Source organism: Lysinibacillus sp. UGB7 (assembly GCF_049058285.1).
Lineage (GTDB): Bacteria > Bacillota > Bacilli > Bacillales_A > Planococcaceae > Lysinibacillus > Lysinibacillus sphaericus_B.
Genome location: NZ_JBMGUV010000006.1, coordinates 57,672 through 115,342, shown reverse-complemented (window position 1 = coordinate 115,342; position 57,671 = coordinate 57,672). Strand labels below are relative to the sequence as shown.

The 57,671-nt window shown below is 36.9% G+C and carries 59 protein-coding genes, 2 pseudogenes and 1 riboswitch (2 of these 62 cut by a window edge); of the genes and pseudogenes, 19 read left to right on the top strand and 42 right to left on the bottom strand.

The genetic code is table 11. From position 1 onward, the window contains the following. On the bottom strand, positions 1 to 618 hold the start of the coding sequence (locus ACOMCU_RS07770) for an acyl-CoA dehydrogenase family protein (RefSeq protein WP_010859509.1). Its footprint begins 618 nt before the window's first position; the window shows 618 of its 1,236 coding nt (coding positions 1-618); it begins with the start codon at positions 616 to 618; its stop codon lies beyond the left edge, outside the window. A 220-nt stretch (positions 619 to 838) separates the two neighbouring features. Then, complete coding sequence (locus ACOMCU_RS07765) at positions 839 to 1,735, bottom strand: LysR family transcriptional regulator (protein WP_010859510.1); 897 nt, start codon at positions 1,733 to 1,735, stop codon at positions 839 to 841. 128 nt (positions 1,736 to 1,863) lie between these two features. Between ACOMCU_RS07765 and hutG the strand changes: the two genes are divergently transcribed. Next, positions 1,864 to 2,826: a formimidoylglutamase gene (gene hutG, locus ACOMCU_RS07760; protein WP_421049868.1), complete on the top strand. Its 963-nt coding sequence runs from the start codon at positions 1,864 to 1,866 to the stop codon at positions 2,824 to 2,826. After that, on the top strand, positions 2,826 to 4,010 hold the full coding sequence (gltS, locus tag ACOMCU_RS07755) for a sodium/glutamate symporter (protein WP_010859512.1): 1,185 nt from the start codon (positions 2,826 to 2,828) through the stop codon (positions 4,008 to 4,010). The genes hutG and gltS overlap by 1 nt, the downstream gene beginning before the upstream one ends. Positions 4,011 to 4,092: 82 nt before the next feature. Here the strand turns inward: gltS and ACOMCU_RS07750 are convergent, their stop codons facing one another. The 8 genes from ACOMCU_RS07750 to ACOMCU_RS07715 all read right to left on the bottom strand — a co-directional run bounded on the left by ACOMCU_RS07750 (position 4,093) and on the right by ACOMCU_RS07715 (position 10,024). Beyond that, positions 4,093 to 5,361 (bottom strand): polysaccharide deacetylase family protein, encoded by a 1,269-nt coding sequence (locus ACOMCU_RS07750; RefSeq protein ID WP_421049825.1) that lies wholly within the window; start codon positions 5,359 to 5,361, stop codon positions 4,093 to 4,095. A 113-nt stretch (positions 5,362 to 5,474) separates the two neighbouring features. Further along, positions 5,475 to 5,615: a hypothetical protein gene (locus ACOMCU_RS07745; RefSeq protein WP_421049824.1), complete on the bottom strand. Its 141-nt coding sequence runs from the start codon at positions 5,613 to 5,615 to the stop codon at positions 5,475 to 5,477. Between the two features lie 199 nt (positions 5,616 to 5,814). Further along, positions 5,815 to 6,645, bottom strand: coding sequence for a D-alanyl-D-alanine carboxypeptidase family protein (locus ACOMCU_RS07740; RefSeq protein ID WP_421049823.1), 831 nt, complete (start codon positions 6,643 to 6,645; stop codon positions 5,815 to 5,817). A gap of 373 nt (positions 6,646 to 7,018) precedes the next feature. Next, positions 7,019 to 7,312: a hypothetical protein gene (locus ACOMCU_RS07735; protein ID WP_421049822.1), complete on the bottom strand. Its 294-nt coding sequence runs from the start codon at positions 7,310 to 7,312 to the stop codon at positions 7,019 to 7,021. Between the two features lie 343 nt (positions 7,313 to 7,655). Further along, positions 7,656 to 8,267 carry a histidine phosphatase family protein gene (locus ACOMCU_RS07730; protein ID WP_421049821.1) on the bottom strand — a complete coding sequence of 204 codons (612 nt, stop codon included), beginning with the start codon at positions 8,265 to 8,267 and terminating at the stop codon, positions 7,656 to 7,658. Positions 8,268 to 8,323: 56 nt separating this feature from the next. Next, entirely contained in the window at positions 8,324 to 8,746 is a 423-nt protein-coding gene (locus tag ACOMCU_RS07725; protein ID WP_010859517.1) for a DUF3995 domain-containing protein, read from the bottom strand. A gap of 102 nt (positions 8,747 to 8,848) precedes the next feature. Next, positions 8,849 to 9,361, bottom strand: coding sequence for a TetR/AcrR family transcriptional regulator (locus ACOMCU_RS07720; RefSeq protein ID WP_421049820.1), 513 nt, complete (start codon positions 9,359 to 9,361; stop codon positions 8,849 to 8,851). Positions 9,362 to 9,712: 351 nt separating this feature from the next. Then, entirely contained in the window at positions 9,713 to 10,024 is a 312-nt protein-coding gene (locus ACOMCU_RS07715; protein WP_421049818.1) for a hypothetical protein, read from the bottom strand. A 204-nt stretch (positions 10,025 to 10,228) separates the two neighbouring features. Between ACOMCU_RS07715 and ACOMCU_RS07710 the strand changes: the two genes are divergently transcribed. After that, positions 10,229 to 10,546, top strand: coding sequence for a hypothetical protein (locus ACOMCU_RS07710; RefSeq protein ID WP_421049817.1), 318 nt, complete (start codon positions 10,229 to 10,231; stop codon positions 10,544 to 10,546). Between the two features lie 45 nt (positions 10,547 to 10,591). On the opposite strand, the gene ACOMCU_RS07705 is transcribed toward ACOMCU_RS07710, so the two are convergent. The 5 genes from ACOMCU_RS07705 to ACOMCU_RS07685 all read right to left on the bottom strand — a co-directional run bounded on the left by ACOMCU_RS07705 (position 10,592) and on the right by ACOMCU_RS07685 (position 13,731). Beyond that, positions 10,592 to 11,569 carry a helix-turn-helix transcriptional regulator gene (locus ACOMCU_RS07705; RefSeq protein ID WP_010859521.1) on the bottom strand — a complete coding sequence of 326 codons (978 nt, stop codon included), beginning with the start codon at positions 11,567 to 11,569 and terminating at the stop codon, positions 10,592 to 10,594. A gap of 225 nt (positions 11,570 to 11,794) precedes the next feature. Further along, complete coding sequence (locus ACOMCU_RS07700) at positions 11,795 to 12,112, bottom strand: YbjQ family protein (RefSeq protein WP_421049816.1); 318 nt, start codon at positions 12,110 to 12,112, stop codon at positions 11,795 to 11,797. An 11-nt stretch (positions 12,113 to 12,123) separates the two neighbouring features. Then, positions 12,124 to 12,603: a nucleoside 2-deoxyribosyltransferase gene (locus ACOMCU_RS07695; RefSeq protein WP_010859523.1), complete on the bottom strand. Its 480-nt coding sequence runs from the start codon at positions 12,601 to 12,603 to the stop codon at positions 12,124 to 12,126. A gap of 12 nt (positions 12,604 to 12,615) precedes the next feature. Continuing rightward, entirely contained in the window at positions 12,616 to 13,050 is a 435-nt protein-coding gene (locus ACOMCU_RS07690; RefSeq protein ID WP_010859524.1) for a GNAT family N-acetyltransferase, read from the bottom strand. 96 nt (positions 13,051 to 13,146) lie between these two features. Continuing rightward, a complete protein-coding gene (locus ACOMCU_RS07685) occupies positions 13,147 to 13,731 on the bottom strand; it encodes a hypothetical protein (RefSeq protein WP_010859525.1) in 585 nt (194 codons plus the stop codon). A 735-nt stretch (positions 13,732 to 14,466) separates the two neighbouring features. Between ACOMCU_RS07685 and ACOMCU_RS07680 the strand changes: the two genes are divergently transcribed. Next, the gene (locus tag ACOMCU_RS07680) at positions 14,467 to 15,051 is read left to right on the top strand and encodes a hypothetical protein (protein ID WP_421049815.1); all 585 of its coding nucleotides are present in this window, start codon (positions 14,467 to 14,469) and stop codon (positions 15,049 to 15,051) included. Positions 15,052 to 15,183: 132 nt separating this feature from the next. On the opposite strand, the gene ACOMCU_RS07675 is transcribed toward ACOMCU_RS07680, so the two are convergent. Together ACOMCU_RS07675 and ACOMCU_RS07670 are read right to left on the bottom strand one after the other, a co-directional pair. Beyond that, positions 15,184 to 17,790, bottom strand: coding sequence for a cation-translocating P-type ATPase (locus tag ACOMCU_RS07675; protein ID WP_010860846.1), 2,607 nt, complete (start codon positions 17,788 to 17,790; stop codon positions 15,184 to 15,186). A 590-nt stretch (positions 17,791 to 18,380) separates the two neighbouring features. Then, positions 18,381 to 18,875 carry an SRPBCC family protein gene (locus ACOMCU_RS07670; RefSeq protein WP_421049814.1) on the bottom strand — a complete coding sequence of 165 codons (495 nt, stop codon included), beginning with the start codon at positions 18,873 to 18,875 and terminating at the stop codon, positions 18,381 to 18,383. A gap of 397 nt (positions 18,876 to 19,272) precedes the next feature. On the opposite strand from ACOMCU_RS07670, the gene ACOMCU_RS07665 reads away from it, so the two are divergent. Next, positions 19,273 to 19,887, top strand: coding sequence for a cupin domain-containing protein (locus tag ACOMCU_RS07665; protein WP_010860848.1), 615 nt, complete (start codon positions 19,273 to 19,275; stop codon positions 19,885 to 19,887). Positions 19,888 to 20,289: 402 nt separating this feature from the next. Beyond that, positions 20,290 to 20,784, top strand: coding sequence for a DUF3231 family protein (locus ACOMCU_RS07660; RefSeq protein WP_421049813.1), 495 nt, complete (start codon positions 20,290 to 20,292; stop codon positions 20,782 to 20,784). Between the two features lie 264 nt (positions 20,785 to 21,048). Here the strand turns inward: ACOMCU_RS07660 and ACOMCU_RS07655 are convergent, their stop codons facing one another. The 3 genes and pseudogenes from ACOMCU_RS07655 to ACOMCU_RS07645 all read right to left on the bottom strand — a co-directional run bounded on the left by ACOMCU_RS07655 (position 21,049) and on the right by ACOMCU_RS07645 (position 23,164). Further along, positions 21,049 to 21,330 (bottom strand): hypothetical protein, encoded by a 282-nt coding sequence (locus ACOMCU_RS07655; protein WP_010860850.1) that lies wholly within the window; start codon positions 21,328 to 21,330, stop codon positions 21,049 to 21,051. Between the two features lie 290 nt (positions 21,331 to 21,620). Continuing rightward, positions 21,621 to 21,777: pseudogene (locus ACOMCU_RS07650) on the bottom strand (IS5/IS1182 family transposase); the annotation flags it as partial. A 217-nt stretch (positions 21,778 to 21,994) separates the two neighbouring features. Further along, a complete protein-coding gene (locus ACOMCU_RS07645; protein ID WP_010860851.1) occupies positions 21,995 to 23,164 on the bottom strand; it encodes an MFS transporter in 1,170 nt (389 codons plus the stop codon). A 64-nt stretch (positions 23,165 to 23,228) separates the two neighbouring features. Continuing rightward, a riboswitch (purine riboswitch) is annotated at positions 23,229 to 23,328 on the bottom strand. A gap of 181 nt (positions 23,329 to 23,509) precedes the next feature. On the opposite strand from ACOMCU_RS07645, the gene ACOMCU_RS07640 reads away from it, so the two are divergent. Next, positions 23,510 to 23,716: a hypothetical protein gene (locus ACOMCU_RS07640; protein WP_010860852.1), complete on the top strand. Its 207-nt coding sequence runs from the start codon at positions 23,510 to 23,512 to the stop codon at positions 23,714 to 23,716. Between the two features lie 140 nt (positions 23,717 to 23,856). Here ACOMCU_RS07640 and lepB read toward each other — a convergent pair whose 3' ends face one another. The 6 genes from lepB to dacB all read right to left on the bottom strand — a co-directional run bounded on the left by lepB (position 23,857) and on the right by dacB (position 29,189). Beyond that, positions 23,857 to 24,414 (bottom strand): signal peptidase I, encoded by a 558-nt coding sequence (gene lepB, locus ACOMCU_RS07635; RefSeq protein ID WP_010860853.1) that lies wholly within the window; start codon positions 24,412 to 24,414, stop codon positions 23,857 to 23,859. A gap of 441 nt (positions 24,415 to 24,855) precedes the next feature. Then, positions 24,856 to 24,966: a hypothetical protein gene (locus tag ACOMCU_RS07630; protein WP_010860854.1), complete on the bottom strand. Its 111-nt coding sequence runs from the start codon at positions 24,964 to 24,966 to the stop codon at positions 24,856 to 24,858. Between the two features lie 333 nt (positions 24,967 to 25,299). Beyond that, a complete protein-coding gene (locus ACOMCU_RS07625; RefSeq protein WP_010860855.1) occupies positions 25,300 to 26,229 on the bottom strand; it encodes an LCP family protein in 930 nt (309 codons plus the stop codon). Positions 26,230 to 26,478: 249 nt separating this feature from the next. Beyond that, positions 26,479 to 26,913, bottom strand: a complete 435-nt coding sequence (locus ACOMCU_RS07620; RefSeq protein WP_010860856.1) for a MarR family winged helix-turn-helix transcriptional regulator — start codon at positions 26,911 to 26,913, stop codon at positions 26,479 to 26,481. 28 nt (positions 26,914 to 26,941) lie between these two features. Beyond that, positions 26,942 to 27,664 (bottom strand): SDR family NAD(P)-dependent oxidoreductase, encoded by a 723-nt coding sequence (locus tag ACOMCU_RS07615; protein ID WP_421049812.1) that lies wholly within the window; start codon positions 27,662 to 27,664, stop codon positions 26,942 to 26,944. A gap of 91 nt (positions 27,665 to 27,755) precedes the next feature. Then, positions 27,756 to 29,189 (bottom strand): D-alanyl-D-alanine carboxypeptidase/D-alanyl-D-alanine endopeptidase, encoded by a 1,434-nt coding sequence (gene dacB / locus ACOMCU_RS07610; RefSeq protein ID WP_421049811.1) that lies wholly within the window; start codon positions 29,187 to 29,189, stop codon positions 27,756 to 27,758. A gap of 249 nt (positions 29,190 to 29,438) precedes the next feature. Here dacB and ACOMCU_RS07605 point away from each other — a divergent pair, with 249 nt between their 5' ends. Further along, the gene (locus ACOMCU_RS07605) at positions 29,439 to 29,816 is read left to right on the top strand and encodes a hypothetical protein (RefSeq protein ID WP_010860859.1); all 378 of its coding nucleotides are present in this window, start codon (positions 29,439 to 29,441) and stop codon (positions 29,814 to 29,816) included. Between the two features lie 39 nt (positions 29,817 to 29,855). Here the strand turns inward: ACOMCU_RS07605 and ACOMCU_RS07600 are convergent, their stop codons facing one another. Beyond that, positions 29,856 to 31,592, bottom strand: coding sequence for an ABC transporter ATP-binding protein (locus tag ACOMCU_RS07600; protein WP_421049810.1), 1,737 nt, complete (start codon positions 31,590 to 31,592; stop codon positions 29,856 to 29,858). Then, positions 31,589 to 33,331 carry an ABC transporter ATP-binding protein gene (locus tag ACOMCU_RS07595; protein WP_421049809.1) on the bottom strand — a complete coding sequence of 581 codons (1,743 nt, stop codon included), beginning with the start codon at positions 33,329 to 33,331 and terminating at the stop codon, positions 31,589 to 31,591. Before ACOMCU_RS07595 ends, ACOMCU_RS07600 begins: the two co-directional genes overlap by 4 nt. Before the next feature lie 543 nt (positions 33,332 to 33,874). Between ACOMCU_RS07595 and crcB the strand changes: the two genes are divergently transcribed. From crcB to thiD, 6 genes are all read left to right on the top strand, one after another. Next, the gene (crcB, locus tag ACOMCU_RS07590) at positions 33,875 to 34,237 is read left to right on the top strand and encodes a fluoride efflux transporter CrcB (RefSeq protein WP_421049808.1); all 363 of its coding nucleotides are present in this window, start codon (positions 33,875 to 33,877) and stop codon (positions 34,235 to 34,237) included. Beyond that, positions 34,234 to 34,563, top strand: a complete 330-nt coding sequence (locus ACOMCU_RS07585; protein ID WP_010860863.1) for a fluoride efflux transporter FluC — start codon at positions 34,234 to 34,236, stop codon at positions 34,561 to 34,563. Before crcB ends, ACOMCU_RS07585 begins: the two co-directional genes overlap by 4 nt. Positions 34,564 to 34,596: 33 nt before the next feature. Beyond that, a complete protein-coding gene (locus ACOMCU_RS07580) occupies positions 34,597 to 34,953 on the top strand; it encodes a hypothetical protein (RefSeq protein WP_421049807.1) in 357 nt (118 codons plus the stop codon). Between the two features lie 275 nt (positions 34,954 to 35,228). Beyond that, the gene (locus ACOMCU_RS07575; RefSeq protein WP_421049806.1) at positions 35,229 to 35,375 is read left to right on the top strand and encodes a hypothetical protein; all 147 of its coding nucleotides are present in this window, start codon (positions 35,229 to 35,231) and stop codon (positions 35,373 to 35,375) included. Between the two features lie 763 nt (positions 35,376 to 36,138). After that, complete coding sequence (gene cytX, locus ACOMCU_RS07570) at positions 36,139 to 37,365, top strand: putative hydroxymethylpyrimidine transporter CytX (RefSeq protein WP_421049805.1); 1,227 nt, start codon at positions 36,139 to 36,141, stop codon at positions 37,363 to 37,365. A 1-nt stretch (position 37,366) separates the two neighbouring features. Next, on the top strand, positions 37,367 to 38,188 hold the full coding sequence (thiD, locus tag ACOMCU_RS07565; protein WP_010860866.1) for a bifunctional hydroxymethylpyrimidine kinase/phosphomethylpyrimidine kinase: 822 nt from the start codon (positions 37,367 to 37,369) through the stop codon (positions 38,186 to 38,188). 64 nt (positions 38,189 to 38,252) lie between these two features. On the opposite strand, the gene ACOMCU_RS07560 is transcribed toward thiD, so the two are convergent. Next, positions 38,253 to 39,314, bottom strand: a complete 1,062-nt coding sequence (locus ACOMCU_RS07560) for a suppressor of fused domain protein (protein WP_010860867.1) — start codon at positions 39,312 to 39,314, stop codon at positions 38,253 to 38,255. Between the two features lie 471 nt (positions 39,315 to 39,785). Here ACOMCU_RS07560 and ACOMCU_RS07555 point away from each other — a divergent pair, with 471 nt between their 5' ends. Next, a complete protein-coding gene (locus tag ACOMCU_RS07555; RefSeq protein WP_010860868.1) occupies positions 39,786 to 40,472 on the top strand; it encodes an ArsR/SmtB family transcription factor in 687 nt (228 codons plus the stop codon). A 29-nt stretch (positions 40,473 to 40,501) separates the two neighbouring features. Here ACOMCU_RS07555 and ACOMCU_RS07550 read toward each other — a convergent pair whose 3' ends face one another. From ACOMCU_RS07550 to ACOMCU_RS07500, 11 genes and pseudogenes are all read right to left on the bottom strand, one after another. Beyond that, a complete protein-coding gene (locus ACOMCU_RS07550) occupies positions 40,502 to 41,395 on the bottom strand; it encodes a DMT family transporter (RefSeq protein ID WP_010860869.1) in 894 nt (297 codons plus the stop codon). Between the two features lie 292 nt (positions 41,396 to 41,687). After that, positions 41,688 to 42,992, bottom strand: a complete 1,305-nt coding sequence (locus tag ACOMCU_RS07545) for an MFS transporter (protein ID WP_421049804.1) — start codon at positions 42,990 to 42,992, stop codon at positions 41,688 to 41,690. A 629-nt stretch (positions 42,993 to 43,621) separates the two neighbouring features. Beyond that, complete coding sequence (locus ACOMCU_RS07540; RefSeq protein ID WP_010860871.1) at positions 43,622 to 44,809, bottom strand: MFS transporter; 1,188 nt, start codon at positions 44,807 to 44,809, stop codon at positions 43,622 to 43,624. 230 nt (positions 44,810 to 45,039) lie between these two features. Next, positions 45,040 to 45,219 carry a hypothetical protein gene (locus ACOMCU_RS07535; protein ID WP_036132071.1) on the bottom strand — a complete coding sequence of 60 codons (180 nt, stop codon included), beginning with the start codon at positions 45,217 to 45,219 and terminating at the stop codon, positions 45,040 to 45,042. 284 nt (positions 45,220 to 45,503) lie between these two features. Then, complete coding sequence (locus ACOMCU_RS07530) at positions 45,504 to 46,373, bottom strand: metal ABC transporter permease (protein WP_010860872.1); 870 nt, start codon at positions 46,371 to 46,373, stop codon at positions 45,504 to 45,506. After that, complete coding sequence (locus ACOMCU_RS07525; RefSeq protein ID WP_010860873.1) at positions 46,370 to 47,242, bottom strand: metal ABC transporter permease; 873 nt, start codon at positions 47,240 to 47,242, stop codon at positions 46,370 to 46,372. The genes ACOMCU_RS07530 and ACOMCU_RS07525 overlap by 4 nt, the downstream gene beginning before the upstream one ends. Positions 47,243 to 47,253: 11 nt before the next feature. After that, positions 47,254 to 47,982 carry a metal ABC transporter ATP-binding protein gene (locus ACOMCU_RS07520; RefSeq protein WP_010860874.1) on the bottom strand — a complete coding sequence of 243 codons (729 nt, stop codon included), beginning with the start codon at positions 47,980 to 47,982 and terminating at the stop codon, positions 47,254 to 47,256. A gap of 8 nt (positions 47,983 to 47,990) precedes the next feature. After that, positions 47,991 to 48,908, bottom strand: coding sequence for a metal ABC transporter solute-binding protein, Zn/Mn family (locus tag ACOMCU_RS07515; protein ID WP_010860875.1), 918 nt, complete (start codon positions 48,906 to 48,908; stop codon positions 47,991 to 47,993). Positions 48,909 to 49,609: 701 nt separating this feature from the next. Further along, positions 49,610 to 50,458: a DUF2935 domain-containing protein gene (locus tag ACOMCU_RS07510; protein ID WP_010860876.1), complete on the bottom strand. Its 849-nt coding sequence runs from the start codon at positions 50,456 to 50,458 to the stop codon at positions 49,610 to 49,612. 148 nt (positions 50,459 to 50,606) lie between these two features. Continuing rightward, positions 50,607 to 51,112: pseudogene (locus tag ACOMCU_RS07505) on the bottom strand (DUF3916 domain-containing protein). A 151-nt stretch (positions 51,113 to 51,263) separates the two neighbouring features. Further along, on the bottom strand, positions 51,264 to 51,638 hold the full coding sequence (locus ACOMCU_RS07500; protein WP_421049867.1) for a PH domain-containing protein: 375 nt from the start codon (positions 51,636 to 51,638) through the stop codon (positions 51,264 to 51,266). Positions 51,639 to 52,014: 376 nt separating this feature from the next. Here ACOMCU_RS07500 and ACOMCU_RS07495 point away from each other — a divergent pair, with 376 nt between their 5' ends. Together ACOMCU_RS07495 and ACOMCU_RS07490 are read left to right on the top strand one after the other, a co-directional pair. After that, positions 52,015 to 53,040, top strand: a complete 1,026-nt coding sequence (locus ACOMCU_RS07495; RefSeq protein WP_421049803.1) for an S-layer homology domain-containing protein — start codon at positions 52,015 to 52,017, stop codon at positions 53,038 to 53,040. A gap of 383 nt (positions 53,041 to 53,423) precedes the next feature. After that, positions 53,424 to 54,476, top strand: coding sequence for an NAD(P)/FAD-dependent oxidoreductase (locus tag ACOMCU_RS07490; protein WP_010860879.1), 1,053 nt, complete (start codon positions 53,424 to 53,426; stop codon positions 54,474 to 54,476). A 79-nt stretch (positions 54,477 to 54,555) separates the two neighbouring features. Here the strand turns inward: ACOMCU_RS07490 and ACOMCU_RS07485 are convergent, their stop codons facing one another. After that, the gene (locus ACOMCU_RS07485) at positions 54,556 to 55,443 is read right to left on the bottom strand and encodes a LysR family transcriptional regulator (RefSeq protein WP_036132117.1); all 888 of its coding nucleotides are present in this window, start codon (positions 55,441 to 55,443) and stop codon (positions 54,556 to 54,558) included. Between the two features lie 114 nt (positions 55,444 to 55,557). Here ACOMCU_RS07485 and ACOMCU_RS07480 point away from each other — a divergent pair, with 114 nt between their 5' ends. Then, entirely contained in the window at positions 55,558 to 56,115 is a 558-nt protein-coding gene (locus ACOMCU_RS07480) for a flavodoxin family protein (RefSeq protein ID WP_421049802.1), read from the top strand. A 425-nt stretch (positions 56,116 to 56,540) separates the two neighbouring features. Continuing rightward, a complete protein-coding gene (locus ACOMCU_RS07475; RefSeq protein WP_036132091.1) occupies positions 56,541 to 56,966 on the top strand; it encodes a HEAT repeat domain-containing protein in 426 nt (141 codons plus the stop codon). A 92-nt stretch (positions 56,967 to 57,058) separates the two neighbouring features. Here the strand turns inward: ACOMCU_RS07475 and ACOMCU_RS07470 are convergent, their stop codons facing one another. Then, positions 57,059 to 57,671, bottom strand: partial view of an LPXTG cell wall anchor domain-containing protein gene (locus ACOMCU_RS07470; RefSeq protein ID WP_421049801.1) — the 3' portion only. It continues 293 nt past the right edge of the window; the window shows 613 of its 906 coding nt (coding positions 294-906); its start codon lies beyond the right edge, outside the window; its stop codon occupies positions 57,059 to 57,061.

Here is a 57,671-nt window from a genome sequence, read left to right as displayed (position 1 = left end):
ATCCATTGGTACTAAAATCATCGACTGTTGCTCATGGATTGGTTTCGTAGCATCTTTATGTTTGCCCATAAAAATAGCAATTTTACAGCGTGGATCTCCAGCTCCTGTTGTCCACCACTTATGACCATTTAATAGATAATCATCGCCATCACGTTCAATACTTGCCTCAATATTTGTTGCATCACTTGACGCCACTGCTGGCTCTGTCATCGCAAAGCAGGAACGAATATCCCCTCGAAGTAATGGTTCTAGCCATTGCTTCTTCTGTTGTTCAGAACCGTAACGCACAAGTACTTCCATATTCCCTGTATCAGGCGCATTGCAATTAAACACTTCAGGCCCGAGAAGAGAACGCCCCATAATTTCACAGAGCGGTGCATATTCTAAATTGCTTAGACCAGCACCATACTCGCTATCAGGCAAAAATAAATTCCATAAGCCCGCTTCCTTCGCCTTCGCCTTCAATTCCTCCATAATCGGTGGAATTGCCCCCCAGCGATCCTCCATTGCTTCTACTTGTGCAGCATACACGGCTTCATTTGGATAAATATGTTGCTCCATAAAATTCGTTAGCTTCTCTTGTAGTGCTACCACTTTTTCGCTATAAGAAAAATTCATATGAAAGCCCCCTTTGATTAAACATCGAATTTAAAATGAATGATTATTCATTCTTATTCTTACAATAAATGTTACCGCTATATTTCTCGTAAATCAATCACCTATTAAACAAAAATTTGAAATAAAGGGAAAATTCATACACAAACACCATAATTACTCTCACCGATTTGTCGTTGGTTAAAAAGAGCTGATAGAACATAAAGTTTCATTGAAATAACATTCACAACATTTTTCGCTTGTTAAAGAATTGATTAATATCGTCAATTAATTGACGAATCGCAAAAGGAAGATGTCGATTTTTCAAATACACCAAGTAAACATTTCGTTGTAAAGCTGGACAATCAATTTCTTTTTGTACGATTGTTTTCGCAGTAGGCCCTTGTAAATAATTTTCCGGTAGAATGGTAATACCTAAATTTTCTCGAACAAGTGACACAGCCGTTTCAAAACGTTCAATTTCAAATTGAATAGTTAATTCTTTGCCTGCATTTTCAAAGGTATTCAATATATCTTGTCTCGTTTGAAAACCTTCAGTACTAATAATAAAAGGCTCCTTACATAAATCAGTAATGGTCAGTTTATCTTTTACTGCTAATGGATGATTTAATGGTAAAACTGCAACAAGTCGTTCTTCATATAAGCACTTTACTTCAAAATCCTCGTCATCAATCAACTGATTCGTAATAATTAAATGTGTTTTATAACTTCTAAGCGATTTTTTTACACGTTTACTGCCCAATATATCTACTAAATGAATCTTCATCTGCGGATATTCCTTCTTATAGACAGTAATAACTTTTGGTAACCAGTGCTTGATAGATTCCATCACGCCAATGGTTATTTCACTAGTGCCATGCACGACAACTTCGTCCATTTCTATTTTTAAAATCTCCATATTTTTTAATATCACTTTTGCTCTATCATAAAGCAGCTGGCCAGCTTCTGTTAAATGAAGATTTCTCGTATTTCTTTCAAGTAATTGTGAACCAATTTCTTGTTCTAATTTCTTTATAGCGTTACTTAAAGAAGGCTGAGATATATGCAGTTTTTCTGCCGCCTTCGAGTAATTCATTTGTTCAATCACCGCTATAAAATATTGCAATTGTTTCAAATCCATAACAACACTCCTCTATATTTATAGCTAAAAACTATAGATTAATAACAATTATATATTAGTAATTATAATTGTGCGAATATATAATGAATTTACACTACATGAATATTGCTAACGGAGTTGATAAAGATATGTATACGATGACAGATAAAAAACAATGGAAAGGCCGAATAGACTCAACAACAAATACGAGCAGTTTCCGCTTACATCAAAAAGTAACTCGAATTCCTATTAATGATGTAAGCGCTTCAGATAGTCTCCAAGCGGGGATTGTAGGTTTTATCTGCGATGAAGGCGTACGTCGCAATCAAGGGCGAATTGGTGCGGCAAATGGGCCAAATGCACTTCGCGAATCATTAGCAAGCTTGCCATGGACATTTGACGAGGATCAGCAAATTGTCGATGTCGGAAATATTCTTTGCCTAAATCATGCTTTAGAGGATGCACAGCGTGAGCTTGGCGAGATTGTCGAAATATTACGAAAGAAAAAAATGAAGTGTGTCGTACTTGGCGGTGGCCATGAAACGCTATATGGACATTATTTAGGTGTTCGTGCTTCATTGCAAAGCGAGGCCAAAATCGGCATTATAAATATCGATGCACATTTTGATTTACGTTCATACGATACGCAACCATCCTCTGGTACCATGTTCCGCCAGATTTTAGAGCAAGATGCAAATACAGATTATTTTGTGCTAGGCATCCAGCGATACGGTAACACCAAGGAGTTATTTGACAAGGCACACGAGCTACAAGTGAAATATGTATTAGAAGAACATCTAACAGCACAAAGTAAACCTCAAATAATCCATGACTTGCAACAATTTATGGATGGACATGACTATATTTTGTTAACTTTATGTATGGATGTACTAAACGCGGCAGTTGCACCGGGCGTAAGTGCCCCATCACCGTTTGGACTCGATCCAACATTTGTACGTACACTAATTCAACAAGTGACTTCCCATCCAAATACACATTCCTTTGATATTTGTGAGGTAAATCCATTACTTGATGAGAATGGACGAACAGTCAAATTAGGTGCCTACTTTGTCTATGAAGCACTTAATAACTTACTTAGGGGGAATGGTTAATGATGGAATTTAATCAAATAACAACAATATTTTTAGCAGTCGCACTATTCGCATTGGGCAGTTTGCTCATCAATAAAATAAATTTTTTAAAGCGTTTCTGTATTCCAGCTCCAGTTGTTGGCGGCTTACTTTTCGCCGCGTTAGCAACAATTTTAAAGACAACTGGCGTTTTAGAAATTACGCTGGATACTTCCTTACAAAGCCTATTTATGATTACATTTTTCACAACAATCGGTTTAGGTGCAAGTTTTAAACTTGTGAAACTAGGAGGTAAACTTTTAGTCATCTATTGGTTGGCATGTGGCTTCCTAGCACTTATGCAAAATGTTATTGGCGTATCACTTGCTTCACTTATGGGTATTCATCCTTTAATCGGTATGATGGCCGGAGCCGTGTCAATGGAAGGTGGACACGGTGCAGCAGCAGCATTTGGACAAACATTAGAAGATTTAGGTATTTCATCAGCTATGACAATCGGCGCAGCAGCGGCAACATGTGGTTTAGTAGCTGGGGGTCTAATCGGTGGACCGATTGTCAAATATTTAGTGAGTAAATATAATTTAACACCAGACGAGCAGGAAACAGAAGAAGTTGACTACGAAAATAAAAAAGAACAAATTACATCAGACTCATTCTTTACACAAGTATTGCTAATTACATTTTGTATGGCTGTGGGTACGTATGTTGGCACATTATTCTCAGAAGCTACAGGCTTTGTCTTACCAGGCTATGTGGGTGCGATGTTTGTGGCGGTATTCGTTCGTAATATATTGGACAAAGTAAAACCTGACGCAATTAATATGAAAAGCATTTCTTTAATCGGTGACGTAACACTAGGTATTTTCTTATCCATGGCGTTAATGAGCATTAGACTATGGGAAATTGCAGATTTAGCACTACCACTATTTGTTATTGTTTTTGTGCAAGTATTATTTATCGTGTTATTTAGTACATTTGTATTATTTAAATTACTCGGTAAGAATTACGATGCTGCTGTAATGGTTGCTGGGTTTGCCGGACATGGCTTAGGTGCAACACCGAATGCGATGGCCAATATGTCCGCCGTTGTTCAACGTTTTGGACCTTCGAAAAAAGCTTTTATCGTTGTACCGATTGTAGGTGCATTTTTAATCGATGTCTTTGGCATCCCTATTATTATTACAACAATCAATTTATTTAAATAATAAGCAAAGCCGTGCATTCGTCTTAACAGACAATTGCACGGCTTTTTAACTCTTAATATAGCTTAAACTTAATAGTATTTAATTATTGTAATATTTCACTAACGGTTACAAATTCATAGCCCTGCTGTTGTAAATAAAGAATGACATTCTCAAGACCATTTGCTGTAGATTGGTGGATATCATGCATTAAAATGATACTTCCATCTTTCACTGAAGCTTTGACATTTGCTAATATTTTGTCTGCGTTACGATGCTTCCAGTCAAGCGTATCCACTGACCATAAAATAGAAGGCATCGTAATGACAGCACGCACTTGTTCACTCGTCGCTCCATACGGTGGTCGGAAAACTGTTGGATATTGTCCAATAGCAGCGTAAATGGCATTGCTTGTACGGTCAACCTCTTGTTTAACATTTACTTTCGTTAAAGTTGTTAACTTTGGATGATTCCAAGTATGGTTACCAATTTCATGGCCTTCCTCATAAACTTTCTTCAGAGTCGCTGGGTTTCTCGAAACATTTTTACCAACCATAAAGAAGGTTGCTTTTACATCGTATTTTTTTAAAATCGCTAAAATTTGTGGGGTTACTTTTGCATCGGGTCCATCATCAAATGTTAACGCCACTCGTTTTTTTGCACCTTGCGCTACGGTAACGCCTTTATTATATACCTTGTTATCAAGAATCATGACATCCGCCAGCTCTGATGCCTTTATGTAGCCTTGCTGATCGCCCGCTTCAACATATGCCCAACCTGCAAATGTAGCATAGTGTTGCACAATTGTTTGATTAGCAATCGTCCCAATAACTTTACCACTTGGACTAGCCGTCAAATGGACCGCGGCACCGTTAACAGCATTTACCCGCTTCTTAGTTAGAGTCGGTTTCTTTAAAGTATTTGTTGCGGCATACCCTGTTTCATGTCCATATTGGACAAAAGACCAACCACCAGGTGCTGTTCCATACACAACAACGGTACTGTTTTCATAGAGTTGTCCTGTCTTTTGTGCGCTAGGACTTGGATATGTAAACAAACTCGTGCCACCCTTTTTTGCCACAATTAACTTCTCTGACGTAGGATTCGTTAATGTAGTCGTTGCCACATACCCTTCTAGCTGTTGTGTTTGGATATGTGTCCATTCCTGATTAAATGGTGTAGCTTTCACAAAACTCCCTTGTGCAACATGACCCATTACGGCGCTTTCTGTAGAAGCTTCACCATAAACTGTGGCATCCTTTGTAACCTGCTGGATAACTGATGAACTCTCAGCATTTGCAGTAGCTTGGCCTACAACTACGACACTTATCAAAAATGTCAAAAACATAGCATAGGATAAAAATTTTTTCATCATTCTACACCGCCTTTTTACAATCACTGCTGTCATTTTCCTATGTGAAATATCCGCAAAACATAGGATCTGATTTTTATTATAGAAGAATAGATTGTTCCAGAAAATAGTATAAATCAACTAGAATCCGTTATTGAAAATTGTTTAATGGATGTTTTCGTTTGGTATAAAAATAGCTTTAGCAATTGCTTCATCTCTTGAAATAGAGGGAGCAAACCACCTACTCTATGATTCATTGTCTGTTTTGTAAATAACACGTAGCACCTCCCCACTCAAATTGAATTGGTCGATTGTATCCCCCCAGTGCCAGCTATCTTACTGACATTTTGATGATCGCGTGCCGGCACAGGGCTCCCAAGTGTGACCTTATCTATTTCAGGCACCTTTACTTCGCACCCTGTTAATAAGACGATACAGGGAACAAAAAAAGTTACTACTTTTTTAAATTTTTTCCACCTATAGCGCAGCATATGCAGCAAGTGCATCTTCAACATGGAATGGTGTTGTCCACGGACCCGATGCATTCGTAGTGACAAAAATAAATAATGCATCATTTTTTTCGATAACAGAGGCTAAGCATAGCCCCGCTTCTGGCGTATACCCTGTTTTACCCCCTACAATGGCATCTGCAACTCCTGGCATTTTAGAATAAAGTGTACTTGCTATAGTAAGCTCATCAGGTACATATGTTGTATAACTTTTTGTCGTCAAAATTTGATAAAAATATGGATTTTCAATAGCATAACGAAATAACCGACTAATATCTCGAACACTGGATACATGTGCAGCATCATGTAGACCACTGGTATTGGCAAAATGCGTGTCAGCTAACCCCAGTTCACGAGCTTTATCATTCATCAGTGCAACAAACTCCCCCTCGCTACCGGCAATAACATTCGCAAGCGTAGCTGTTGCATCTGCACCGGACGCCAGTAATGTACCGTATAACAAATCTTCAATCGTCACTAAATCCCCTGCCTTAAAGCCTGCCATGGAGGCATTTTGTGCAGTAAACTCCGTAATTGTTTGTGGTGCAACCATAGTTTGCATCTGAAGATCCTCACTGGCCTCAATAGCTACGATTGCCGTCATTATCTTCGTTAACGATGCTGGATAGATAATGGCATCTGCATTTTTTTCATATAACACGTCACCATTTTCGTTCAGTAATAAAGCATTTTTACTATGTAACGAAGGTAGCTCAATTACAGCCTGCTCCGATGGTTTATTAAAATAAAAATAGGATGCCACAACACCTATACAACAAAGTAAAATGAATTTTTTCAAAAAAACGCCCCCTATAGTAATTATAATAAAGGACAAATCTGAATATTCCTGTTGGCAATTTATGAAGAAATTATTAAGAACTTGAGAAGTTGTTATCATCGATCGTTCTCAATTCACTGCAATAGACGAACCTTGGACGCTGTTACTATTCATTAGTCGCTCTTTTCTTCGTTTATTCACCAAATGAAATAGGTAATAGTCTACCTCGTTGTACTCCTGACATTTCCAAAGTGATAGCATTCATTGTACTTTAAGTAATCAGACCCATTTTAATTTTCCAGAAGAGTAATTATTAACTTCTGGTTAATGGACATATTACCAACCACATACCAATTTCTAAACATAGATTACTGATGTAAGGCAAGTGCTGGCTTTACTTAACAATCAAGAAGGGAAGTTGACAATGGAGGACAAAAGATACGTGATGAATTGCAATTACGATAAAGGTCATAAAGCCTACAAATACAGTATTATTGAAAATCATTCCGATTATGAAGACGACCAATGGGATTATAAAATCGACATTCACAAATACAAGGTCGACAAATGTCGCTGTCGTAAAGATGACAAACACTACCACGAAGACAAATGTCGCTGTCATAAAGAAGATAAATGCCGATATGAAGACGACAAACACTTCAGCCATAAAGACGATAAAGGCGATCATAGATATGACAACCATTGTAAAAATTGTGTTTGTAATCAATTAAGAAAATTAGAACCCGGGACTTTAGTAGATGTATTCTTATCGAGTGGTGTTAGTTTCTGTGCTCTTACTTTTATCAGCCTGGATCCGCGAAATTGCTGTGCACACTTTCTAGAATTAGGAGAAACGCATAAACCACTTACCATAGACTGTCAAAAAATTGACGCTATTCGTAGAAATCATTGCTAACTTTTAAGGGGTCTCTTCCTATACGGAAGACCCTTTTAATGTTGTTTTCCCCCAGACAAATTCGTTAAACATTTAGAAACGAAACTTGTCTCCAATTATGTAAGAGTAGTCACCGTTAATAAAAATCATCGAATTCTAAGGAAATTCGATTAATCTTCTTATTGGATAATTTAAAGAACACATCTTGGGCTACTTCTAGCTTTAGTGCATTGTCCTTTTCTAGCCCAGCGTAGATCCCACGTAAAATCCGCCCTGTCAAACCATGAGAAACGGCAAGCACTTTTGGTTCATGTTTAATGCTATCGAGCCAATCTGTTAGTCTACTTACAACTGCATCATAACTTTCTCCATTTGGAGCTTTAAAATACCAATTATAGACATCTGAATTGTTAAAAAAGCTTGGCCATGTGTTTTCAAATTCTTTAGTTGTTAACCCAGCCCAATCTCCTACATCCACTTCGGTTAGTCGATTGTCCTTCGCTACATTTTTAACATCATATCCAATTGCTTCACAAATAATTTCGGTACTTTTTAAGGCCCTACCTAATGGACTTGAAACAACCTTCCAATCATTAGGATTCCCGATTAAACTTTTCAACATGTCAGCATTTTGTCGAACTTGTTCTATTCCAACATCCGTCAAAGGGGAATCGAGCACGCCTTGGTATCGTCCTTGTTTATTAAATTGCGTTTCCCCATGACGAAGTAAGTAAATAATTTGATCCATTCACGACGCCCCCTTTTCAATCTCAAAGTTTTACTAATCGCATTGTACAGTTAAACTCACAACAGTACAAACATAAATACAGCAGCAAAGAACAAACATAATGGGCTATAAAACCATGTATCGTTTCTAGCAAACTGAGAATGTTTTATTTTTTTGAAAAATCCTACATATTTAAAATCACCGATAGCTCGGATAAAGAAAACAACCGTACAAACAATACAGCCCATTCTAGAAATAATATTTGCTTGAAAGCTTTGTAAAAAATCGCCTTGTACAAGTAGCAGCAATGCTGCCATACAAATAAGGACTGCTACCAATAGTGTCCCCGTTTTCCTCGGAACAAAAGCTAGTCCATCTCCCCCTCCCTTAACGGGTATGACAACAGTAGAACTCCAACGGCCTCCACAAGCCCAATAAACATGGAGCATACTAATAAGGCATAGCATACTGACAGCTAATAACGTCAAAATCAATTTCATTTGTTTTCCTCCAATGCCATTTTATTTATAAAACATACGCTTCCGTATGTTACGGCGTGAAATTTGTCCCTACACCTATACAACTGTTAGGGACATTTAAAATCATATATTTACTAATAGCTCAAACATTTTTTCTATATCAAAATTAGGATTTGCTTCAAACCTAGTCATCCACCCTACATATGTTAAATAAGCAAGTCTCGCTCGGTCTACCGCTTGTGAATCGCCTATTCCTTTTTTTTGATATAATTTTGCAACGCAATAAATTCTTTGTTCCTCAATTTCTACTAAGCGCGCGGCCACATGTGCATTGTATTTAGCCCAGTCGTAAATTCCAATCTCGATTTTCTTATTACTACTAAAGCTAATGCGTAAAAGTTGTTCTAATGAGGAATCCTCTTGTTCCATACTATGAATTATCCGCTTCGTTGCATGTATTTCCCAATAATCTATCATCGAATTTAATAGATCTTGATGGTCACGAAAATAGTGGTAGAAGCTCCCTTTGCTTATTTTCAGTGAACGAGCAAGTGTTTCGATGCGAACTTTATGTATGCCAACTTCGGCTAATTGCTGTAAACCAGCCTTTACCCAGTCTTCTCTTGTTAATTGCATAATTCACCTCCTCATTAATATAAGATACGGTAGCGTATGTTTTTATCAGATTACTTCTTAATCTAAACTTTGTCAATTTAATTCATCCAATGTGGAGACGTCCATGAATTTTAAAGAAAGGCTGTGTTTAATTACAGTGTTAATATAATCACCCGTATAATTGTTCAAAAACAAGATTAAGAGTATACGTTCAGGTTGTTTTAAACTATTAGATACACTTTCTTTTGATACGAATGAACGTAGTATTCTAACATTTGAGATGAAAAGTTGTTTTTTTCCGATGAATGAAACAAACGCAATAATTCCATTAAGAAAAATTATAACTTAGAAAGGGGTTAAATCGTCTATAAATTAGACAAAACAAGTTGCCTTCGTTGAAAAAAGGACAGTAGTACCGTCCTTATATAAAATGCCATTCCCTTGTTTCTTATTTTGAATAAATTCCCCTTGATAGATGATTTGCCCTTTTAAATACATAATGCCGTTGCCCTGCTTCATATGATTGACAAATTCACCTTCGAATAATAGTTCACCCTCCTGGTCAAAAATCGTACCCATGCCATCATAAATGTCATAGCTTGAAACATTTTTCTTGACGCCTCCGCGATACATGACGATGCCATGTGGATAAAAAAGTTCTTTTTCTTCATAATTATGTGTCATTTAATTGCTATCCTTTATCATTTCAGTATATGCTCAATTATAGCGTGGAGTGGAATACATAAGAATGAATTTTCAGAATTTAAGGAGAGCCACATGAAAAAAAGATATAAAATACTTTCCGGTATATTACTTACCCTCATCATTCTCTACATATCTACAATGCTATTAACGAGAGATTCAACTTTTGATAAGGAGGTATTGGAAATGCTCGAAATAGAGCATATTGATGAAGTTGAAATCATTCGAGCATCCGACGAAAAAACAATCAATATAACTGATGCAGCTATGATTGATCAAATCATGCAACATTTTAATGAGCAACCACTCCGAAAAGTACGTTTTTCTAACTCAGACTTTAAAGAGGCTTATTGGCTAACATTACGTCTTCATGATGAACGGACAATTGGTATGCGTCTTGACGATTCAAAGCATCTCTATGTTTTTTTGTACGAGGAAAATTATATGAAAGATTACAAGCTATTAGATGACTTGGATCTAACGTTTATCGAAGAATTATTTTGAGGACAGATAGCAAAACCCGTGTACCAATATACACGGGTTCATCTCTTATATATACAGATAGTTTTGTTGCATGGATTGAATGATATCAATCATTTCTTCTCTTAATTCGAGAGGCTCCAGCACCTCAATACTCGCCCCTTGGCTAAGTAGCCACATTTTAATACCGCGACCAAAAACTTCCGCTTCAAATATGCATTGCCCTTCTTTATTTGACAACATTTTAGCTGTTGGTAACCGATCTAATACTGCCTGTGGCGATATGCCTGTAAATATAAATTTCATGCGCATGAGTTCTCCAGCGTGCATAAATTGAATACGCTTGCGAAATTCCCCTTCCTGAAAACGTTCTGAATAGGGTATTTGAAATTTCTTCTCAAGCTCAAGGAAATGTTGAATACGATCAATACGATACACAATAGGCAAATCCTTTTCATGCTTGCTATCATAAGCTATTAAATAGAAATAGTATTCCGAGAAAATAACGCCAAGTGGCTTTAAGATTTTTTCTGTAGGCATTGTCTCGCCTTCTCGTAAATAATCAATTTTAATCAACTTCTTCTTTTGAATCGCTTCTGATATAGCCCAAATTAAATGCAGTAAGGACTTTTTATGATTTAAATCCACGTATAAGTGTTTCTCATTTAAAATTATATTATGAATAAACTCTTGTTTATCTGCAGCTACAATAGAAATAAGTTTATCTATAATGTCACTCATTTCCGATTTTAGTAGTGCTCTTGATTCGATTAGTATTTTAACAATCGCTAACACTTGCTCTTTCGATAAAATCTTTTTTCCTGTATTCGTAAGCTTATATAGTTTTTCTGTCCGCACATACTCTAAATGACAATCTAATTTAGCTTGTTCAATATAGGCTCTAATTTGATCTAAATCTCGTTGTATGGTTTTTTCACCAACATTATGTGTAAATGCTTCTTGCTTTTTGTTTATTCCTTGACCATCCATCAGTCTGTCAAACATTGAAATGACACGATAGCCTTTGTTTTGTTGTGAATCCACCATATATCCCACTCTTTCTCCATAGTTACTCTCTCATTATACAAAACGAGATGGACACTATTAGTCCTTTTAACTATGAAATTTCTATATTTTTGGTATAATTGGTACTATACTAATTAAACAACAAAACATCTTCAAACAGACTGAAAATACCACTTTTTTGTCATAATTAACAATATTAATACAAAAAGAAGACTTCAATCAATTTGACTGAAGCCCTTGAGAAAGTTATAACTTTAATTTTACTGCTGTTCCGTACGCTAATACTTCGGAAGTCCCATCCATTACAGACGATGTGGAAAATCTTACACCTACTATCGCATTTGCCCCTAATTGTTGCGCTTCTTGTACCATTACCTTTGTGGCAATTTCTCGGGAACGAACGAGCATTTCTGCATACTCTTTCATTTCTCCACCGACAATATTGCGAAGCCCTGCAATCATATCACGACCGACATTTCTGGATTGCACAGAGTTGCCCTTCACTAGGCCTAGTGTTTCTTCAATGTGTTTTCCTACTATCTCATCCGTTGTAGACATTAACATACGCTTTCCTCCTAGAAGTTCAACTTTTGAATTGCTTTAACAGCATCTTCAATTGAAGAAGCGATTATACCATTACGCTTAATCAGGCCTATTACAAATAAATTACGATAGACAAACTGATTTTCGATACCATCTCGGACAAGTGCTTCTATTTTCATCATGTTTTCTCGCCCTTGCTGACGAACATCTGTAAATACGCCAACGATTGGACGATTAAGCATAGAAAAAGCACCAATTTCAGCTGCGACACCTGAATCTATTTCTACACCGTCTAAAACCGCCACTAAAACATCGCTACTTTGCAGCATCATTAAATCAGCCTCTGCAATCGCTAAACTATCCGCATAGGCTGTTTTATCATTAATTGCATCATTCTCCTGTGGTACATATAATTCAATGCCTGGTACGGCCTGTCGAATTGCTGCCGCAAGTTGTTCGTTGACTAAACGATCTCCTAACGAAAATAAGCCGTTTGCTAAATATGCTTTCATACTATGAACTCCTTAAAGTAATGATTTTTCAAAAATAATTTTATGTCGACCCTTTTCATCAACAAATGTAGACACAATGTCAAATTCATGCTTAATATTTGTAATAAGCATTGCTTTCTTTGTATTTCTACCATATGTACGTACCTTTTTATAGCCAAGTAATTGCAGTCTGTCGTGTTGCTTGTTCATTAATTGACTGGCAATTCCTTGACCACGCATTCTCTCATGAACACCGCCTAGCCAGCTATAAAAAACACCGTCGGGTTGTTCATAGCCAAGCTTAAAGCCAATAATTTCGTCTTGTTCTACTGCAAATAGACATAATAGCCCTTTTTTACTTTCCATTTTTTCCAATGAAAGCTTATTCCCGTCGAAAACATGAGCATGAATCAACTGTAATTGGTCTAGCCAGGCATAGGGCATACCATCAATAACAACAATATGCATTTCTCTACCACCTCGTCTCCAGTTTCCCATTATAGCAGAAAAGGGCAACTTACATTAGAAAGGACAAAATTATTTCGATCCAGCCATCGCGTCAATTTAACCATACAAAATTGCTGGCTCGCGTACTGCATGTAAATAGTTTGCAAGCTTCCCAGCAAATACTTCCTCTAAATAAGGCAATTGTGCGATGCAATGTGGTGTCATTAAAGCCGGATTTTGATAAACCTTTAACCCTCCAGCTTTTAACAGCATCGCCACAAATTGAGAACAAAAATAGGCACGCTCTCTTCTCACTTCTTTTTGCACCATAACACCAAATAAGCCGATGAAATTATATTTATAACGTTCTCGATTCCAATACATATATTGAACGATTTTCATCATTTCTAAATACTGATAATGCGAAACTTTACAGCGATAAATAACGCAGTCAGCAGCTTCAAACAGCCCTAATTCTGCATCTTCTCTTAAAAACCCACCACTTAATGGGTTATTTAATTGTCTTCGCCCAAAGCTATACATTTCAAAAAGGCCTTCATCAAATGCAACAGATGCATGATTCATCTCTTTTCCCGTATACATTCCGATAGCTTTTGACAATAATGTGCCGGTTTTTGTTAATACTATGTAAATGGTATATGCCATATCTTCACCTACTTCAATTTTCTCAGCTATTAGCAATACGTATCAGCTCTTCATTTAGTTTCGTATTTTCTATTATTTCTATTATACAATTTAAATCTTAAGTTTTTACTGCTAGTACCTGAAGATTTCCTTAATTTTTATCATGATTGTATTTTATTAATGATAGATTCGATTCTATCAAAGTTTTAAAAGTCTTAATTTTTCGCCACCTTTATTTATATGTCTAAAATTTTATTCTTATGTGGAGGATTTTGAGGTACACACAATTTTTTTATGGAGTTCCTGGGGTAAGAGATTCTTGACGGCTGCATAGGCTAAATCAATGCTTTCTGAATTCTCTTAGCAAACAATCGTTGTTGATTAATCACTACTTATATTGTTGAATAAACCGTCCAAAATATTAACCATATTGTAGAGTAATTATTGCTAAAATGCGAAAAAACTGAAATGATTATAGTTAAACAAGACATTCTATAAAATTACTAAATAAGGGTTCTTTTTCTAAAATGATTTTTTATTTATCATAAAAATGGAGTTAATAGGTATTTTTGTTGCAATAAACTAAAAAATCTATCTCCCTGTACTCCGTTAGATCTCCATTGTCTTAGCATTCATTTCAATTAGGTATTCAAACTATTTCAATTTTCTTAGTAAAAAATTTATTAAGTTCTGTTTTCATGGACATATTACCAATCACCTTTCATTTTCAAATCATAGATTAGTATTGTAAGGCTAGCGCTGGCCAGAACTAACAAAAAGGGAGATTAAAAAATGGAAGATAATAGATATATGAAACACATGAATTGGGATTTTAATACTTTCAATAAATTTGACAAATGTCATTGCGAATCTAAAAAATATTATTACGAATATCACAAATGTGATTGTAAACACGACAAATGTGGGTGCAAAAAAGATAAATGGGAACACGAGCGTAAACACGACAAATGTGAGTGCAAAAAAGATAAATGGGAACACGAGCGTAAACACGACAAATGTGAGTGCAAAAAAGATAAATGGGAACACGAGTGTAAACACGACAAATGTGAGTGCAAAAAAGATAAATGGGAACACGAGTGTAAACACGACAAATGTGAGTGCAAACATGATGAAAAACATAAAGATCATGACTGTAAAGGTTGCGTTTGTAATCTATTAAAACGCTTTGAGCCAGGAACTTTAGTTGACGTCCTATTAGCAGGCGGCGGTAGTTTCCTTTATGTTTATTTCTTAGCCTTAGACCCGAAAAATTGTTGTGCGTACTTCCTTGAAGTAGGAGACGCTGCTGCAGCTACGCCAATTGTCATCGACTGTCAAAAAATCGCCGCTATTATCAAAAGAAATTCTGTGGCGTAACTTTTACTGGGTCTCTTCCCCTATGGAAGAGGCTTTTTAATATTAATATCCCTCAATAGTGTCCTAAACAGCAAAAAGATCACTCATAATGTAAACAATGAGTGACTTTTTATAAAATGCTTTGAAATGGCATTATTTACTTCTCACAAACAGCAGTTTAACCCACTGATTAACTAAAAATGGCATGCAGGACAAGCTATAAATTAAACCTAATTGTGCGCCACTTAATGTTGCCACCTCGAACATACCCGTAAACGATGGAACAAATAATACTAAATGTAGACTTAAAAATCCTATTAAAAATGCTAGCCACGTATATTTATTAGAAAATACACCAATTGTGAAGAGCGATTCTTTCGATCGGGAGTTAAAGCCATGTACTAATCTTGACAAACATAAGGTTGTAAAGGCCATTGTGGTTGCCGTTAGAGTATCTCCGGTTGACAAACCTATGCGAAAAGCAATAATTGTAGAGATAGCAATTAATAATCCTTCAAGCATCACTTGGGTAGTAAAAGCTTTATTCAGTAATGGTGTGTGAATATTTCTAGGCTTGTCCTTCATTGTCTTTTTATTGTGAGGCTCTAAACCGATTGCAATCGCTGGCAAACTATCAGTAAGCAAGTTAATAAATAATAGATGCACGGGTGCAAAGGGAACTGGCAAGCCTAATACCGTAGCATATAATACAACAAAAATTGCACCTGCATTGCCTGATAATAAGAATAGAATGGCGTTTTTAATGTTCGTATAAAGGCTTCTCCCATTCGAAATAGCCTTGACAATTGTTGAAAAATTATCATCCGTTAAGATCATTGAGGATGCATCTTTCGCTACCTCAGTACCGGTAATTCCCATTGCCACACCGATATCAGCTTGTTTTAAAGCAGGACCATCATTGACCCCATCTCCGGTCATAGCAACTACATTTCCTTTTTCCTGCCAAGCTTTAACGATGCGAATTTTCTGCTCCGGTGTTACTCGTGCGTAGACAGAGAGAGCTGGAACCAATTCTTGTAGTTGCCGATCCGTTAAACCTTCAATTTCATATCCTTCGATTGCTTCTGAAGGGTCTTTTAATATACCAATTTGTTTAGCAATAGCAGTTGCTGTTATTTTATGGTCACCAGTAATCATAACTGGTTTAATACCAGCTTTTATGCAACTTTCAACAGCAGCTTTTGATTCTTTCCTCGGAGGATCCATCATCGCCGTTAATCCAACGAAAATTAAATCTCTTTCATGTTCTACATTAAGCGTTTGACTTGCCTTCATCTCCTTGTAAGCAATTGCTAATACCCTTAAACCATTCATAGAAAAGTTACGATTCACTTCTTCAATTTTTTTACGCTGTTCTTCTGTAATATCAATACTTCCTTTAGCCGTTTCGATTTTTACAATTTTAGATAGTAGAACATCTAATGCTCCCTTAGTAATCATAATATTTTTCTGATCGATATGATGCACTGTACTCATTAGCTTTCTGTCTGAATCAAAAGGAAGTTCTGCCACTCTTGGATAGTGCTCTCTTAGCATTAACTCGTCAAAACCGTACTGCTTCCCTAATTTCACGAGTGCAATTTCAGTGGGGTCTCCTATTTCTTTCTGATCACTTCCCAAGGCGTTATTACATAACAATGCTTTTACAATAAGTTTTTTCTGCATCGCATTTTCTGTATGTAGTTGATCATGCGGTATGACTTTTTGATCAACATATACTTGTTGAACAATCATTTTATTTTCAGTTAAAGTTCCTGTTTTATCTGAACAAATAACAGAAACACTTCCCAGACTTTCAACAGCATAAAGCTTTCGTATGATGGCATTTTCTTTCGCCATTTTTTGTGTCCCAAAAGCCAGTACGATGGTAACAATTGAACTTAATGCTTCTGGAATTGCCGCCACTGCAAGTGAAACTGCAAACATAAATGATTCTACTAACTCCCGTCCTCGAATAAGGTCAATCGTAAAAATGACGACACAAATCATCGTAATACCTAATGCTAATTTTTCACCAAATTGATCTAGACTCACTTGTAGAGGTGTTTTTTTCTCTTTTGCCGTATCCAATAAGTTTGCAATTTTCCCTATTTCTGTTTCCATCCCAATAGCTGTGACAATTACAGTGCCACGTCCATTCGTAACAAAACAACCGGTGAAAACCATATTTTTTTTATCAGCGATGGTTATTTGATGTTCTTTAATGGGCGCTGTACTTTTCGCTACAGCTAATGACTCACCTGTCAACGAACTTTCATTTATATGCAAATTATGACTTTCTAATAATCTGCCATCAGCATTGATATAATCTCCAGCCTCTAAAAAAAGAATATCACCAACCACAATGTCCTTTGATGAAATCTCTACTATCTGATTATTTCGCATCACTTTTGCAACTGGAGAGGTCAAAGCTTTTAGATTGTCCAAAGACTGTTCTGCCTTGACATGCTGTATTGTGCCCAAGATTGCATTTAAAAAAACGACAATCATAATGACAATAGTACTTTCTACTTCACCTAATAGTAATGAGATAACAGCAGCAACAATTAAAATAATGACTAATAAATCTTTAAACTGTCCGAAGAAAACCGCGAATGTACTTATTTTTTTTCCTTCCGCCAATTTATTATACCCGTATACTTCTTGTCGCTTTTGGACGTCTTCATCACTCAATCCTTGATTTGTTACGTTCAACTGTGCCATGACTTCATCTGATAAATGTTGATGATATTGTGCCATTTGATTCCCCTTCCAGTGTGTAATTACTAGACCATCGTGCTCATTAAAAAGAAACTGCACTATTTTACCTACTTACTATAGTGTCTCTCATATCCTATAAAGACTGTCAAAACAAAAGGGAGATAGAGGAAACGGAATATTTATTTATGTTCTAGTAGTAAACATATCTTTATCCTGCATATACAATTTGATAGCTTACATTTCTTTTGTTATAGCCCTCCATGTGGTTCTCCATCTCCGTAATACTCAATATTATTCCTTGTTGTATTCCAGTATGATAATAATTGATATAGAAATTAAATTATTTGTTAGATTAGTGAGAATATAATATAGACTCGCCATAACGAAAGAATTATCAAGCTTTTTGAGAGCACTTCACGGGGACACTTTATACTAGGAATTGCGTTTATACAAAAAATATGGCTTGTCATAGTCAAAGACTACAACAAACCACCGTTTATATTCTCTTAAGGTTACTTCAATAACCATAAGAGAACTTTTGCACATTTAACTATCTCTTGTTGGGATAAAAAAAGAGCTTGTAATCAAAAAAACCGCTGTCATTTGCTTTTACCGATACTGGGAAACAGTTACCCTTTATAGCTAACTTCCCCAGTCTCGACTAATTCCTTAAGTCCCATAAACATTAAATTCCAACCATGTTCAGTTCCATCGTGATACTCTCCAAGTGCTATTTCAATATCAGCTTTAGTCCAATTTTCATCATGAGGTACGTAGATAACTTGTGAAAATGTCATTTTACAACCTTGCTGAAGTTTTGTTAGTTCCACTGTAATGGTATCTTGTGATTCACTAAACTGTGGCATTTTGAACGTAAATACTAATTTCACTGGAGGATCTATTTCTAAATACTCACCTATCGCGCGATAACCTTTACCATCTCGTCGATCAATCATTTCCCATTTGCCGCCCATTGGATTATTTTGCGCGACAATATTTGTCTCTTCTAATGTAAAAAACCATTTCCTCATCATCTCAGGATGCAGCCATGCATCAAATACTCTTTCAGGTACTACATCAAAAATTCTTGTCATTGTTAAAGTAGTTGTTGAATAATTGTTCATCCTATTGCTCCCTTTCAATAGTTTTCAAGCATAACAAAATGGTTACTGCAAAATTGCTCATAAAGTGCAACTATGCGCGTTCTTCCAGCGACATCATACGAACAATATCACTTCTTATTGAATATGCCAAAGTGTAGATGATATTATTAGCATGTTTAACCTATAATTGATGCCTTACTCTTATTCAACTGAATTAGTGATATTAGTCATCTTGAACTGTTCACTTATCCATTCACACACCAATCATCCTATACGATAACGTAACCTACACAAATGAAATGGGCATTCGTTTATTGCTATAAAAGCTCTATACATATCCTGTACTAGTGATGAACATCTAAATCATTCGGAAAGGATGTAAATTATTAGTTCGAATATTGATTACACTTCACCATCGATGCAGTTCACATTTGATGTAAATAAAAGTCCTCTATTTAAAAAGGACAATCAGAATTTTATCAACATTCTAGGCGTTGAACAGTTAAATACACTTGAAAATGTATCGTTACTAGATATTTTTCTTAGTACAAATAATGTAGTTGAGCCACATTATCATCAAAATGCTGGGGAACTTGTCTATTGTGTCTCCGGGGCTGCAACTGTCTCAATACTTAATCCATTCACAAAGCAAATTCAAAACTACCCCATTCGACCAGGTCAAGTTGCGAATGTACCACAAGGCTGGTGGCACTATGAAATTGCTACAACTGATAATACACATTTACTTGCCATTTTTGACGCTCCAACACCAGAAGTAATTTTAGGTTCAGATATTTTGAAATTTACGCCAGCAAATGTAATGGCACACACTTATTGTTTAGACGAAAATCAGTGGAAGAAAACAATCGCTCCCGTTGTACCGTCAACATATATTGGCCCTGCTAATAATTGTCACCGAAATCAGAATCCGACTTCTACACCCCAAACCAACCCTTATATAAATACCTATCAACAGCAAATGAATCCTTATCACTACCCATATCCATACGGTAATCCATATGGGTCACAATAATGCTCTCCGCTGTAGCTTCTAGCTTTGCTACAGCTTTTTGAGAGCAACTACATATAAAAATGATAGTGTTTGGCTAAGTAACCGACTATATTATCAATCGAATTTAAACATTTTATACACCACAAAAAATACCGATTATTTAATGCCAACGTATGTATTAGGAGATTTACAACACAATATTGCATATTTTATTTCTTAGAATCCTTGCATTGTTACTGATAAACGTAATAAGCAAAAATAGTAGCATAACAACTTAAAAATAAAAAGAAGTTTCAATCGCGCTTCGCACTATTTTCACACCCAAAATAATCCTTTTTTTAAAAAAAGTTGAATAAAATATATTTTTATAGCCCATCCTATTCTCATATAAAAAAACTATAATATGAATTAGGAAGTGTAACTATGGCTTATTTCAAAAAAAATCTACCATCTCTATCATTACGTTTTAATGAGTTATTTACGATATGGACACATCTCAGTTTAAACAATGGCTATATAGCTGCGAATCACTCGTTTTACAAGTATGCTTTGGATAAAGATTTGAGAGCGATCCTTGTGGAATTTATTGAAGTCTTGAAAGATGACAACAAGCAACTAGAACATTTATTAACAGAAAATAACATAGCTATTCCTCCTATGCCCTGTGAAAATCTTACGATGCAACTCAGGGATATTCGAGGCGGTAAAAAAGTGAATGATACAGAAATTAGTGCCGTTTTATCCATGAATATTGCTTCTGCATTAATTGCATCTACCCATGCGATGGAAACGTCTACTCAGGTTAATTTAACTAGGTTGTTTGGTCAAATTCATATGAAGAATGCCATACTGGGTGCAAAGCTAATACAACTTAGCAAAGATAAAGGTTGGTTGCCTGTTCCTTCTGCTATATCGTAATGCTAACCATCCGTCCTAACTCAAATAGATCTTAGAACTTTCAGTCGTGTCTTTTTTCGAGACGCGGCTTGTTCTGGTTAGCGTTACTTCCCGAGGTCATTTCAATTCATTGAGCAAAACTAGTACAATGCTAGCTTTATTCTTCAGTCCCGCAAGTACCAGACCGATAAATATCAGAACTTTAGCCTTTTATTCTGACAATGCTCTAAAGAAAAAAGACTACCTAAAGGCAGCCCTATTACATATATTGGTGATATTATTTTTTTATTTATCTCTGTTTGTTACTAATAAATAATCGAGCGCACTCATTCTAGTAAGCTTGTGTGTAAATTTTATGGCAGCTGCTTTTGAATCAAATGTAAAGTTTTGGAGTTCGTCTGTTGGTATATATTGATCAGCGATTTTTCGTTTCAGTTTTCGTACAGATAAAATGTGTGAGTCCTCCTCGTATAAGATAACAGCACCAACGTTTCGATAAAGCGTTTGGTCAATCGTCGCAACAATTTGCACATTTAATCCATCAAATTCAGTTAAATCTACCTGCATTTATTTACCAGCCTCCCTCTATCTTTACATTCGATTCCCATCTAAAAGAATCCTTCTTTCCAATATAAAAACGGAGGTAACTCTCATTTGTCCCTATCAATTTTTTAGAAAAGGGAATTCTAACTCTATTTGTGTTAATGGCTTTCCGCATTCATCAAAAGTACTATTGACTTGTGCTAGTATGCAATGATAAACCAATAAACTTAAACTTCTAAATTAATGAGAAGTCACAAATTAACGATAGAAGTACGCTAAGAACACCTATTTTTTTACATTTCCGGACATTACTATGTCCAACGCATACCATGCTTTTCTGTCGCATCCACAATTACGTTCAATCGTTTCTTTTCGACGTGAGTAGATTTGTTTCATATCACTTTAATGACGTAAATGATCGGATTCTTCCACATGATGCGCCCAAATAGGACGTTCAATAATTTTCCGATGTCAGCATTTCTAATGGATTTGGTTCACTATTACTATTTCTCGTCATTTTATCCATCACCTCAATCATTTATAGATGACACTAGTTGATTGGAGCGCAGGCGGCGACTTCTGCGGGAATAGCATGAGCGAAAAGGCCCCGCAGGCGCGTAGCGACGAGGAGACTGAAGTCATGCCCGCGAAAAGCGTCCGTCGTACCGGAAATCAACGGCATCATAAATTAATGAGAAGTCGGATTTTCTTGTGATAGTGGCGCTCTTTTCAAAGAAAAAACTGCAGTCCCTAAAGCACATAAAACTAAGACAGCACCAAATCTTGCTAATTCCATAACAGAACCAGTCATCGCAAACAGCGCTCCACCAACTGCTGAGCCGATTGATATACCGATTTGTAAAGCCGCAGTATTTAAGCTCTGTTGAATATCAGATGTTTTAGGGTCCGTTTGAATTAAATAGTTTTGTAAAGGCGGCGTAAGAGCCCAACTTAGTGCTCCCCACAAAACTGTGACGATCAGAAAGAGCGGGAAAGCCACAATTGTATAAGGAATTGAAAATAGTACAATTGCGAATGACGAAATAACAATTACAATAGCCTTACCAGAACCTAAATTGTCACTTAACCAACCACCAATAGCATTGCCACTTACTGACGCTATCCCAAATATTAGATAACAAATGCTAATCCATGATGAATCCAAATGAAATGCTTCTACTAAAAATGGCGTGAAGTAAGCATAGAGCATGTAATGACCCGCCAGCATAAATAGAGTCGTTAAATGCGCACTCGATATTTTTAAATTGGCTAATGATTTTATTTGAACTTTTAATGGCGTAACCTCTACAACCGGCATTTTTTCTAGCAGTAAAAAAATCAGTATCATTGAAACACTTGAAAGTAGTGCTATCCCTAAGAAAACAGCACGCCAGCCAAATGCTTCTGTCACAAATATCCCCATCGGAACACCTATTACAAGTGAGGAACTTACACCGATAAAAATAAGTCCTAATGCTTTTGCGCGATGTCTTGGCTCTACAATTTTTGTTGTAATTGTGAGAGATAGAACAATCACCAATGCTGTACTCATTGCTGTTACAATTCTAGCAATCATTACTGTTAAAAATGTAGCACTAAAGTAAGTCATAATATTACCTAAAGTAAATACAAATAAGGCAATCAGATACAGGCGTTTCCTTTCTACTTTTGCCGTTAATGACAAAAGTACAGGAGCAGAAATTGCATACACTAACGCAAAAATAGTAATAAGCTGTCCTGCTGTCGCTAATGATACATTTAAATCATCGGCAATATGGGGTAGTATCCCACCTACAATTAACTCCACTAATCCGACTGCAAAAGTAGTAGCAGCCAGTATAAAAACTCTCCAATTCATCAAATCAACCCTTCTATTGCTTCCATCTTGTACGGGTCAATTTATAAAAAAATCCTGACTACAAAAATGAAAGCATAATTTTTGTAGTCAGGATTTTATGGTTCCTGGTAGAGACCCTCAATCCATATTATTGAGGTTATACATATCAAATTATTTTACTTTAGCTATATTAGCATATTGTATTTTTTCTTACAACATTTTTTATAACGCAATTCTTACTTCACTTTCATCTCCCTGTTTGTTCCTGCTTTTTCATTCAAAGGTCTTTTTTTCTAATATTGCTTATAATTTTCAGCATTTGACCATAGATAGTAATATATAACGTTTTAATAGGGAGGTGGTTGTTTGCGTATAGTAGGTTTAGTATGCTATTTTTTAGGGCTGTTTTACGGTGTGGAGCCAGCACTAGAGGAATTTACGGCAGATGAACCATCTAGTCAATTTTCTGATGTGGACAAACAACAAACCCCAATTAAAGAAACGGTTGAAAATGCCAAAGTTTGCGCTCATTATCCAACTTATACAGTTTGTAAAGCTTTACCTGAAAAGTAAATGAGCTAGCAAAAAGAGGCCTACTCAAGATACTATCTGAGTGGACCTCTTTATTAAAAGACGAATTATTTAGATCTATTAATTTGAATGACCATTCAAAAGTCATACGGTTACTTTTTTAGGAACTGCTGGTCCCAAAGTTATTTACCACCAATATGAAAATGTTTGAATGGGTAGACAGTTACTTTTGATTCGCCATATACTGCATCTTTAGAAATCAAACCGTAATGACGGCTATCATAACTTTTTAAGCGATTATCACCGAGCACAAAATACATACCTTCAGGCACTTTGTTCTCATCGACTAGTCCCTCTAAAGTAAAATTCTCCGTAATACGTAATTGATTAGGATCATCTGTTTGACGATTGACATAATCTTCTTTATAAGCTTTACCATTAACATATAAAACATCGTCTTTCATTTCTACTGTATCCCCAGGTAGTCCAATTACACGCTTTATGTATAATTCGTCCTCAGTTGGCGATTGGAAGACAATTTGATCAAAGCGTTCAATTTTACTTATTTTACTGACAATGATAATATCCTTATCCTCGTATGTTGGGTACATTGAAGCACCTTGTACTTTAATGGGGGCAAATAAAAATTGTTTACAACCCAATACGACAAGTGCTGTAATTACAATAATTTTAATGTAGGATAGTACTTCTTTTTTAAAACTCGTTTTTTCTTCTTGCATACTCATTCCCCGATACTGTTTTCTTCTAGTATAGCATTTTCTATAGTTTAGTGACGCTTTTCAGCCCAAAATGTTTCTTTTTCATAAAAAATAGAAGTATCTATATGAAACCGTTGCTTTCCGCTACAGCGGACGCTTTTCGCGGCATGGCTTCAGTCTCCTCGTCGCTACGCTCTTGCAGGGCCTTTTCGCTCATGCTTTTCCCGCAGAAGTCGCCGCTTACGCTCCAACCAACTCGTGTACGTAAAGCTAGGCGATCAAGTATGGATCCTTTTGTTCCAGTTAAAATAACGTTTATTCAATATGTATTTGGTATTCATTCTATGCGTCAGACGATTACGTCATTTAATGAACATCACAGAAAAAATCAAAAGGTTTCGGAATGCTAGTCATTCCCGAAACCTTTTGTCTTCTTATTTTTCATTTTATTATGTTAGAAAATTATGAATGGTTACTTTGCGTAGCAGAGTGATGCTGTTCATTAAACAAATCTACTGCTAATACAATACCGATAGGCAATGCGATTGCCAATAAAATGGTACCTATCATCATTACTATCACTCCCTTAACCATCTGATAATTGTATTATACACCAAATTTTCTGATATTTCAAACGAAACAAAAAAATCATTCAACTAGGCACGCATCCTACCTGAATGATTTTTTTATTACATGAAAATTTTTAGACAAAGTAGTTGTAAATTTCGCATAGCTGATTTGATTGGACTTTTTCGTACCTTGCGTTTAGGTATATAGCCTTGCATGCAGTTATTTAGAGCTGTATACCTAAGCACCTGGGTCCTCCCATTCATGAATCTCCCTCCCCCATGATCAACATTTTTACAGCTAATTTTATTTGTCAAACAACATTCTTTGTAATGAATATTATTGTAAATGTGTTTTTAATTCCGTTTGGATTTGTTGTAACTCCGTTTCATCTGGTATAAAATACCATATCTGATTAATTTTCTTGCCTGAGCCTTCTTCAAATGATAATTGGTCAATTCCACTATTCATTTTTTTATATATACCTTGCAATTGAATTAGATCCTTTACGCTAAAATTCATGCGGACATTTTCTCCAACAACATCAAGCATATCTGTCGCCTTTAAAAGCACTGACGGCGTCGACGCTTTTTTCATAACCGCTTCGATAATTTGTCGTTGACGAATTTGACGACCAAAATCACCACGCGGATCTTCATAACGTATACGTGAAAAAATAAGTGCCTCATCACCATTTAAAGTTACTTCTCCCTTAGGGTAATGATAGGAGTCATAGGTCAAATCCATATCATTTTGTATCGTTACGCCTCCAAGCGTATCAATAATTTGTAAGAAGCCCTCCATATTGATAAATACATAATAATCGAGTTGAATATCCAAAAAATCCTCAACTGTATCCATTGCCATTGGTACACCACCAAATGCATAGGCATGATTAATTTTATCTACTGAGTCATGACCAATAATCTCTGTACGTGTATCACGTGGAATACTGAGCATTTTCATCGTTTGCTTTTCGGGGTTGACTGTGATAACAATCATCGTATCGGAACGACCGCTATCATTTTCTCGTTCATCCACGCCAAGCATAAGCACAGAAAAAGGTTCCTTTTTTGTTATTGTCTTTTGTTCTTTTTCTACAGTATTTGTTTCAAGAAGTGGTGTATTAATTTTATTCATTGTTTTCTGGACAGTATAATAAGCAGTACCTATAAAAACGAAAAATATTACCAGTAAACTACCTAAAATCCATAACATAACTTTTTTCTTACTTTTCTTTTCCTTTGAACGCTTCATTTTTTTTTCCATACTTAAGTCCTCTCTTGCTTTTAACAAATTCTCTCTTCTTTTTGACGTTTTAGGTTGGAAAAAAGTTCATTTAGTCTATTTATATGCATATTGGACGAAAAAAAGACGTACACTAGTATTTACTAAATATACGTAAATATATTCATTCACACTCATATCAGCAATAATGTTTGTCATTTCCATACCTGTTTATTTTGCACAGTAAGAAACCGTCTCAAAAATGATTTGACACGGCTTCCTTGTAAATAACTATAGTTTTTTTTCTTGCAGACCTTGCACTAGCTTTTCTTGAATCAGCAAATATTGTGCAATTTCTTCCTCATTCAATACCTCAAAAAGCTGGATAAAGACTTCCTTGCCAATCGATTGAGCTTTCACTAAAGCTTTTTCACCTTCATCAGTAATCATTAATCGTATCGTCCGACGATCGGCTTGATCATATAGTCTTTCTGCTAAACCAAGTTTTACTAATTTCTCTGCAATACTGGTCATAGCGCCTTTTGTATAGCCTATTGTTTCCGCTAATTCTGCTTGCTTTTGCGGTCCCTTTGAATGCAACTCGTTTAACACTAAAATCGGCGAAATACCTAACGGATACGGAAAAGCTTTCGTAAATCGTATAATATTTGCATTATTCATCTGTTCAATCATATGAATGAGTTTAAAAATACTTGTCTGTTCCAAAAAAATCCTCCTCGAACATCCGAGAATATTAATGAAGCATAATAGAACCACCATCAACCATAAATGTTTGGCCAGTGATATATTGAGAGTCTTCTGATGCTAAAAATACGGCAACACGACCGATATCTTGTTCCACATCACCAAAGCGTCCCATTGGAATTTTATTTTTTACTGCTTCATAGTATTCCGGTTGTGCTTTTGCCCATGCTTGTACACCTGGTGAATTTGCAATTGGGCTAATTAAGTTTACATTAATACCGAAACGTCCCCATTCATTTGCCGCTACACGTGAAAGACCGCGAATGGCTTCTTTTGCAGCAGCGTATGCTCCTTGCGTTTCATGACCAGCAAGCCCAGCACCAGATGCAAAATTAATAATATTTCCTTTCGACTCTTTCAAATGAGGTAAGGCCGCTTGCATTAAATAAAATAAATCAGCCTGTGTTGTTTCTTCGATTGTTACTTGTTTCGATGCATGTGCATTATTAACTAATACATCTAGTTTACCGTATTTTGCTACAACTGTATCGATAATTTTTGGTAGATGCTCATGCTCCGTTAAATTCGCTTGTAAAAACATGGATTTTGGAGAAATTTGTTGCAGCTCTTTTTCCATTGCTTTACCTGTTTCTTCATTCAAGTCAATTATTATAACGATTGCGCCCTCTTTTACCATCGCCTTGGCCATACCACTACCAATACCACCTGCACCACCAGTAATAATAACAACTTTATCTTGTAATTTACCCATAGATAAACATTTCCTTATTAGTTAACTCGCAATTAGTTTAACACTAAACTATTTACTGTTAAACTAAATTGCTCACCAACTGGGATACCTATTACATTTCATTTGCTATTTGTTTAACAATTTCGTCGATCGTTGGAATCGCTGATGTTTTATTGGCTTGAGTCAAAATACTAAATATATACCATTTACCGCTTTTACCTTGCACATATCCACTTAAAGCATAGGTACCTGTTATATAGCCCGTTTTGGCTGAGACACTATAGCCCTTTAAGCGGTTTTCCAATGTTGCCCCAACAAGCTGTCCTTTTCTACCTGCGTGAGGCAATCCATCTAAATATGAAAAGTACCAAGGTTTACTGCGAACTTTATATAATAATAAGCTTTCTTGCATACTACTTACTCGGTTCTGGCTGTTTAAACCTGAGCCATCTTCAAAATACCATTGATCCATATTGAGGCCACTGTCAATGCCATATGTGCGAATCGCTTGTATCCCAGCATCCCAACTTCCCTCACTACGTATTTCTCTTCCGATTTGCTTAGTAAGCATTTCACCCATACCATTAATACTAAGTTTTAAGAAACGAAAATTAATGTCTTTTAATGGCATTGAATAGGAAACACCGACACGTTGCGCATTATCTGGCACTTGCCCAACTTCGAGCGGCATTTTTTGTATGCCCTTCGCCATTAACTTTTCCCGAAACACATCGAGTGTATACAAAGTAGGATTATAAACTGTTACATATGTACTTTTCTCCGTCCCTGCTGGTAAATTTCCTGTTACCACTATGCGGTCTGTACCGTATTCTCGTGTGATATTGACCGTATTTTTAGAGCCCTTTTTAATAATTTTTGTTTGGTTAACAATGGGAATCGTACTTGCATACGGAGCAAGCTGAACACTTGCCGCCGTCCCAACCCTTGAGCCAGCCACTTTTACTTGCACAGTTGCAATATCATATTGACTATTCGGCGAAATCGTTAAGGCGGAAATACGTGATGCATAGGACAAAGGTTCATCTTGTGGCACAATACCTTTAGATAAACGATCAGCATCAAACCATGCATCATCGGCAATTAAATTTCCTGTTATCTTCGTGACACCCATTTTTTTTAGCCCATTGGCAAAGGATTCTAGGTGGACAGGTAAAAGCGTCGGATCTCCTCCGCCCTGCAAATAAATATTCCCATGTAAAACATCGCCTTCTATGTGGCCATCTATATAGGCCTTTGTTGCAAAGCGATAGTCTGGTCCAAGTAAATCTAATGCTGCCGCACTCACTAATAATTTATGTGTAGATGCAGGTCGAATCATTTTTTCACCGTTTTTACTGTATAGAACATTTCCACTATCCATTTCTCGTACCGTAATACTGTAGTCATTCGTTTTCCAATTTTTTGCAATGACATTATCAATCTTTGTCTTCATCGTTTGCTCACTTGCCCATGCTTCTTCAAGAAACGTTATCTGGAAGCAACATAGCACAACAACAATGCTAAAAATAATTGTGCTCTTTTTCATAAACCCTCCTAAATTAAAAGTAAAGCCATTTTGTCTGTCGTATTGCTTTCATCTATTTATAACTAGATAAAGGTAAACGGCAATTCCTACTTTTCACGCTTTTATTTTACGGAAAAATTTAGCATTTTACAATGTTTCGCCAAATAGCTTATCGGTCTCTTTACGTAAGAATGGCAGGTCATGTTTTTCATTCGACAAGAATAGACTGTATCAGCTTGCTAAAATCTTTCGGTAAAGGAGTTGGTAACATTGGGTGCAAGATGGATAAAAGTTTCGGTGTTGTATTTCGCGATTGCTCTGGCTTTTGGACTGTTTATGCATTATACAATTCAACTTCAATGGAAAACGACACATGCCCATATTAGTGTCTTAGGTTGGCTATCAACGGTATCCATCGGTTTAATCTATTCCATTTATAAAGAAGCTGCTGAGACAGCACTCGCTAAAGCACAATTTTGGTTTTATAATATCGGTTTGCCCTTCCTATTGTTAGGTATGATGATGGTTTATTTAGATGTACCTCACTGGTTATTAGAATTTTGCGTATCTGGCGGTGGTATTGTTGTTGCTTTTTCCGCCGTGTTATTTATGGTGAACATCTTCAAACATGTAAAATGCACTTCTTAATGTAAAAGCCCCACATTGTCAACAATGTGGGGCCTTTCTCTATGAATTCAATGAGTTTGCTTGCATCTGATACATTTTTTCATAAATACCACCAAGTGCCAACAGTTCATCATGCGTGCCTCGTTCAACAATTTCTCCACGTTCTAGCACAAGAATGCGGTCCGCGTTTTTAATCGTTGAAAGACGATGCGCAATAATAAAAGTTGTACGTCCTTTTTTCAATACATCCATGGCATGCTGAATGATTTCTTCTGTTTCCGTATCAATATTAGAAGTAGCTTCATCTAATATTAAAATGGCCGGATCAAAGGCTAATGCACGCGCGAAGGAAATTAGCTGACGCTGCCCTGAAGATAATGTACTGCCCTTTTCAATCACCGGTTCATCATAGCCTTTTGGTAAGTTTGCTAATACGCGTTCTCCACCAACAGCATTTAAGGAAGCCTCCATTTTTTCATGTGAGATTTTTGGATTATTCAAGCTCACATTGGAAGCAATCGTTCCTGTAAATAAATAAGGATCCTGTAGCACAATGCCCATATGTTCACGCATCGTTTGACGAGGAACTGCAGTGATATCAACACCATCAATGGTAATCTTTCCTTTAGATGGATCGTAGAAGCGGAATAATAAGTTCATAATTGAACTTTTACCGGACCCTGTATGCCCGACTAAAGCGATTGTTTCCCCTTGATGTGCCTCAAATGATAAGTTTTTCAAAACATATTCATCATTTTTATAGGCAAAGGATACATCTTCAAAGACAACATTTCCTTTATATCTAGGTAAACTTTCTTCAGATACTGGCTCTCCGTTTATATCTAACACCTCGAACACACGCTTCCCTGCAACGAGTGAGCGTTCAAGCTGTGAAAATTGATTGACGATATTTGTAATCGGATTAAATAATTTTGTTAAATAATCTACAAAGGCATACAATGTACCCGCAGAAATAACTTCCATTGTCGTAATCGATTGTGTCCCAAAATAGAAAATGAATATGGTAAACATGATCAGTCTTAAAGTATTTACAAGATTAAAGGAAGTCGCCGAGTCGAGGAATAAGAGTTTGCGCCCGTAGGCATAATGCTCATTATTCATGTCGTCAAATTCCTTCGTCATTTGCTGTTCACGGCGGAATGCCTGAATAATAGTCATCCCCTGAATCGATTCATTGATCATTGCGTTAATGTCTGCAATTTTCGTACGAATAACATCATTATACTTGGAAGCAAACTTTCGATATAAAATCATCCACACATAAATAATTGGTACCATAATTAATGCGATTAATGCCATTCTCCAATTTAAAATGACAAGTGCGATATACACGCCAATTATTGATATGAAGCTTGTCACAAAATTTGAGAGCACCTGCACATATAAATTACGCACAGCTTCTGTATCATTCGTTACACGTGCTACAATTTTCCCGGCCGGCAAATTATCAAAATATTGAATTGGTAATGTTTGAATATGCTCAAATACGTCCTTACGTAATTTTTGCACGACACGGTTGGCACCTATCTGCAAATAAATATACATAAAATAACGTAAAATAGCTGCTGCTACTGCCAAGATGAAATAAAGTATTAACAGCCAAGTAATAGGCTTGATCTCAAGCTGACCGATTGTCATATAATTGTCAATTATATGTTTTGCAATAAATGGTCCAACAAGCTCAGTAAAAACGGCAATAGTTAAGAAAAATAGCCCAAGAAGTATTGGTTTTTTAAAATACATGGCATAGTTTGTTAAACGTTTACTCGTACTCATGAGGCACCTCCTTCAAGCTGCTGACGGTCGAATTGTTCTTTATACCAGCCTTGTTGTGAAAGGAGTTGATCATGTGTTCCTTGCTCTACAACTTGCCCTTCATCGAGCACAATGATAAGATCCGCGTGCTGAATTCCTGACAAACGATGTGTTGTAATAATCGTCGTTTTATTTTGTCGTTCCCGTTGAATGTTTTCAATAATTTTCGCCTCTGTTTTGGCGTCTACAGCCGAAAGCGAATCATCCAATATTAAAATTTCGGGGTCCTTAATCAATGCACGAGCGATGGACACCCGTTGCTTTTGACCACCAGAAAGCGATACACCCTTTTCACCAACTAGCGTCTCAAGACCCATCGATAAGTTGGCTAAATCCTTTTCGAAATAAGCTGCATGGATCGCTTTTTGTAATTCCGCCTTTGTTGCGTCTTCTTTACCAAACAATATATTTTCACGAATCGTTCGTGAGAATAAAACATGATCTTGCGGTACATAGCCAATCCAATCGAGTAATTGTTCCTTTGTTTGTGCCGTAATATCTACACCATCAATGGACAATTGTCCCTCTCCAATTGGATACTCTCTCAGCAATTGTCGTAGGAACGTCGTCTTCCCTGCACCAGTTTTACCAACAATGCCAAGTGTTTCGCCCTTTTTCAATGACAGCGAAATTTGCTGAAGATTTTTCACCTGACTCATTGGGTATTGGAAAGATAAATCAGCAAAGCCAATCGAATGCGGTGTCGTAACAGCTTTTGGGTTCTCAGTATTTTGAACATCCGCTTCGTAACTTAATGTTTCCTGCACTCGATCGAGAGAGGCATTCCCTTGTTGCATTACGTTAATAAGTTCGCCAATAGCAAAAATTGGCCAAACTGCTAGACCAAGATAAACATTAAACGTCACTAGCTGCCCAACTGTCATTGCCTCGGTTGCTACTAAATGCGCACCATAGCCAAGTGCGACAACATAACTAATACCGGTTCCGACCTTTGTAATTGGACCAAATAAAGCGTTTATTTTCGCTGTATGCATATTTTTTTCATAAACGATTTCACTCATCGCACCAAAGTCTGCTTCGTCCTTTTTTTCCTGCACGTATGCACGTACTACTCGAACGCCCGCCACCGATTCCAATACACTATCGTTTAACTCGCCAAAGGCATCCTGGGCTTTCATATAACGCTCATGTACAATCTTCCCTAAATACTGAATAAGAATAGCCATAATTGGTACAGGCAACATGGCAAAAAACGTTAGTTTCCACGAAATCATATAGCCCATCGCAAAAATAATAAAGCCCATATAAACCGTCGAGTCAATTAGCGTCATAATACCAAAGCCCGCTGTAAGCGACACTGCATTTAAATCATTTGTTGCACGTGCCATTAAATCACCCGTGCGATTTTTTTCATAAAAGGTTGGTGTCATACGCAAAAAGTGTTGCATAAGATTACGTCGCAAAATTTTCTCTAAGTTAATGGCACCTTCAAATAGTCGGAATTGCCACACAAAATTCAGCACATAACCCCCGACAATAATGCCAATGAAAATCAATATATATTTTGTTAAAATAGCTGTCGTCATTTCACCGACTGTTAAAATATCAATAATTGAGCCTAGTAAATACGGCGGAATAACTTCTAATCCACTGGCAACCATCAATAGCACAACCGCTACAGTGTATTGTTTCCAGTATTGTTTAAAAAACCAACTTAATTTACTTAAAACATCGAACATACGTTACAACCTTCTTTCTTCCGTTACTGTTGAGTTTTACTACCCACTATCTAGCAATTCCTTATTAAAAATCATCTTACATGTCGTGCTTCTCATACTACATACACTCCTTTTTTATTTTCACTACAACCTTTTTTGCAATAAAAAAGACACATACCCCTAAAAAGAGCATGCGTCTCTAGTAAAAGGTAAGGTGTGACCCATACCTTTCATTGCAATATAAATTTACAATGTTAGACATGGACAATGTATGCAGCTGTGCTTTGGTATAATGCTGGTAAAATCATCATTGTCATGCCCTCCTTTGTTCGTTTTGTTATAGTGTTCTTGAAGATTATCATACAATTGAAATAATTGTCAACAATCTGACTGTTATTATTTGTGATTTCCAGGAAATAATTAACGCTTTAAAGTAATAAATCACTAAATTCAAAAGTGTAATTTGTCTATTCAAATCACGAAAAAAATAACTGGCTAGCACAATGTTCATAAATTTCTTCCCATGATACACTCTAGTATATATCTTGTAAGGAGACTTTGACTTTGAAATCAATTTTAGCAGTTGGCATTGGCGGCTTTTGCGGAGCTATTTGTCGTTATACTATCGGTCTTTTCATACCGCATACTGGCAGCTTTCCATTGGCAACACTCAGTATAAATCTAGTTGGTTGTTTATGTTTAGCTTGGCTTTTTACTACCTTTGCAAATCGCACGCCACTTATATTGGGCATAGGTACAGGCTTTTTAGGGGCATTCACTACCTTCTCAACATTTTCTGTGGAAACACTTGTACTCTTAGAAAATAATGAGTGGATGACAGCCGTTAGCTATAGTTTATTGAGTGTTATCGGTGGCTTATTGTGTTCCATGATTGGGGCCCGGCTAGCAAGGAGGCGTATAAAATGATTCTTGTAGGGATAGGCGGCTTTTTCGGTGCACTTACAAGATTTTACTTAGGAAAATGGATTGGCAGTTCCTATCCATGGGCAACTTTTTTTATTAATGTAACTGGCGCTTTTGCACTCGGTCTGTTATTTGCACTACATCCCAGTGCTTGGCTTTGGCAACTTTGTGGTATTGGCTTTTTAGGTGCCTACACTACATTTTCAACATTTGGATTTGAGGCCTTACAGCTCATTGAGAGGAAAAAAAGTTGGCAAGCGCTCGGCTACATTTGTAGTACAGTATTATTTGGATTGCTCTTTGCAGCACTTGGTCTGTTAGTTGCGTAAAAGCCTTCCAACTATACATCATTTAATTTTGAGGTGATTTTTTTTACACAACCAACGATAGAGCAATTACAAGCACTAGAAACTGACATTGAACATACCTTAAACACATTAATTGAACTTGAATTGGAAGAAGCTTATCCTGAAATGACTACACGCTTTGCGCAACTCCTAGCACAAGTTCAAGCCGCTCATTTGATTGATTTTAAGCTTGATGTTCTTGTTAATCCTGTATCATTTGCTACAGAAACTCGTATTCTCCTTGAAAGTTTAATGGAGGCAAAAGCCAGACCACATAAAAGGCACCGACTATTAACGCATCGCATGATATTGAAAATTTGGTTGCGTAAAAATCAGCGTTTTATGAATGAATTTTTACCACAAATGTTTTAGGCGCCTTGCGTACTATTTACAGCAATAGTTTAAATTCTACAGGAATAGCTCTTTTTCAATTGTGACTGGTTGTTTTGAATTAGTAATGTCAGTAATTTTAGCATAAAGGCGAGTACCAAATTCCGTGCTTTACTAAATACTTCCCTCATATTAATTAGTAACTTTAACTTTTTTCATAAATACTAATTTTTCAGCAACAAAACCTGTACATTTACCTCTCAATCCCACACCTCTTTCCATTGGCTGAATAAAATATGAGGAAGGGAGGTGTTTTTATGCAACATTGTAGTTCCTGTTGTCCAACAGGAAGAATTAAGTGTACAAGATTTGGACCTTTTGTTGCTATTCCTATCGCATGTATTAGACAAAACGGCGGTGGTGGTGGTGGCGGCAATAACGGCGGCGGTGGCGGTAATAATTAGGTATGCTTTGTTTTTATAACCGCTACAACCAAGGCTTGTAAGGAGTGAATAATTGCTAACGCCTTTTTCCTGAATACATGCCATTATTCTCAAGGTTTTGCTTAATATATTTGATTAATCCGAACCTTCACTCCTTATAGCAACAGGGAATAATGTTAAATTTTATCCATATTTCCCATAACACACTAACAGGAAGCTTTCACCACATTCGGCGTTCCGACTTATACTTTTAGACTAAAGCTACTAAATAATCATTTTTACAAATCGATTTAATTCATCCAATTATTCACCATCTAATTGGAGAATAATTTTATATCGTTCAATTGTTTTTGTTTCTGTAGCATGGAATAATTTGCGAACATTTCTATGTACTATTATGAGATGCTTGAAATTATCTGTACCTCCATACATCAAGGAATTCTGTGACTGCATGGAGTATATTGAGATTCGATTAACTACTTAATTCAAGGTTATCGTTTTTTGATGTATAGCCATTCGTTACTATCTTAATCTTATTTCTTTGCTCCCCCTTTCATGGCCCCATCGTATCTTGTGTACGCCACAATTTGAACTTCAATTAAATATAAAAAGAGCAGCTATGACTACCACACCTCCAACAATATGAAACACAAAAGAAAGCTTTTCTTGTGTTTCCCCTTTTATTGCCGAACTGACCTTATAAAAACATCACATTCTGACTATTTCAAAACAACCAGAAATATTATTACAATAAAAATTATTCAACTTAATCAGGGGGTATATTTTGCAATCTACATATAATACTTCAACAGTTAGCCAGTTTTTCCTGTGGTTTGGTGCTTCCATTTCTTTAGCGGAAATCGTAACTGGTTCGCTGATTGCGCCACTTGGCATGACTAAGGGCTTACAGGCCATTTTGATTGGGCATGTCATTGGTGCTATAATTTTATTACTTGCTGCCTGGATTAGTGCCAATAGTCGATTAACAGCACTTGAGGCAACAAGGATTTCCTTTGGCACCTATGGCTCTTATGTTTTAACCATTTTAAATATGCTACAGCTTGTCGGTTGGGCATCTGTGATGATCGCCACTGGCTCCCTTGCCTTAAATGGTATGTCAAAAATCTTATTTGGTTTTGATTTGTTACCTATTTGGGCGCTGGCAATCGGTGGGATTTTATTGCTTTGGATTTTTGTCGGACTCAAAAATGTCTCTAAGCTTAATATTGTCGCAGTATCGGTTTTATTTTTATTTACTTTATTATTAGCTTATGTGATTTTTGGTAGAAGTGGACAGGGCATCGGCTCAATCGATGCTTTACAAGCAATTTCTTTTAGCTCAGCCGTTGAATTAAGTGCTGTTATGTCATTGTCGTGGTTACCACTTATTGGTGATTATACACGCCATGTAAAAAATAAGCGTTCGGGTACAGTCATGAGTATTGTCGGCTACGCGATTGGGAGTACATTTATGTTTATTATTGGACTCGGCGGAAGTCTATATGTTGGTTCATCAGACATTAGTGAAATTATGATGGCAAGCGGGCTAGGCATTATCGCACTAGGTCTTGTATTGCTATCAACTGTTGTCACAACGTATTTAGATTCTTACTCGGTAGGTGTGAATTTTAAAAACATTGTGCCTTCCATTAATGAACGTTATGTATCTATACTTTTTACTGTTGTTGCTGTCATCATTGCGATTCTAGCAAGCGTCGCTGCCTATGAGTCCTTTTTATACTTTATAGGCTCTGTCTTTGCACCACTATATGGAATTTTGTTTGCAGATTATTATTTATTAAAACGCCGAAACATCGAGGCAAATAACAAGTGGAGCACAGGTGCAATGGGACTTTGGCTAACAGGAGTTATCGTTTACCATGTTTCACTCTCGTTTACGGTGCCACTCGGCCATACATTATGGGTGTTAGTCGGTTCGTTTATCATTCGTTATGTAGCGGTGATCACTTGCCGTGCGTTGACAGCTCAAAAAGAAGGGAAGTACATTTAACATGAAGAAAGCATGTACTATTGCTGGTTCTGCTGCTCGTGGTGGCGCTGGTATTCAAGCAGATTTAAAAACATTTCAGGAGCTGAGTGTTTACGGTACATCTACTATTACTGCATTTGTGGCGACACATCCTGAAACAAAACAAGGTGTTTTTACACAACCCTTGGAAATTATTGAAGCACAACTACATACAATCCACTCTCAAATTGGCATTGATGCCTTAAAAACTGGGATGCTATTCACAAAAGACATCATAGAACTGGTGGCAGATTGGCTACCAACAGCTAATGTCAAAAATATCGTTATTGATCCAGTGATGTTTGGTAAGGTAGGAACGGCACTCATGGAGAAAGGTGCAATGTCTTCCTTAAAAGACTATCTGTTACCACAAGCGACAATCATTACACCCAATATGCCTGAGGCAGAATATTTACTTGGCGGTAGCCAGCTGACTACTGTGGCTGATTTACAGGATGCTGCACGTGACTTATACCAACTCGGTTCTCAGCATGTATTGGTTAAAGGTGGACGTTTAGATGGTCCCGCAATAGATGTACTGTACGATGGTACGCAGATGCTTACACTTGAAGTACCAAGAGTGGATACTATTCATACAAACGGTGCTGGATGCTCGTACTCCGCTGCAATTACAGCTGGCTTAGCTCAAGAACTATCTATTGAAGATGCTGTGATCCAAGCAAAAAAATTCGTCACTGCAGGCATTCGCCGCGCTATTCCATTCGAAGCAGTTGCTGGCGCGATTGACCACCGTGCGTTTAAAGAAGTGGGTGAAAATGGCATCATCATTGAAAGAGTGGAATGATAAGAAAAGAACAGCCGTGTAATACGGCTGTTCTTTTCTCAACTATTTAATTTATACATCACGGTTAACCGATAACCTTAACAACATTTCCTTCGTTATCCGTAATATTGGTCTTAATAATTTGAATGGTAATCCCTTTTAAAGTAGAGATTTCAAAAACATCTTCCTTAGGTAGTAACCTAGTGCTGAACTCTGAAGCTGTCACATTATCTAGAACAAAACGAATTTCATCATCTCCAGGAATACATGCTGGTTTATCTCCCGGTTCAAATACAACTCGGACATCAGATCCTACAAGGCTAAGTGTTTTACCTTTCATGATACGACCACGGAGCATTTTTCCAATAATTTCTGCTTGCTTTGCCCCCAACTGGAGTGTGGCTGGTTTCTTATTCAGCCAACTTTTTTTACTAGGAGCCCAGGCTAACTGACTAACAAATAAAAAACCAGTGTTTGAACCTTCTTGTGCCATTCCCTGGTGCACCTCTTCGGAAACTACTGGAATCCGCAGAAATGAATCGCGCTCTATATCTGTAATGTAAGACGGCATATACTGTAAACATGTGGTAAGAACCCCTATAGTATTCCATGTCTGCATAGCTTCAAGTTCATCACCAGTGATTCCAACCATTTGTAAAAATTGTACCCGCCCATTCGTTGTATTTATTGGAGCCGCATCAGCATCATTGACAAAGGCAAGTGCGGTCAACTCGGTATCGGATTCAAGACAAATAGGGCCGTTTGCATCCAAATAATCGCCCTCTCTAAAAACATTGCCACTGTTAAAAACATATCTAGCCATATTTTGCAACAAATTTAGTGCCCAGGCTGGTGGTTCTTCCTCTCCTATGTTTCGGACCAAGCGAAACGTCAATTCAAATCCATATCCACTGTCCTCAGCATTATCAGATTCCTTATCATAGAGCTCCGAAAAGCCATACGTTACAAAATGCCAATGCGGATTTGGTGTATCGACCTTATAGGCACTAATCCCATCTAATGGATCTTGCCCACCAAGTGCATAAGAAATGAGCGTTCCATAATGCTTCGGCTCCTGCTCCCCGTAAATTGTCTCCATTACCTTATCAATAGCATCCCAGCCAGTTGTATTATCTATTTCGTTCAACAACAATTTCCTCCCTCTTGTCCCGCATTAACGGTCAGTAAGACGTCCACCTCAAATGGTCAACTAACATTCCGTGGGATGAAGAAATTCCCACAGATTGAAGTATCACTTTATCCTCATAACGTCACTTTTTGGCTTTTTCCAATCGTCCATCGTTAAATAAACAGACGTTGCGGTTTACCAAAATATGTTTATTAAAAAGAATAAAGCTTTCTGGTACAATTTTCAATTATGATTGTGCGTCAGTCCTTTAAAAACTTCTTTCTACCTTATATATTAGTTTATTTGTCCTAAACTTCTCTAGCGTTATACAGTTCAATTGATAGCTTATTAAGCAAACATAGTATTCTCTTAGTAAGACTTAGTCGTCAAATAAGAGTATCCTTCATTAATTACCCATTCTCTGATTATTGTAAACAATAAATACTTTCACTATAATCGAAATATGGCATGCAGAAAGGGCTGGTACACATGAGTATTAATCCAAATATGGCAGAAGTCGCTTCCCTGATTGGTGAAGCTTCAAGAGCAACCATTTTAACTAGTTTAATGGATGGGCGTTTTCATACAGCGAGCGAACTGGCCTTTATGGCTGGCATTAAGCCACAAACAGCTAGTTTTCATCTCGCTAAATTAGTAGAAGGTAATCTCGTTAAAGTTGAAAAACAAGGTCGTCATCGCTATTTTCAGCTCGCCAATGAAGAGATTGCGCAGTTTTTAGAAACCTTTCTAACGATTTCCCCTCCCCCTGAAGTACGATCTTTAAAACAATCGAGTCAAGTAAAGTTACTACAAGATGCTAGAACTTGCTACGATCATTTAGCAGGAAAATTAGGCGTACAGTTGACTGAATCAATGATCCACTTAGGTTATTTAGAAAAAAACGAAAAAGAATTTGTCGTAACTTCCGAAGGAGAACAATTCTTTACGGATTTTGGTATTGATTTAAAAGAGCTAACAAGAAAACGTCGCTCATTTTCTCATGTATGTCTAGATTGGAGTGAACGTCGTCATCATTTAGCTGGAGCACTTGGCTATGGACTACTTACACGTTTTTTAGAATTGGAATGGATTACGCGTGTACCGTCAATTCGAGCGATTAAAGTGACTGAAAAAGGAAAAATGGGCTTTAAACACATTTTTCAAATAGAGTTATAAATGAATAGCCTCGAATAGAGTCCAAGTAACTATTTGAGGTTATTCTTTAGTTTTTTATAATAATTTTGGGTTGTAAAATTACGATTGACGAGATATATCCCAACAACTATAAACAGACCGCCAACTAGTAATGACGAATTTAATGGTTCATCTAATATTAACCAGCCTGTTAATACGCCAAAAAATGGCGCTAAAAACAAATAAGCACTTGTTTTCCCCGGATCACTTTTTTGTAAAAGATAGTACCAACCAGCAAATTGAACGATTGATGACAGGATGCTCAACCATAATAAAATCGTTATAGAATAACTATTGACTATAAAAAATGGCTCTTCCAGTAGAAAACTGCCCAGTAAAAGCAGTAACCCACCAAAAAGCATTTGATAGGCTGATAACACCCATGTATCAAACAACACGCCCCATTTTTTAGCTAATAACGTGGCGATTGCCCAAAAAACAGCAGAAAGAATACCGAAAATAATGCCAATTTTAAAGTCAATTTGAGCACCCATGGTAATAATTACACCTACTAAACCTACTACTACACCTCCCCATTGATAGAAGCGATAGCGAGCTTGTGCAAACACTGTTGCCAATACAACTACAAGCAATGGATTCGTGAACGTCAATATAGATGATTCACTTGCAGTAATTGTTCGTAAACTCAAGAAAATACAGCCCATAACCCCAGTAGTTTGAAATGCACCAATTATCAGAATTTTAAGCCAATTACCTGTCGTTGTTGGATGTGGTCTTTTTAACAAAATAACGATGGTAGACATGATAACCCCAGCCAGTACGAAACGTATGGCAGCTAATAACAACGGGGACGAATAAGGTAAACCCAGTTTTACTATGGCAAAAGAAGAACCCATTAAAAATGTTGTTAACAGTAATAACGCTATAAACTTAAAAGTATTCATATTTTATTCCCCTATCAAGATATTTACAAACTATGTCAATTATAAATAACGAATATTACAGCTACTATCGAAGTATGGAATACACCCAGGGTACAATTTGAATTGGTATGAAAAAGCTCTTTGTTAGAATTTCAAACGAACCCCTATTAAGGATTTGCGTCAATGTAAAAAAAGCTATCTCCATATACAGATTTAACTCTGTATATATGGAAATAGCTTCTTCATGCAATAATAGATTTCCTAATCCCCCTAAGTGACTTCTACCATTTAAAGCCACTATCATTCAATAACACTAGGATTGAATAGATTGTAAGCCTTGATTTTTCGCTTTAAATCGCGCCCACATGACTAATGGCACGAAAAGTAATGCTAAATACGTGCCAATTGAGCCTAAAAAGGCATAACTAGAGTAAGCCACAATGACACCTGATAATAAGCTGCCCGCAGATCCTCCTAGCGCAACCCATACGTCTATTGAGCCTTGAATTTTTGCACGGTTGTGAATAGTCGTCGAGTCGATAATTATGGCAGTTCCACTAATCAAACCGAAATTCCAGCCTAATCCCAATAGTACAAGCGCTACCGTTAGCCATAATAAGGAATCCCCTGGAGCAAAAGCCGCTACTAAACCAGCTGTAGCTAATATAATACCTGAGCCAATCACTACAAATGTTCGGCCAATCTTATCTACTAATAAGCCTGTACCTAAAGATGGCAAATACATCGCTGCAACATGTAAGCCGATAACCATGCCAATAGCACTTAAATTACTACCATGTCCTTGCATATGGATGGGCGTCATGGTCATAATAGCCACCATTATTACATGTGACAGTACCAATACAAGGGCTCCAACAAAAATACCGATGCGATTAATTTTATTATTCACCGCTATAGTCGTTTCAGTTAATTTATGTTGCTGCTTTTGCTGTTCGAAAGCAATGGCCTTCGCTACTAATAATGGGTCAGGCCGCAAAAATATGAATAATGTGAGACCTGCTAAAATATAAGCTACCGCAGCCAGGATGAAAGGTCCAGCCAATGCTGGCATATTCAATGCTATTGCAACCTTGCCCATAGGCGTCACTAAATTTGGTCCAGCCACTGCACCGAATGTTGTGGCTACCATCGCAATACTTGTTGCTGTAGCTCGCTGTTTGTCATTTGCTAAATCTGTTCCTGCATAACGTGCCTGTAAATTTGTCGAAGTACCTGCACCATACACAAAAAGCGCTAAAAAAAGCAACACAATACTATTTAAATTGGCAGCGATTATTACACCAATAGCACCGATACCCCCTGTGATAAAACCAAAAGACAAACCGTAACGTCTGCCATAACGTTGTGAAAGCTGACCTACAATAAATGCTGCAAGTGCTGAACCAAGGGTAAACAATGCAGAAGGTAAACCAGCAACGCTTGCCGAGCCTAACATGTCTTTTGCAAGTAGCGCACCAACAGTAATACCTGCTGCAAGTCCAGCGCCGCCAAATATTTGAGACATTAACACAATGAATAATGTGCGCTTATATAACTTTTGCTGTGCTTGTGTTGAATGAATGTACTGCTCACTGGCTAATGCATTGTTATTTTTCATAAAAACCTCCTCTGTATCCTGGTCCAACAGGTGCCTTCAAACACTTTGACAAAGAGAAAAGTATTAGAGGCCGTTCTAGCACATGTCAGTACCGTTTATTTCAAGTAAAAACCGGTGGAGGATAAAGAATACCACCACCAGTTAAAATACTTTCCATACCTAACTAGGTATAGAATAATTACACTCGTTGTTGATTTACTCTCCACATCTATACCGCTTGTTTGAAATTGACCGGTGAAAAATACGTGCAGCCCACTTATTGTTCGTTAACATATAGTAACGTAATTGTTCTTCTGTACGACTTCAACGATCCTGTAGGTCAAAGCGTAGATACGCGCTAACATTCCCGGTATAATTGCAAGAATTGTTGCACCCAATAAAATAACTAATGCTACTATTAATGTTCCGTTTATACTAGTGACAATTATGTATAGAATGATTGACAATAGCATGATACAACTAAGTAACAGCCACACAAAATGCTGTAGCGGCTGTTACCGTCTAGGTTGATGATTGGCTAATTGAATTTCCACCCCACTTATACCCATACATGCATACAAAATGGACGGTGAAGAAGCGGTTTGCAATCTAAGTGGTAGCTACCCTGCTCTGACTCATAAAAATACCACTTACTGTACTTGCATTATGACATTCTTTTTCTTTGAAAATAGTAAAAAAGAAAATGTTAAACTTAAACTAATAATCCCGAAAACAAGGCCCATTCCACTTAAACCAATTAAATCAAGCATCATACCCGTAGATAATAGAACTACTTGAAAGACCACTGAATCGATCATATTGCGGAATGAAAAAAAACGTCCATGATACTCTTTGGGTACCTGATTTTGAAAAATCACCATTGTTGTTGGGAAAAAACAGCCTACAGAAAAACCAAATACGGCAAATGTCAATAAGGCTAGGAAGGCTACATCTGCAAATAAAAACATTAGCTCCATTGCCCCAATAACAAATGCAAGCGCAAATAATAATGTCCCAATTTTCACCCGATCTGAAATAAATCTTAGTCCTGCTGCGCCTAACATAAAGCCGATGCCTTCAACCGTATATAATAACCCAGAAATAGTCGTTGACCCATGAATTTCTGATATTTTCATAATGACTAAATTAAAGGAGCCTAAAAATAGTGTTGGTATTAACATTAATACAAGTGTCATTAACACAACAGGGTGCTCTTTTAGCATCGGCAATACTTCCTTAAAGCCACCTTGTTCCTTATCCTTGATAGACTGATTTACTGTTTCATCTAATTGTAAGCAATTTGTAATGAAAAACATGATGATATACACAATCAGCGAAATAATGTAGAGCCATTTCAATTCAAAATAACTTAACATTAATCCTGCTGCCGCCGTTCCGACAATTCTAGAAACTGTCCGAGCATTCATTTGCCATGCATTCAATGTGAGTAAATCTTTGTTGTTAACAACCATTGGAATAATCGATTGTAAAGCAGGCATATAAAACGCTGCTGCTATTTGCAATGTAATGAGAAAAATAATCATCCAAATGACCGAATTTGTATAAAGTGCTGCAAACATAAAAAGTACACTTGCGATGCGTCCTATACTCGCCCACTGTATAACTGTTTTTTTCTTTGTTTGGTCAATAATACGTCCTGCAAGTGGACCTACTATAAAGCCTGCTAAAACACCGATAGAAATAATTATTGACTTATAAAAATCAGAATGCACAACCTCCTGCATAAAAGCGAGATTTCCTATAATCCCAGCCCACAAGCCAAGACCTACTACAAATTCACCTAATAAAATTATCCATACATTTCGATTACGCCACATGCTGTTTCTCCTTGTTGTTTACAGTCAAATTTAATAACACTCATCGTATCAAAATTCTAATTAATCGTACATAGCAAACTTACAATACTTGTCTATTTTTCTGCTAGAATAAAATACAAAGTAGAAAACATTAGCGATTTCAAGATGTCTTTCAATTTAACTATGTATCGTTTATAGAAAAAAACTACTATTAATATGAGCAAAATATAATATATTTCTTACTGGCCTTATTAGCTCTTTGGAATTGCATCAAAATCAGCCAAGTAAATCGTTGCATGTGGATGATTTGGCAATACGAGTTGTTGTTTTGGTGTAGGCAAATGCTGAGATTGTAACCACCCTTTCATATGCTGAAAATCTTCGTCATCAATTTTATAAGCTCTGTGGCGAATGGAGGATGATGTAGTCACTTTCCCATAGACCTAGCCAATTTTCTCCTTTTACTATCCCCAAAAAGCTCAATCCTTTTATAACACTCAGTCGACTTCTACCGGTTAATGTGCTGCGTTTAAACCTTTTATCAGAGTACTAACTACTATTTTTAAAATATACTGTTCATTGCGGAATAAAAAATCATGCAAAAGTTTGAATATGAAGAAAAATTTTACCTACTTTTGCTTTTTAATTGTTTATGATAGTCACTCAACAAAAAGACATCGTTTGATCAAATAATCAAACGATGTCTTGTCGTGTTTTACATACCTTCTAATTTACTTACGAGGGTCTTCCTTCTACGTTCGATGATTTTTTGACTCAATAAAGTGCAAACAAATAATAGACCGACTGTCGCCGCCATCATACCCGCAATGGATGTATCCCAATACTTCGCTAAATAATAACCAACAATGGCGGCCGCAGCACCAAATAGCATACTAAAAATGAACATTTGTTTAATCGTTTTACTAAATAAATAGGCGGTTGCAGCAGGTCCTATTAACATTGCGACAACTAATATCGCACCAACGCTATCAAATGCCGCCACGGTAGTAAATGAAATTGAGGTCATAAAACCATAATGTAGGAACACAACTGGAATCCCTATAGAAGCAGCATATACCGGATCAAAAGTGGAGAGCTTCATTTCTTTAAAGAATAATAGTAAGAATCCGATATTAATGATTAACACAAGCAACAACATCCACACGGCTTTCGGCATTGAGATAGAAAACAAGGTCCATCGATCCCAAGGAACAAATGCAATTTCGCCCATTAACACATGCTCCACATCTAAGTGAACATTTCCTGCAAACAAGGTAATGAGTAGTACACCAGCAGCAAACAATGACGTGAAAACCACGCCAATCGCTGCGTCTTCCTGAATACCAGATGAATGCAGTAATTGAACTAAATACGCTGTTAATATCCCTGCTATTGCAGCGCCAATCAGCATCCAAAAGCCATTTAATGTCTGTGTAATAATATAGGCCATCACAATACCGAATAATACGGTATGACTAATCGCATCCGCTATCATCGACATTTTTCGTAATATCAGAAAAACGCCAGCTATGCCGCATGTAATACCTACTAAAAGTCCTGTTAACACTACCCAAAATTCAATCACCCTAAATCACCTTGCTTTCGGAACTGCATTTTCCTACGATATTTATTGATTTGCCCAGATGGACTAATTAAATAAGACAGAAAGAAAATGGTCGCTGCTACTAATACAATAATCGGACCCGTTGATAAACCTGTCCGTATGGAACTGATAAAAGTTCCCGTAATACCTGAAATACCACCAATAGCTGCGCTGAGCATAAGCATTGAACTCAACTTATTGGTCCAAAGCTTAGCGCTAGCAGCTGGAATGATTAATAACGCTGACATTAAAATAACACCTACAGCCTGAATCCCAGTTACAATCGTCATAACAATGAGCACGGTTAATATTGCTTTTAGCGCTTCAATCGGTAGCCCTATTCCCTTTGCATAGACAGGATCAAAGATTAGGAGCTTCCATTCCTTATAGAGCAGTAGGCTAACCAGTATGATAATCGTGGCACTTAGAAACAACCACAGTAAATCAGATTTTGTCATTGTCGCTGCTTTACCGAAAATAAAATTATTAAGTCCACTTTGATTTCCTATTGGGCTACGATTGACGATTGTTAAAAATACGACACCTACGCCGAAAAATACAGTTAATACTAAACCAATGGCTGCATCTGCTTTCATTTTGGAAAATGACACAATCCACTGTATACAATAAACAGATAATGCAGATGTAATTGCGGCACCGATCATCAAAATCGGTAGCTCTTTTTGTCCTGTTAGTAAAAACGCAAGAGCTATACCTGGCAATGCAGCATGTGCTGCTGCATCGCCAACTAAACTTTGTTTTTGAAGGAAGGAGAAGGTGCCAGTAATCCCAGCTGCAATTCCCAGTAACATTGTCCCTACTAGTACCCAAAGCAAGTTACCACTTAACATATTCTCCCCCCTCACATGTCTTGCATCATGAATAATCTTCCACCATACGTTTTTTGTAGTTGTTGTGGTGTGAAAACTTCTTCTGTTGCACCTGATGCTAATATCGTTTTATTTAGTAGAATTGTAAAATCAAAATACTCTTTCACAGTTTGTAAATCGTGATGTACAACAAAAATACTTTTGCCCTGTGCTTTTAAATTTTTCAAAATATCTATAATCGTTTTCTCTGTTGCCGCATCTACCCCCGCGAAAGGCTCATCTAAAAAATACACATCTGCATTTTGAGCAAGTGCTCTTGCTAAGAAGACCCGCTGTTGTTGCCCTCCCGACAATTGACCGATGGAACGCTCAGCAAAATCTTGCATTCCTACACTGGCAAGTGCTTGCTGTGCCAATAACTTATCTTGTTTAGAAGGTCTTTTGAATAAACCCGTATGTCCATACCGTCCCATTAACACAATGTCTAATGCATTCGTTGGAAAATCCCAATCGACTGCATTACGTTGAGGAACGTACCCCACAACTAAACTTTTCGGCTCAAATAGTTGCCCAAGAATTTCAACTTTACCAACCTTATTTGGTAATTGATTTAATATGGCCTTTAAAAAGGTTGATTTCCCCGCACCATTTGGGCCAATGATGGCAGAAAGGCGACCTGTTGGTACTGTAACATTTGCGTTATCTAATACTGTTTTCTTATCATAAGCGACCGATAAATTTTCAACTGTTAATGCGTTCATTTTTCCACCTACTTCAGTGCATCGACAATTGTGTCGATGTTATGTTGATACATCCCAATGTATGTGCCTTCTTTAGTGCCTTCAGCACCCATCGCATCAGAGAATAACTCTCCGCCAATCACAATGTCGTGACCTTGCTGTTTTGCACCTTCAATAACAGCATTCATTGCTTTGTCAGATACACTTGATTCTACAAAAATAGCCTTAATATTGTTGTCTACTAAGAAGTTCACCATTTCCTGCACATCTTTCACACCATATTCAGAATCTGTACTAAGCCCTTGCAAGCCTCGCACGTCAAATCCTTGACTAGCTCCGAAATAATTGAATGCATCGTGGGCCGTTACTAAAATACGTTGATCTTCTGGAATATCACTTACACGATCTTTGGCATATGTTTGTAATTCCTCTAATTCTTTTAAGTAGGCCGCTTCATTTGTTTCGAAGTCAGCTTTGTATTGCGGATACTCTTCTACAAGAGTATCGCCTATCGCCACAACAACCTGTTTCCACAGCTCAATGTTAAACCATATATGTGGATCATGTAGCATAGCGTCATTATCACTTGCCAGTAGATGCTTCTCATCCAATTTCTCACCAACGGCAAGCACGGTTTTGTCTTTTGCCATTTGCTCAAAAATATCGAGCATTTGTCCCTCTAAGTGTAGGCCGTTATAAAAAATGACCTCTGCCTTATCTAATTTTGTTAAATCACTTTGCGTTGCCTTGTATAGATGTGGATCTACTCCCGGCCCCATCAAAGCTGAAACGGATAAATGGTCGCCACTTATTTCTTTAATGGCATCAGCAATTTGCCCTGTTGTGGCAACAACAACTCCTTCTTTTTCCTCTTCAGTAGCATTACTTTGTGCGCTGCATCCGAAAAGTAATAATGATAAACCTAGTACACTTAAAAAACGTTTCATGCTTTTACCTCTTCCTATCTCTATTTATTTAATAATGTATTTCTTCAGAAGCTGGCGCCAGCTCATCCAAAAGACCATTATAGAAATCCCAGCCCCGACTGAATGAGTCGTTTTCCACAATATCGTTAAAATCACTAGTATCCCTAGTGGAAGGAACGTTGATTTGACATCATCTAATTCTTTCATTCACTCACTCTTCTTTCTCAAACGATATTTTGTTTCCTTTAGGAAAAATATATGCTTAATCGAAAGAATAATCAACCTTTTTCTAAAAATATTTTTTTATTTTTATAGTGATGTACATACAAACCGCATTATATTGGCGTATATTTCATTAGCTAATACACATTTTTATTCACTTGATGTACGACGACTACGAACACAAAAATAAGGGCTTGTACTCAGTTATAGGTCGTACTATTTAGAAAAGATGTGAGTTGGAAAATTGTGCTTGGAAGTAAGGAGGATAACATTTCACACTATATTGTGGCATTTAAATTTCAAGGGTAATCACAGAAATTACTGAATTAAAAAAAGCCTAATTTCTCGTAAATTAATCGAGAATTTAGGCTTTGGCGTTTATTTCAAAGCGTACATAAGTTAGAAAAAATAAAGCATAAATATACACGTATATCATGACTTACGTTTCTATAAAAACTTCACTCGTTCTTCCATATTATCATTATTAATTGTTACATACTTTAACTTGGAAAGGCCGTTTTTCCAGTAAGATGTGCTTCAAACAAGTCGATAATTTCAAGAAAATGTTCCGCTTCACGGAAAACATGGTCTGCTAATAACGGATGAATAATGCTTTTTATCTTGCATTCTTCGATTAGATCGCGCGCAGTTTTCTTAAAATCACGGAGAGACACTACAGAAACACGATTTTGATCAAGGAATTGGTCTAATAGTGGCACTGTCTGTGATTGCGGTTTCATGCTTTCTAAATCTCTCGCTTGAAAAAGTAATTCATCAAAATCATTGCTAAACTCTCTTGCCATATCAACAAGTTTTCTTTCAGAAGGATCAAGAAGGTGCCCTATAAATTTTGCATGATCGGCCATGATTCTTAGATAAAAAACATTCTCTTTGATGATTTCATCAGCAAGGGGCTTCAGCTTTCCTTCGTTTAATTCAATTAATCGTTTTCTAAAATAATTGGCCTCACGACTAGTATGATCAACTAATAAGGGAAAATTATTCGCTCCTGGCAGCTGACAAGTGAGTATTAACCCTAACACTTTCCGTTTAAAAGCAAATATATTTGTCGCGGCTATTTGAACTTCTGTGTTAAATCTTCGCATTTGTTCTGGATCGGTTTGGTTGGTCAATTGATGAGATTGTTGTTCAATCTTTTCGAACAAATAATAATATTGATTTGCTTCATTTATTAATTGTGTATCTTCGCATCTAAACCCTAATCGAAGGAATAGCGAATGTTCTTTCATAATCCTTGACCAAAACCGAATTTCTTCTAAAGAACGAGCAACAAACATGGATGGTGTAGAACGATTATTAGCATCTGGTACCTCTTCATTCCATTGCATCAGTTAGACTCCCCCTAAAATAAGCTCTTACTCCAACATATTCTCAGTGAAGTTGTCTTTATGTCTTAACAATAGGCACTGTTAAACAATAAAGGGTATTTTTTTGATTAGAAAAAGGACATACAACGATTGTGATATTCCCTATCGTTTATTTTAATTCCCCTATAAACCAAATTTCCCCTTCATAGTGGCATCCATCTTCATCAGAAATCACTTCTTTAAATCTTGATGTTTGCAATTCATTAGTAACATGTAATCCCCATTCTCTTTGAATATTTCTATCATCTGATAATCGAAACCACTTTTGATCGTCGTCATTCCTTTAAAAGAAATTTTTAAAATGGGCATCCCCTTTAAATACAATAATTTGCGAACCCCACAAATCTGGTAAATTAACTGCAACCACTACTTGATATTTTTCTTTGTCATCTGGTTTCATTTCAATTAACTGTTTCTATTCACTAGTGTTTGAATGCATAGTCGTTTAATTTTTTCAGGTGTTTTGTTAGAGTTTATAAAGTCTTGAGCAACTGGTAGGTGCAGATGCCAATAACCATTGTAAAATTCTGTTGGAAACACCAAAGTATGTTCTTCAATTCCATTAATCATGTTATTAGATTTACGTTTAATGCCACGAACTTTTTTATCCCTCATACTATTTCTCCTTTATATTTAGTGTTACGTAAATGTTCTTAGCTCTTCCTATGTAACAGCAAGATTCATAGATTTAGTCTAACAATGTTTGCTGCATCTCGAAGAACTTGACAAAAATACCCACTTCCTAAAAGAAGTGGGCACAAGTTTTTTATTTTAGTACATATTCAGCTAAAACGCTTTGGACTTTATAAATATTGAGCGTTTTATTAAACTTTTTTTGCACTAAGCCACCCGCTGAAAGCCAAATTTTCAGCTCTGCATCTAGATCAAAATTCCCTGCTGTCTCAATTGAGAAATGTACAATATTTTTATATGGTATCGAATGGTATTCCACTTTCTTACCTGTCACGCCCTGTTTATCAATTAAAATCAGCCGTTTATTGGTGAAAACAAATAAGTCACGAATTAACTTATATGCATGTTCCACTTGTTCAGAATTCGTTAATAATTCTTTAATCTCACTTTCAACCTCAGCGACATTTGTTTCAGAAGCATTCCCCATCAAGCCATTTAAAAAGCCCATTATCCCACCGCCATCCTTTTTCATACAATTATACCATTTATTCAGCAGAGTAAAAGTATGGAGCGGTATGCTATTCACAGTAAAAAAGTTAAGAACCATTAAGTCAAATTTCACCGATGCAACGTTTAGATCGAGCCGAAGAAGTGGCAAAAACCGCGTTATCCATGGCTAGTGACAACTCAACTTCCATGACTGGTGTATTTTATATTTACTTCATCTCACAATTGTACATACCAATCGTTAAGGAGATATCTTGTAACATCTATTGTTGAGCTGTACAATGCTGTGAAACTCTAAATATTCTCTATAAAAATTTGCAGTTTCCACCCACATCCTGCAAACTAAGTATAATACTAGTTAGAGAGGAAGAATGATAATGAAACAATTAGTATGCCTGATATTACTGTCAGTACTTGTTGTCGGGGGCGGCTATACAGTAGACGCAGCTAGTTTTAAAGATGTGCCGGAAGAGCATTTTGCTTATGAAGCAATTATGTGGGCGGAGGAATATGCCATTATCGATGGCTACGCAGATGGGACATTCAAGCCAAATTTAACGATTACCGAGCAACAATTTGCAAAACTACTTGCAAATTACTATGAGCTTGAAACACCCTACGATGAGTTAAATAAACAGACGCCTTCTGCAAACTGGTCAGATGAATATTACGATCGTCTTGCCAGCTATGGTGTGCCACTCAACGGTTATTTTGATAATACTATTCGAGCAACCGCTGTGAAGCGTGGCGTAGTGGCACAAGCAATTACTCATATAGCGAACGGTAAACATGGGTTAGACGCATCCATTCAATTTTTACTCGATTCTTACATTTCCACTGGGCAAAATCCTCAATATGAAAATCGTAACTTGCAAAAGTTTTTTGGCGTGTCCAACAATATGACACGTGCCCAAGTCGTTACATTGCTACACCGTATGGATTCGAGAAATTTATATGAAATCTCTGAGGATGCGCAAGAAATTCATCTAAATGCAAGCAATGCTTCTTTAAATACACTTGCAAAAATTGGACAAAATCAGCTTGATAAAACAATGCAACAAACGACACCTGCCAAAAGTGCATGGGAAGGCATTTATACCTATTACTATAAATGGGGCAAAGGAGCGACTGATTACAACCGCCGTGATGCCATCATTTCAAACGCCACAAGTAAGAGCTTCTACATCTCACTGACAGCCAATGATGGACAAGAATCTGGGCGTGTAGATGGGACAGCGACCATTACCTCTAGTTCAAAAGCTGTTATGAACAAATCCACAAATGGCAACCGTTGCGTACTAGAATTTGAGCGACTCAATAATGCTCTTAAAATAACAGAAGTAGACTGTATAGCTGAGCATGATGAAGGCACAAACTTTTCAGGGACATTGAAAAAACAATGACACGTGACTTTGTCCAGCTCGATGTTAAAGAGAACATCATGACGCCTATTTAAAAAACAACGGTTGCGTCACTGTATTGGTAGTAAATTTATCGTCATGCAAGTCTAAAAGTGCGAAATGGATCAAATTATCCATTCGCACTTTTTTTTGAAAACGACTATCAAATGCTCCGTGTAAAGCTATCGCATTACTTCTCTTAAAATTTCACATTTCAATTTACATGAAATACGTCAATAAACATACAATTTCCCCCTATTTCATGATCAATTTAATTTATATTTACTTTAACACTTGTAATGTTGTCCAAATTACTATATTTTAGTATTAATCACTACTAATTGAAAATGATAATCAATGAGAATAAACTAATTAGGAGATATGCTATGAATAACATTTATGATGTAACAATAATTGGTGGCGGCCCTAGTGGACTATATAGTGCTTTTTATGCAGGACTTCGTGATTTAAAAACAAAAATAATCGAATACAAATCCGTACTTGGCGGAAAAATTCACGTCTATCCTGAAAAGTTAATTTGGGATATTGGCGCTTTACCAGCAACACCTGCTCAAAAGGTTATTGATAATTTAGTAGAACAAGGTCTGACATTTGACCCTACTGTTTGTTTAAATACAAAAGTTGATATCGTTTCGAAGGAAGATGATATTTTCATCATTACAACGAGTACAGGTGAAAAACATTATTCAAAAAATGTCATTGTTGCTGTTGGTGGAGGAATTATTAGTCCTATTAAGCTCGACTTAGAAGGCGCAGAAAAATTCGAAGTTTCCAATCTTCATTACACAATTCGTGGCATCGAACGCTTCAAGGATAAATCTTTATTAATTTCTGGTGGTGGTAACTCTGCTATCGACTGGGCATGTGACTTACTAGATATTGCAAAAGACATTACGATTATTTATCGCGGAGAAGAAATCTCTGCTCATGAAGCACAAGTGAAAAAGTTACAAGCGTATGGCATACCTATCATTACACAAACGTCTATTAAAACATTGGTAGCGAACGAAGAAAAAACAAAAATCAAAAGAGTCATTATCGAAAACAAGGGTACAAATGAAACAGCGACGCTTGTTATAGATGAAGTATTGATTAATCATGGCTATGACCGAGATCAATCCTTCTCCTTCGATCACGCTATTCAGCCTGAACGCGATGGAATTCGCAATTACTTTTTACAAACAAATACTGGCTGTCAAACAACGATTGAAGGATTATATGCAGTTGGAGATATTGCACAATACGATGGAAAAATCCATTTAATTGCTGGCGCATTTCAAGATGCCGTTAACGCAGTAAATAGCATTAAACTAACGATTGAGCCTGAAGCCAATAAAATGGCGACCGTTTCTTCACACAATGATGTATTTGCATCGAGAAACCGCGCGATTATTAATGATACATTACTAAAAGTTTAACTATCCAACTAAAAAAGGCAGCTTGAGATATAACGAAAGCTGCCTTTTTGCTTGCGTTCATTTAAAACCAGACAACTCTTTAAAGTTCCTTATACCTGTCAATAGCAATCTCTATAAAATCAGCAAGATATGGGGATATATGTTTATCTTTATGCCAAGCAATATCGGTAAAAATCGCCGCTAAATTCAGCGTTGTGGGCAATTCCTTTAAGCGTTTGTTCTCTAACTCCTTCTCCACCACCATTTTTGGTAAGAATGTGATGCCTAAGCCTGCCATTACGCATTGCTTGATGGCTTCAATACTAGCAAATTCAATCAATTGCGCTGGATAGACCCCTTCTTGTTGCAAGTGAGATTCCAATTGATTTCGGTAAGAACAGCCATTTTCAGTTAACAACATCGTTGCATCTGAAAAGTGTTGGGCAGATAATGCACTTTTTTGCAGGACAGTAGATGGTGCACTTATAAACACTAGTTGCTCTTGAATGAGTCGTTCACGATGTAGCATAGGTGTGTCCTTGTACGTATCGGTAATGAAAGCGACATCTAAGTTTCCCGACTGTAATAAGTCTTTTGCAATTTCAGTCGTATGCACAGGTTTAAAAATAATTTTCACTTGCGGATGGCGTTGTTGAAATAATTGCAAAATGCTTGGCAGGCGATACACACATTGACTTTCCTGAGCACCTATTGTTAATACTGCATGTGTATGCTCGCTGGATAATGCTCTTTTCATTTCAGTACCTAGTTCCAGCATTTTCTGGGCATACTGTTGTAGTCTGCTCCCCTCTTCCGTGAGTGTAATTCGCTTACCAAGACGCTCAAATAACACTGTTCCTAGCTCTTCTTCTAATGATTTAATCTGAGCGGTGATACTGGACTGCGCGTAACCTAATTGCTGAGCAGTTTGTGTAAAGCTTAAAGTTTTCGAAGCGGTTAGGAATGTTTGTAACTGTTTAATATCCATCGCCTTCACCTCTAAATCGTTTTTTTCGATACATTCCATCGAAACATTCAGCTTTCTCGATAGTAAAAGAAAGTATACACTATTTATAATGTGAAAAATAGAGGAGGAAATCATATGAATATCACTGCTTTTATCGGCAGCTCAAGACCATACAGCAATAGTGAAAAACTTACCGACTATGTATTAGAGGGCGTTGCGCATCAAAAGTTATTTATAAAGGATTTAAACATTCAGCCAATCGATGATTTACGCCATTCTGCACAAGGCTTTCAATTTGTGTATGATGATTACGACCAGATTATCCATGCACTTATGACAAGTGACATCGTGCTCTTTGCGACGCCAATATATTGGTACAGCATGTCCGGCATCATGAAAAATATGGTAGACCGACTGAGTCACGCTATCCGAGATGAACGCTTTCCACAGTTAAAAGAGAAATTGCTGACAACACAAGCAATAGTCCTTGCTGTCGGTGGCGATGATCCGAAAATAAAGGGATTGCCAATGATTCAACAATTCCACTATATCTTTAACTTTTTAAATATGCCCTTCTCGTCTTATATTCTTGGAGAAGCAAACAAACCTGGTGAGATTGCCAATGACGAACAGGCTGTTGCACAAGCAGCACTTTTAAACAAGCAGCTAAAAACAATGACAAGTAGAATTTGAATATAGCTAGTCACTAAGACATTTCTACAGAAAATAATACACCACAATGTCTGTACGATTTTATCACCGTATCATTGAATGATTGCTTTCTGGGTCAGTTCCTATATAATTATTCTATGTGAGTAAATTTGATATAGATTTTTCCATATTAATTATAAGAATGATATTTTATCATCAATCATCGTATAGGATAGATTATTTCCGCCGGTAGCAGTGGGATTGCACTACTGACGTGCTTTTTCGCCAATTGCACCGTCAAGAACCGATGGAATCTACAGTTGCGCCGATAGAATACCGATTCTCGCTTATATTTCTTTAATATTGGTTCTATTTTGAAGGCAATTAGCTCATTATAAATAAAGAACACGAAATAAAGGCGCATTCTGTTACAAGGAATTATGTCCGTTACAACAAAGGAGCACATTATGAAAATGCAAACTGAGTTACCAGAAAACTACCAAGATTTAAAAAAGGCTGCCAACTACACTTCAAGCTGGCGTGAGCGCTTGGCTGCTGTGCAAACACTAAGTAGCTATAAACATGAACAAGTTATTGACTTACTACACAATCGTGTGAAGGCAGATACTGTGTTTGCTGTACAGCAAGCGGCATATGAAGCATTAACGAAATTTGGTGAGGATGTCAAACAGCCTACCCGCCGTAAATTCGAGCTTATCAAAGGTGCGGAAAAAGTATTTGTGCGCGTAAAGAAAAGTTTACCCGCAGATCATACATTGTCAGACTTCGCGGATAAGCTAAAGCGTACACGTCTAGATGTCTACGATGCCTACGAAGGTGATCAAGGTGAAAACTTCCTACCATGGCTAGAAGCGAAATGGCAAACTATCTAAGTAAGGAAATATAGCTACACATTTTGTATGAAAAAACCAGCAATTAGTACGATTTCCTCGTAAATTGCTGGTTTTTTATATGCCTATGATGATTATTTTTTTCGTTTCCACAACACAATGCCTATAATAACGGCGAGTAAAGCAACAATGGCAACAATCCATATAGTGTTGGAGCTTGAGGATGCTGTGTCAGCCGCTTCGCTCGATTGCTGTTGTTCTCTTGGCGTAGCGTTTGGAACTTGTTCTTTTGTTTCTTCTGTCGCTGCCTGTGTAGTCGTTCCAAGTTGAATGTATTGTAACGTTGGCGTAGACGTATTCGTTGTCTGTGCATCATGACCATGATGATGACCGCCGCTTGTCGTCAAAATGGACTTTTCTAATTTTTGACCAACCCAGCTTTTTGCCTCAGTGGAATCTGCAAAAATTCGTGGATGACCTGAAAGCATATATGTTTCACCATCAATTACTAGACCTGTTTCATCCCCTGTTACAACATCTTCCACTGTACCAGTAGGGCCATATGAAAATCCACCCATCTGTAGCAACGTGTGACCACCCATATCGACATCTAGGTTTTCTGTTAAAAAGGCAATATACGCTTCTTTTGTTAACGTTGCTTCCGGTTTTTCTAATTCTAGTTTATTATGAAATAATGCAATATTGATTTCTTTATACGTTATATCTCCATCTAGTGAAGATACATAC

Coding starts and splice junctions, on each gene's coding strand:
- ACOMCU_RS07615 (WP_421049812.1), bottom strand. CDS start 27,664: ATGGGTAAATTACAAGATAAAGTTGTTATTATTACTGGTGGTGCAGGT.
- ACOMCU_RS07700 (WP_421049816.1), bottom strand. CDS start 12,112: ATGTTAATGTCTACAACGGATGAGATAGTAGGAAAACACATTGAAGAA.
- hutG (WP_421049868.1), top strand. CDS start 1,864: ATGTATACGATGACAGATAAAAAACAATGGAAAGGCCGAATAGACTCA.
- ACOMCU_RS07695 (WP_010859523.1), bottom strand. CDS start 12,603: ATGAAAGCATATTTAGCAAACGGCTTATTTTCGTTAGGAGATCGTTTA.
- ACOMCU_RS07720 (WP_421049820.1), bottom strand. CDS start 9,361: ATGCAATTAACAAGAGAAGACTGGGTAAAGGCTGGTTTACAGCAATTA.
- gltS (WP_010859512.1), top strand. CDS start 2,826: ATGATGGAATTTAATCAAATAACAACAATATTTTTAGCAGTCGCACTA.
- ACOMCU_RS07515 (WP_010860875.1), bottom strand. CDS start 48,908: ATGAAACGTTTTTTAAGTGTACTAGGTTTATCATTATTACTTTTCGGA.
- ACOMCU_RS07725 (WP_010859517.1), bottom strand. CDS start 8,746: ATGAAATTGATTTTGACGTTATTAGCTGTCAGTATGCTATGCCTTATT.
- ACOMCU_RS07750 (WP_421049825.1), bottom strand. CDS start 5,361: ATGATGAAAAAATTTTTATCCTATGCTATGTTTTTGACATTTTTGATA.
- ACOMCU_RS07490 (WP_010860879.1), top strand. CDS start 53,424: ATGAATAACATTTATGATGTAACAATAATTGGTGGCGGCCCTAGTGGA.
- ACOMCU_RS07665 (WP_010860848.1), top strand. CDS start 19,273: ATGCAGTTCACATTTGATGTAAATAAAAGTCCTCTATTTAAAAAGGAC.
- ACOMCU_RS07540 (WP_010860871.1), bottom strand. CDS start 44,809: ATGTGGCGTAATCGAAATGTATGGATAATTTTATTAGGTGAATTTGTA.
- ACOMCU_RS07555 (WP_010860868.1), top strand. CDS start 39,786: ATGAGTATTAATCCAAATATGGCAGAAGTCGCTTCCCTGATTGGTGAA.
- ACOMCU_RS07475 (WP_036132091.1), top strand. CDS start 56,541: ATGAAAATGCAAACTGAGTTACCAGAAAACTACCAAGATTTAAAAAAG.
- ACOMCU_RS07660 (WP_421049813.1), top strand. CDS start 20,290: ATGGCTTATTTCAAAAAAAATCTACCATCTCTATCATTACGTTTTAAT.
- ACOMCU_RS07550 (WP_010860869.1), bottom strand. CDS start 41,395: ATGAATACTTTTAAGTTTATAGCGTTATTACTGTTAACAACATTTTTA.
- ACOMCU_RS07645 (WP_010860851.1), bottom strand. CDS start 23,164: ATGAATTGGAGAGTTTTTATACTGGCTGCTACTACTTTTGCAGTCGGA.
- lepB (WP_010860853.1), bottom strand. CDS start 24,414: ATGCAAGAAGAAAAAACGAGTTTTAAAAAAGAAGTACTATCCTACATT.
- dacB (WP_421049811.1), bottom strand. CDS start 29,189: ATGAAAAAGAGCACAATTATTTTTAGCATTGTTGTTGTGCTATGTTGC.
- ACOMCU_RS07510 (WP_010860876.1), bottom strand. CDS start 50,458: ATGCAATGGAATGAAGAGGTACCAGATGCTAATAATCGTTCTACACCA.
- ACOMCU_RS07495 (WP_421049803.1), top strand. CDS start 52,015: ATGAAACAATTAGTATGCCTGATATTACTGTCAGTACTTGTTGTCGGG.
- ACOMCU_RS07670 (WP_421049814.1), bottom strand. CDS start 18,875: ATGAACAATTATTCAACAACTACTTTAACAATGACAAGAATTTTTGAT.
- ACOMCU_RS07630 (WP_010860854.1), bottom strand. CDS start 24,966: ATGATGATAGGTACCATTTTATTGGCAATCGCATTGCCTATCGGTATT.
- ACOMCU_RS07735 (WP_421049822.1), bottom strand. CDS start 7,312: ATGATCGCCTTTATCGTCTTTATGGCTGAAGTGTTTGTCGTCTTCATA.
- ACOMCU_RS07675 (WP_010860846.1), bottom strand. CDS start 17,790: ATGGCACAATATCATCAACATTTATCAGATGAAGTCATGGCACAGTTG.
- ACOMCU_RS07500 (WP_421049867.1), bottom strand. CDS start 51,638: ATGGGCTTTTTAAATGGCTTGATGGGGAATGCTTCTGAAACAAATGTC.
- thiD (WP_010860866.1), top strand. CDS start 37,367: ATGAAGAAAGCATGTACTATTGCTGGTTCTGCTGCTCGTGGTGGCGCT.
- ACOMCU_RS07625 (WP_010860855.1), bottom strand. CDS start 26,229: ATGGAAAAAAAAATGAAGCGTTCAAAGGAAAAGAAAAGTAAGAAAAAA.
- ACOMCU_RS07525 (WP_010860873.1), bottom strand. CDS start 47,242: ATGTTAAGTGGTAACTTGCTTTGGGTACTAGTAGGGACAATGTTACTG.
- ACOMCU_RS07545 (WP_421049804.1), bottom strand. CDS start 42,992: ATGAAAAATAACAATGCATTAGCCAGTGAGCAGTACATTCATTCAACA.
- ACOMCU_RS07575 (WP_421049806.1), top strand. CDS start 35,229: ATGCAACATTGTAGTTCCTGTTGTCCAACAGGAAGAATTAAGTGTACA.
- ACOMCU_RS07520 (WP_010860874.1), bottom strand. CDS start 47,982: ATGAACGCATTAACAGTTGAAAATTTATCGGTCGCTTATGATAAGAAA.
- ACOMCU_RS07715 (WP_421049818.1), bottom strand. CDS start 10,024: ATGACACATAATTATGAAGAAAAAGAACTTTTTTATCCACATGGCATC.
- ACOMCU_RS07600 (WP_421049810.1), bottom strand. CDS start 31,592: ATGAGTACGAGTAAACGTTTAACAAACTATGCCATGTATTTTAAAAAA.
- ACOMCU_RS07680 (WP_421049815.1), top strand. CDS start 14,467: ATGGAAGATAATAGATATATGAAACACATGAATTGGGATTTTAATACT.
- ACOMCU_RS07480 (WP_421049802.1), top strand. CDS start 55,558: ATGAATATCACTGCTTTTATCGGCAGCTCAAGACCATACAGCAATAGT.
- ACOMCU_RS07585 (WP_010860863.1), top strand. CDS start 34,234: ATGATTCTTGTAGGGATAGGCGGCTTTTTCGGTGCACTTACAAGATTT.
- ACOMCU_RS07485 (WP_036132117.1), bottom strand. CDS start 55,443: ATGGATATTAAACAGTTACAAACATTCCTAACCGCTTCGAAAACTTTA.
- ACOMCU_RS07710 (WP_421049817.1), top strand. CDS start 10,229: ATGCTCGAAATAGAGCATATTGATGAAGTTGAAATCATTCGAGCATCC.
- ACOMCU_RS07730 (WP_421049821.1), bottom strand. CDS start 8,267: ATGGATCAAATTATTTACTTACTTCGTCATGGGGAAACGCAATTTAAT.
- ACOMCU_RS07765 (WP_010859510.1), bottom strand. CDS start 1,735: ATGGATTTGAAACAATTGCAATATTTTATAGCGGTGATTGAACAAATG.
- ACOMCU_RS07655 (WP_010860850.1), bottom strand. CDS start 21,330: ATGCAGGTAGATTTAACTGAATTTGATGGATTAAATGTGCAAATTGTT.
- ACOMCU_RS07595 (WP_421049809.1), bottom strand. CDS start 33,331: ATGTTCGATGTTTTAAGTAAATTAAGTTGGTTTTTTAAACAATACTGG.
- ACOMCU_RS07705 (WP_010859521.1), bottom strand. CDS start 11,569: ATGGTGGATTCACAACAAAACAAAGGCTATCGTGTCATTTCAATGTTT.
- ACOMCU_RS07690 (WP_010859524.1), bottom strand. CDS start 13,050: ATGCATATTGTTGTTATTGATGGTATGCCCTATGCCTGGCTAGACCAA.